The 57,082-nt window shown below is 59.9% G+C and carries 50 protein-coding genes, 6 tRNA genes and 1 riboswitch (2 of these 57 cut by a window edge); of the genes, 39 read left to right on the top strand and 17 right to left on the bottom strand.

Going from position 1 to position 57,082, the window contains the following annotated elements:
- A protein-coding gene (locus WBR25_RS18940) for an MFS transporter (protein ID WP_101531384.1) crosses the window boundary here: on the bottom strand, positions 1-127 show its 5' end (the start). 1,193 nt of this gene lie to the left of the window's left edge; the window shows 127 of its 1,320 coding nt (coding positions 1-127); the start codon lies at positions 125-127; the stop codon falls past the left edge of the window.
- Positions 128-293: 166 nt separating this feature from the next.
- Between WBR25_RS18940 and WBR25_RS18935 the strand changes: the two genes are divergently transcribed.
- Both WBR25_RS18935 and aphA read left to right on the top strand, forming a co-directional pair.
- The gene (locus WBR25_RS18935) at positions 294-968 is read left to right on the top strand and encodes a Dph6-related ATP pyrophosphatase (protein WP_429121777.1); all 675 of its coding nucleotides are present in this window, start codon (positions 294-296) and stop codon (positions 966-968) included.
- A gap of 106 nt (positions 969-1,074) precedes the next feature.
- Positions 1,075-1,794, top strand: coding sequence for an acid phosphatase AphA (gene aphA / locus WBR25_RS18930; protein WP_479748935.1), 720 nt, complete (start codon positions 1,075-1,077; stop codon positions 1,792-1,794).
- A gap of 72 nt (positions 1,795-1,866) precedes the next feature.
- Here aphA and WBR25_RS18925 read toward each other — a convergent pair whose 3' ends face one another.
- A complete protein-coding gene (locus WBR25_RS18925; RefSeq protein ID WP_005348674.1) occupies positions 1,867-2,133 on the bottom strand; it encodes a hypothetical protein in 267 nt (88 codons plus the stop codon).
- A gap of 169 nt (positions 2,134-2,302) precedes the next feature.
- Here WBR25_RS18925 and WBR25_RS18920 point away from each other — a divergent pair, with 169 nt between their 5' ends.
- On the top strand, positions 2,303-3,124 hold the full coding sequence (locus WBR25_RS18920; RefSeq protein WP_019446506.1) for an HDOD domain-containing protein: 822 nt from the start codon (positions 2,303-2,305) through the stop codon (positions 3,122-3,124).
- 128 nt (positions 3,125-3,252) lie between these two features.
- On the top strand, positions 3,253-3,750 hold the full coding sequence (locus WBR25_RS18915) for a GNAT family N-acetyltransferase (protein WP_479748932.1): 498 nt from the start codon (positions 3,253-3,255) through the stop codon (positions 3,748-3,750).
- 153 nt (positions 3,751-3,903) lie between these two features.
- Here WBR25_RS18915 and WBR25_RS18910 read toward each other — a convergent pair whose 3' ends face one another.
- A complete protein-coding gene (locus WBR25_RS18910) occupies positions 3,904-4,080 on the bottom strand; it encodes a hypothetical protein (RefSeq protein ID WP_005340085.1) in 177 nt (58 codons plus the stop codon).
- A 506-nt stretch (positions 4,081-4,586) separates the two neighbouring features.
- Positions 4,587-5,864, bottom strand: coding sequence for a cation:proton antiporter (locus WBR25_RS18905; protein WP_021231596.1), 1,278 nt, complete (start codon positions 5,862-5,864; stop codon positions 4,587-4,589).
- A gap of 216 nt (positions 5,865-6,080) precedes the next feature.
- Between WBR25_RS18905 and metH the strand changes: the two genes are divergently transcribed.
- Both metH and rimK read left to right on the top strand, forming a co-directional pair.
- The gene (gene metH, locus WBR25_RS18900; RefSeq protein ID WP_479748931.1) at positions 6,081-9,776 is read left to right on the top strand and encodes a methionine synthase; all 3,696 of its coding nucleotides are present in this window, start codon (positions 6,081-6,083) and stop codon (positions 9,774-9,776) included.
- 231 nt (positions 9,777-10,007) lie between these two features.
- Complete coding sequence (gene rimK, locus WBR25_RS18895) at positions 10,008-10,904, top strand: 30S ribosomal protein S6--L-glutamate ligase (protein ID WP_005340088.1); 897 nt, start codon at positions 10,008-10,010, stop codon at positions 10,902-10,904.
- A 95-nt stretch (positions 10,905-10,999) separates the two neighbouring features.
- Here the strand turns inward: rimK and WBR25_RS18890 are convergent, their stop codons facing one another.
- The gene (locus tag WBR25_RS18890; RefSeq protein WP_479748929.1) at positions 11,000-12,244 is read right to left on the bottom strand and encodes a sensor histidine kinase; all 1,245 of its coding nucleotides are present in this window, start codon (positions 12,242-12,244) and stop codon (positions 11,000-11,002) included.
- On the bottom strand, positions 12,241-12,909 hold the full coding sequence (locus WBR25_RS18885; RefSeq protein ID WP_047434725.1) for a response regulator transcription factor: 669 nt from the start codon (positions 12,907-12,909) through the stop codon (positions 12,241-12,243). Before WBR25_RS18885 ends, WBR25_RS18890 begins: the two co-directional genes overlap by 4 nt.
- Before the next feature lie 88 nt (positions 12,910-12,997).
- Between WBR25_RS18885 and WBR25_RS18880 the strand changes: the two genes are divergently transcribed.
- From WBR25_RS18880 to WBR25_RS18825, 12 genes are all read left to right on the top strand, one after another.
- The gene (locus WBR25_RS18880) at positions 12,998-13,420 is read left to right on the top strand and encodes a hypothetical protein (RefSeq protein ID WP_005340092.1); all 423 of its coding nucleotides are present in this window, start codon (positions 12,998-13,000) and stop codon (positions 13,418-13,420) included.
- Positions 13,421-13,506: 86 nt separating this feature from the next.
- Positions 13,507-13,992, top strand: coding sequence for a hypothetical protein (locus tag WBR25_RS18875; protein WP_103251105.1), 486 nt, complete (start codon positions 13,507-13,509; stop codon positions 13,990-13,992).
- A gap of 260 nt (positions 13,993-14,252) precedes the next feature.
- Positions 14,253-15,716, top strand: coding sequence for an aerolysin AerA (gene aerA, locus WBR25_RS18870; RefSeq protein ID WP_479749920.1), 1,464 nt, complete (start codon positions 14,253-14,255; stop codon positions 15,714-15,716).
- Positions 15,717-15,986: 270 nt separating this feature from the next.
- A riboswitch (TPP riboswitch) is annotated at positions 15,987-16,099 on the top strand.
- A gap of 280 nt (positions 16,100-16,379) precedes the next feature.
- Positions 16,380-18,371 (top strand): phosphomethylpyrimidine synthase ThiC, encoded by a 1,992-nt coding sequence (gene thiC / locus WBR25_RS18865; protein WP_330847676.1) that lies wholly within the window; start codon positions 16,380-16,382, stop codon positions 18,369-18,371.
- Positions 18,368-19,975 carry a thiamine phosphate synthase gene (gene thiE / locus WBR25_RS18860; RefSeq protein WP_479748927.1) on the top strand — a complete coding sequence of 536 codons (1,608 nt, stop codon included), beginning with the start codon at positions 18,368-18,370 and terminating at the stop codon, positions 19,973-19,975. The genes thiC and thiE overlap by 4 nt, the downstream gene beginning before the upstream one ends.
- Positions 19,965-20,741, top strand: a complete 777-nt coding sequence (locus WBR25_RS18855; RefSeq protein ID WP_479748925.1) for a HesA/MoeB/ThiF family protein — start codon at positions 19,965-19,967, stop codon at positions 20,739-20,741. Before thiE ends, WBR25_RS18855 begins: the two co-directional genes overlap by 11 nt.
- Positions 20,738-20,944, top strand: coding sequence for a sulfur carrier protein ThiS (thiS, locus tag WBR25_RS18850; protein WP_479748923.1), 207 nt, complete (start codon positions 20,738-20,740; stop codon positions 20,942-20,944). Before WBR25_RS18855 ends, thiS begins: the two co-directional genes overlap by 4 nt.
- Before the next feature lie 85 nt (positions 20,945-21,029).
- Positions 21,030-21,797, top strand: coding sequence for a thiazole synthase (locus WBR25_RS18845; RefSeq protein WP_479748921.1), 768 nt, complete (start codon positions 21,030-21,032; stop codon positions 21,795-21,797).
- Between the two features lie 35 nt (positions 21,798-21,832).
- A complete protein-coding gene (thiH, locus tag WBR25_RS18840) occupies positions 21,833-23,050 on the top strand; it encodes a 2-iminoacetate synthase ThiH (RefSeq protein WP_479749919.1) in 1,218 nt (405 codons plus the stop codon).
- Positions 23,051-23,617: 567 nt separating this feature from the next.
- Positions 23,618-27,631, top strand: a complete 4,014-nt coding sequence (locus WBR25_RS18835; RefSeq protein WP_479748919.1) for an NACHT domain-containing protein — start codon at positions 23,618-23,620, stop codon at positions 27,629-27,631.
- 224 nt (positions 27,632-27,855) lie between these two features.
- Complete coding sequence (gene ybaK / locus WBR25_RS18830) at positions 27,856-28,320, top strand: Cys-tRNA(Pro) deacylase (protein ID WP_021231249.1); 465 nt, start codon at positions 27,856-27,858, stop codon at positions 28,318-28,320.
- A gap of 184 nt (positions 28,321-28,504) precedes the next feature.
- Positions 28,505-29,389 carry a hypothetical protein gene (locus WBR25_RS18825; RefSeq protein WP_479748917.1) on the top strand — a complete coding sequence of 295 codons (885 nt, stop codon included), beginning with the start codon at positions 28,505-28,507 and terminating at the stop codon, positions 29,387-29,389.
- Here the strand turns inward: WBR25_RS18825 and WBR25_RS18820 are convergent.
- Positions 29,383-30,267, bottom strand: coding sequence for a LysR family transcriptional regulator (locus WBR25_RS18820; protein WP_005336083.1), 885 nt, complete (start codon positions 30,265-30,267; stop codon positions 29,383-29,385). The genes WBR25_RS18825 and WBR25_RS18820 overlap by 7 nt on opposite strands.
- 134 nt (positions 30,268-30,401) lie before the next feature.
- On the opposite strand from WBR25_RS18820, the gene WBR25_RS18815 reads away from it, so the two are divergent.
- From WBR25_RS18815 to WBR25_RS18805, 3 genes are all read left to right on the top strand, one after another.
- On the top strand, positions 30,402-30,803 hold the full coding sequence (locus WBR25_RS18815) for a CidA/LrgA family protein (RefSeq protein WP_139740561.1): 402 nt from the start codon (positions 30,402-30,404) through the stop codon (positions 30,801-30,803).
- A complete protein-coding gene (locus tag WBR25_RS18810) occupies positions 30,796-31,485 on the top strand; it encodes an LrgB family protein (RefSeq protein ID WP_206901011.1) in 690 nt (229 codons plus the stop codon). The genes WBR25_RS18815 and WBR25_RS18810 overlap by 8 nt, the downstream gene beginning before the upstream one ends.
- A gap of 74 nt (positions 31,486-31,559) precedes the next feature.
- Positions 31,560-32,459, top strand: a complete 900-nt coding sequence (locus tag WBR25_RS18805) for a hypothetical protein (RefSeq protein WP_043822030.1) — start codon at positions 31,560-31,562, stop codon at positions 32,457-32,459.
- 86 nt (positions 32,460-32,545) lie between these two features.
- Here WBR25_RS18805 and WBR25_RS18800 read toward each other — a convergent pair whose 3' ends face one another.
- Positions 32,546-32,674: a hypothetical protein gene (locus WBR25_RS18800; protein ID WP_270905472.1), complete on the bottom strand. Its 129-nt coding sequence runs from the start codon at positions 32,672-32,674 to the stop codon at positions 32,546-32,548.
- A 63-nt stretch (positions 32,675-32,737) separates the two neighbouring features.
- On the opposite strand from WBR25_RS18800, the gene WBR25_RS18795 reads away from it, so the two are divergent.
- On the top strand, positions 32,738-33,601 hold the full coding sequence (locus tag WBR25_RS18795; RefSeq protein ID WP_005357796.1) for a patatin-like phospholipase family protein: 864 nt from the start codon (positions 32,738-32,740) through the stop codon (positions 33,599-33,601).
- 90 nt (positions 33,602-33,691) lie between these two features.
- On the opposite strand, the gene mutS is transcribed toward WBR25_RS18795, so the two are convergent.
- Positions 33,692-36,283, bottom strand: a complete 2,592-nt coding sequence (mutS, locus tag WBR25_RS18790; RefSeq protein ID WP_479748914.1) for a DNA mismatch repair protein MutS — start codon at positions 36,281-36,283, stop codon at positions 33,692-33,694.
- Between the two features lie 250 nt (positions 36,284-36,533).
- Here mutS and pncC point away from each other — a divergent pair, with 250 nt between their 5' ends.
- The 12 genes from pncC (at position 36,534) to WBR25_RS18730 (ending at position 44,065) form a co-directional block, all read left to right on the top strand.
- On the top strand, positions 36,534-37,025 hold the full coding sequence (pncC, locus tag WBR25_RS18785) for a nicotinamide-nucleotide amidase (RefSeq protein WP_042052756.1): 492 nt from the start codon (positions 36,534-36,536) through the stop codon (positions 37,023-37,025).
- Between the two features lie 80 nt (positions 37,026-37,105).
- The gene (gene recA, locus WBR25_RS18780; RefSeq protein ID WP_005348744.1) at positions 37,106-38,170 is read left to right on the top strand and encodes a recombinase RecA; all 1,065 of its coding nucleotides are present in this window, start codon (positions 37,106-37,108) and stop codon (positions 38,168-38,170) included.
- A 40-nt stretch (positions 38,171-38,210) separates the two neighbouring features.
- Positions 38,211-38,720, top strand: coding sequence for a regulatory protein RecX (locus WBR25_RS18775; protein ID WP_124928421.1), 510 nt, complete (start codon positions 38,211-38,213; stop codon positions 38,718-38,720).
- A 295-nt stretch (positions 38,721-39,015) separates the two neighbouring features.
- A complete protein-coding gene (gene alaS / locus WBR25_RS18770; RefSeq protein WP_042033273.1) occupies positions 39,016-41,640 on the top strand; it encodes an alanine--tRNA ligase in 2,625 nt (874 codons plus the stop codon).
- Between the two features lie 16 nt (positions 41,641-41,656).
- Positions 41,657-42,895, top strand: coding sequence for an aspartate kinase (locus WBR25_RS18765; RefSeq protein WP_005336054.1), 1,239 nt, complete (start codon positions 41,657-41,659; stop codon positions 42,893-42,895).
- Positions 42,896-42,998: 103 nt separating this feature from the next.
- Positions 42,999-43,187, top strand: a complete 189-nt coding sequence (csrA, locus tag WBR25_RS18760) for a carbon storage regulator CsrA (protein WP_005336053.1) — start codon at positions 42,999-43,001, stop codon at positions 43,185-43,187.
- A 213-nt stretch (positions 43,188-43,400) separates the two neighbouring features.
- Positions 43,401-43,493: transfer RNA gene (locus WBR25_RS18755), tRNA-Ser, on the top strand.
- 2 nt (positions 43,494-43,495) lie between these two features.
- Positions 43,496-43,572: transfer RNA gene (locus tag WBR25_RS18750), tRNA-Arg, on the top strand.
- Positions 43,573-43,672: 100 nt separating this feature from the next.
- Positions 43,673-43,749 (top strand) — tRNA-Arg (locus WBR25_RS18745).
- 29 nt (positions 43,750-43,778) lie between these two features.
- Positions 43,779-43,855: transfer RNA gene (locus WBR25_RS18740), tRNA-Arg, on the top strand.
- A gap of 28 nt (positions 43,856-43,883) precedes the next feature.
- Positions 43,884-43,960: transfer RNA gene (locus WBR25_RS18735), tRNA-Arg, on the top strand.
- 28 nt (positions 43,961-43,988) lie between these two features.
- Positions 43,989-44,065: transfer RNA gene (locus WBR25_RS18730), tRNA-Arg, on the top strand.
- 342 nt (positions 44,066-44,407) lie between these two features.
- On the opposite strand, the gene pbpG is transcribed toward WBR25_RS18730, so the two are convergent.
- The 6 genes from pbpG to WBR25_RS18700 form a co-directional block, all read right to left on the bottom strand.
- Positions 44,408-45,235 carry a D-alanyl-D-alanine endopeptidase gene (gene pbpG / locus WBR25_RS18725; RefSeq protein ID WP_005348750.1) on the bottom strand — a complete coding sequence of 276 codons (828 nt, stop codon included), beginning with the start codon at positions 45,233-45,235 and terminating at the stop codon, positions 44,408-44,410.
- A gap of 159 nt (positions 45,236-45,394) precedes the next feature.
- On the bottom strand, positions 45,395-46,060 hold the full coding sequence (locus WBR25_RS18720; RefSeq protein ID WP_005343012.1) for a DedA family protein: 666 nt from the start codon (positions 46,058-46,060) through the stop codon (positions 45,395-45,397).
- Between the two features lie 18 nt (positions 46,061-46,078).
- Positions 46,079-47,371: a hemolysin family protein gene (locus WBR25_RS18715; RefSeq protein ID WP_479748910.1), complete on the bottom strand. Its 1,293-nt coding sequence runs from the start codon at positions 47,369-47,371 to the stop codon at positions 46,079-46,081.
- Between the two features lie 243 nt (positions 47,372-47,614).
- On the bottom strand, positions 47,615-48,673 hold the full coding sequence (gene ansB, locus WBR25_RS18710; protein ID WP_064338868.1) for an L-asparaginase 2: 1,059 nt from the start codon (positions 48,671-48,673) through the stop codon (positions 47,615-47,617).
- A gap of 130 nt (positions 48,674-48,803) precedes the next feature.
- Positions 48,804-48,998 (bottom strand): heavy-metal-associated domain-containing protein, encoded by a 195-nt coding sequence (locus WBR25_RS18705; protein ID WP_041210890.1) that lies wholly within the window; start codon positions 48,996-48,998, stop codon positions 48,804-48,806.
- Between the two features lie 62 nt (positions 48,999-49,060).
- Positions 49,061-50,011, bottom strand: a complete 951-nt coding sequence (locus WBR25_RS18700) for an AEC family transporter (RefSeq protein ID WP_005336047.1) — start codon at positions 50,009-50,011, stop codon at positions 49,061-49,063.
- Between the two features lie 137 nt (positions 50,012-50,148).
- Between WBR25_RS18700 and treR the strand changes: the two genes are divergently transcribed.
- The 5 genes from treR (at position 50,149) to WBR25_RS18675 (ending at position 55,359) form a co-directional block, all read left to right on the top strand.
- On the top strand, positions 50,149-51,096 hold the full coding sequence (gene treR / locus WBR25_RS18695; RefSeq protein WP_236358353.1) for a trehalose operon repressor TreR: 948 nt from the start codon (positions 50,149-50,151) through the stop codon (positions 51,094-51,096).
- 192 nt (positions 51,097-51,288) lie between these two features.
- Positions 51,289-52,719: a PTS trehalose transporter subunit IIBC gene (gene treB, locus WBR25_RS18690; protein WP_236297607.1), complete on the top strand. Its 1,431-nt coding sequence runs from the start codon at positions 51,289-51,291 to the stop codon at positions 52,717-52,719.
- A 66-nt stretch (positions 52,720-52,785) separates the two neighbouring features.
- Complete coding sequence (gene treC / locus WBR25_RS18685) at positions 52,786-54,447, top strand: alpha,alpha-phosphotrehalase (protein WP_479748907.1); 1,662 nt, start codon at positions 52,786-52,788, stop codon at positions 54,445-54,447.
- A gap of 3 nt (positions 54,448-54,450) precedes the next feature.
- Positions 54,451-55,050 carry a sugar O-acetyltransferase gene (locus WBR25_RS18680; RefSeq protein WP_479748905.1) on the top strand — a complete coding sequence of 200 codons (600 nt, stop codon included), beginning with the start codon at positions 54,451-54,453 and terminating at the stop codon, positions 55,048-55,050.
- Positions 55,051-55,170: 120 nt separating this feature from the next.
- Positions 55,171-55,359, top strand: coding sequence for a hypothetical protein (locus WBR25_RS18675; protein ID WP_005336040.1), 189 nt, complete (start codon positions 55,171-55,173; stop codon positions 55,357-55,359).
- 60 nt (positions 55,360-55,419) lie between these two features.
- Here the strand turns inward: WBR25_RS18675 and rluA are convergent, their stop codons facing one another.
- Positions 55,420-56,076 (bottom strand): bifunctional tRNA pseudouridine(32) synthase/23S rRNA pseudouridine(746) synthase RluA, encoded by a 657-nt coding sequence (gene rluA, locus WBR25_RS18670; RefSeq protein WP_005343025.1) that lies wholly within the window; start codon positions 56,074-56,076, stop codon positions 55,420-55,422.
- Positions 56,077-56,191: 115 nt separating this feature from the next.
- On the bottom strand, positions 56,192-57,082 hold the 3' end of the coding sequence (gene rapA, locus WBR25_RS18665; RefSeq protein WP_479748904.1) for an RNA polymerase-associated protein RapA. It continues 1,977 nt past the right edge of the window; only the last 891 of its 2,868 coding nucleotides appear in the window; its start codon lies off the right edge, out of view — the gene reads right to left on this strand; its stop codon occupies positions 56,192-56,194.

Genomic DNA, 57,082 nt, shown 5'->3' with positions numbered 1-57,082 from the left:
CGAAGAAGACGAAGATGATGAAGTCGTAAAACTCCAGCGCGCCGCCGAGGGCAGCCAGACTCAGGGTTTTGTAATCCTGTCGATTGAGGGGGCGGGCGTGATCGTGTTGTTGTATGGTCGTGGTCATATCCGTATGTTTCCCATCGGTTTTTTTAGTTATTGTCACCCCGTGCAAGGGGCATATACAGGTGATCGAGAGTATGCTGCCTGCCTCTTGTGTGTAAATCGCGCAATTCGCAACACTGTCTTGCATCTTTTTGGGGCAATCCGAGTGCCCCGCTGGCGGAGGAATGATGGAAAAGAAACGGGTATTGCTCTCCTGGAGCAGCGGCAAGGATTGCGCATGGGCACTGCATCAGTTGCGGCAAGATCCCGCCATCGAAGTGGTGGGGCTGTTTACCACCCTCAATCAGGCATTCGAGCGGGTGGCGATGCACGGCGTGCGCAAGCAGCTGTTGACCGAGCAGGCCGCCTGCGTCGGGCTGCCCCTCATCACCATCGATCTGCCCTGGCCCTGCAGCAACGAGGATTACGCCCGCATCATGACCGGCTTTATCGCCGATGTGGTGGCACAGGGGATCCGCCATATGGCCTTTGGCGACTTGTTCCTCGAGGATGTGCGCGCCTACCGTGAAAAGCAGCTGGCAGGTACCGGCATCGAACCACTGTTCCCGCTCTGGGGCAGCAATACCCGTGAACTGGCGCCGCAGATGGTGGCCGCTGGGTTGAAGGCGCGGATCAGTGCTCTCGACCCGAACAAGCTGGATGCCAGCCTGGGTGGCCATGAGTTTGACGAGGCACTGCTGGCGGCGCTGCCGGAGGGGGTCGATCCGTGCGGCGAGAACGGCGAGTTTCACACCCTGGCCTATGATGGCCCCATGTTCTCCCGTCCGCTCGGCATTCGGGTCGGCGAGACAGTGGTGCGCGACGGCTTTGTTTTTACCGATCTGCTGCCAATCGAAGATTAATTATCGGGCGTCAAATGCTCCCTTTTGCAGGAGCATTCACAGATTTGAAGGGCTGGATGGGGGCACTATTGGCCCCCTCTTTTGATTGAAGATGACAACCTGCCTTATGAAACACGTCTCTCGTCCGGCGCTGCTTGCCTCCTTGCTGGCTGCCGCCCTCTCTCTGCCTGCCGTCGCGGGTCAAGCCGCTACCGTTCAGCCAATCCCTGCCGGTGTCACTACCGTCACTCTGGCCCAGCAGGCGCCAATCCACTGGGTATCGGTGGAGCAGATTGCCAAGAGTCTGGATGGCCTGCCGCCAATGGCAGTCGGGTTTGATATCGACGATACCCTGCTCTTCTCCAGCCCGGGTTTTTATCGCGGCAAGCAGGAGTTCTCGCCTAACGACGAGAGCTATCTGAAGAACCCCGCCTTCTGGGAGAAGATGAATAACGGCTGGGATGCGTTCAGCATGCCGAAAGAGGTGGGCAAGGCGCTCATCGCCATGCACCTCAAGCGCGGTGACCACATCTATTTCGTCACCGGCCGCTCGGCCACCAAGACCGAAACCGTGAGCCAGACCTTGCAGCAGACCATGAATATTCCGGCCGACCAGCTCAATCCGGTGATCTTCGCCGGTGATCAGCCGGGCCAGAACACCAAGGTGCAATGGCTCAAGGATAAGCAGATGAAGCTCTTCTACGGCGACGCCGATGGGGATATCAAGGCGGCGCAGGAGATCGGCATTCGCGGCATTCGTCTGCTGCGGGCCGCCAACTCCAGCTATCGGCCACTGCCGTTGGCAGGGGCGCTGGGGGAAGAGGTGATCATCAACTCCCAGTTCTGATCCGGAGTGGATCCATGCAAAAGGGCGGGGCCATTGGCACCCGCCCTTTTTGCATCCGTCATCCAGCTCGGGTCAGTCGTCTGCCCACGGCATCTCGGGCAGGCTGTCGAGGAACTCGCCGTAACGGGTCAGATTGAAGGGGCCCTGATCTGCCTCCATCGCCATCAGCTCGGCACCGAGGGCGCAGGCGATATATTGCAGCGCCTCTTCCCGCGGGGTGCCCTTCATCACCAGCCGCATCAGGGTCGCCTTCACATGGGGAGGGTGACCGTCGTTGAGCTGGTTCTCCACCATCTCCAGCAGCGCGTCTTCATCAAAAAATTCCTGAGTGTCGTTCATGGGATATCCGCAACAGTGAATGTGGCGGCCAGTATAGCCTGAATGGGGCTAACACCTTGAACAGCCTGCGAATAAACAATCCGATGGGGAGGCCATTTGTTACCCATAATTAGGAGGAGTTTGCCAAGGCAAACAGGTTGGAACACAGATAACATGGATGGACACGCCTATGCCCACGATAGATTCCCTGCTGGCCGAGCCCAAGCTACTGCCCCAGATCCCGGAAGTGATGCGCGATTTGATCCAGACCTTCAATGAAAAGGATCCGGATCTGCTCAAGATCAGCAAGTTGATCAACAAGGACCCTGTCATCTCCGCCAAGTTGCTGCGGTTGGCCAACTCGGCCAAATTCGGCAGCAGTCGTCAGATCGGCACCGTCAATGAAGCCGCGGTGCGGCTGGGGTTGGCGATGGTGCGCAACATGGTGCTGGCCTGCGGGCTCACCGAATCGGTCACTGCGGTGCCCGGCATTGACCTCAAACATTTCTGGGGCTGCGTTTTCAACGTGGCTGAGCTGGCCCGTCGTCTGGCGGTGAAGAAGGGGATGAAGGGAGATGAGGTTTTTACCTGCGCCCTGCTCTACGATCTTGGCCGACTGGTGATGCATGTGGGCCTGCCGGAAAACACAGTTCACCACATTCACGATCTGGAGTTGCACAAGGGACGGGCCAAGGCGGAAGAGCTGGTGGTCGGCTTCAACTATGCCCAGGTCGGGGCGGCCATGGCACGTTACTGGAAGTTCCCCGAGACCATCAGCAATGCGGTGGAGTATCACTACAACCCCATGCTGGCCAAGGAGTTCTCTCCCGAGGCCGGGTTGATCCATCTGGCGATCGTGCTGGCTGCGCAATCCGATGTGGGGGAAGAGGCGCCACCCGAGTGGCCCCACAAGGTGGCAGATGCGCTGGGGTTGAGCTGGGCCGATTGTGCTGCCCAGTTCACTGCGCTGCGCGAGCAGGGTAATGGCTACGCCGGGTTGCTGGCTGCCTGAGCCCGTTTATCCCATCTCATCAGGGGCCAACATGGCCCCTTTTTCATGGCCGATGGTGCCACAGGCTTGCCAGCCCGGGAGTGACGGGGCACTCTTTGCCCTTCACTTTCCGTTTGAGAGCCCTTGCCATGATTGCCTCCTCCCGCCTGATCCTGCGCGAAATGATCGCCACCGACGCCCCCTTCATCCTTGAGCTGCTCAATGACGGCGACTTTTATCGTTACATCGGTGATCGTGGCATTCGCACCCTCGAACAGGCGCAGGAGTATATCCAGCAGGGGCCGGCGGTTAGCTATGCCCGTTATGGTCACGGGCTCTATCTGGTGGAGCGCAAGGAGGACGGTGTCAGCCTCGGTATCTGCGGCCTGATCAAGCGAGATACCCTGGAGCAGGTCGATATCGGTTATGCCTTCCTGCCGCAATATCGCGGTCAGGGCTACGCCATTGAAGCGGCGCAGGCCGCCCTTGCCGATGGCAAAAGCCGGTTGGGGATCGGGCAGGTAGTTGCCATCGTCACTCCGGGCAACGAGCGATCCATCGGCCTGTTGGCCAAGCTGGGGCTGGTGCGCAGTCGACTGGTCAAGTTGAGCGAAGATACTGATGAGTGCCTGCTGCTGGAGCAGTGATCAAGGTCAGAGAGCTGAAAAGCGAATGGCGAGGTAGCTGTCAGGCTGAGTGACAAGCAAGAGGCCGGGTCTGGCTAAAGGCGTGAGAGAAGCAAAGAGGCCGCCGTGAGTTGCGGCCTGTCTGCATCGGGCGCTGCCGGAGGGCAGGCAGGATCAGTTGAGGTCTTCGATGGAGAACTCGCCAGCGATACCATCACAGGAGATGGCGAAACCGCCGCTGAAGCGGGTGCTGAACTGGATCAGGAACGCATCATTGTCGTGCTCTTGCACAGGCAGGTTGATGGGCTTGCTGCGACGCAGGGGCTTGTGTGTTTGTACTGCTTTCATCATGGTATTTCTCTATATCAATTAGGTGTTTGCTCCTTGTATTGGCAAATGTCAGGTCAATGGGCGCGGTCGATTGGGTGAACGACAAGCGCGCAGGAATACCCAGCCCGGTTAAGGGGCGTCTGCACTTTCAAGGAATATGCTGATGCATAAATCAAATTGGGTGGGCAGATCGGGTCTGCACCGTGAGAGCCGGGCAACGCAGGCAGACAGCCTGACGGTTCTCAAGGCGAGTAAATCAGAAGAAGGTTATGCGGGTACTGGCAGGATTCATCGTGAGGTGAAGCATTGCAGGGTAAACATAAACAGGGCTGATTAACTAGCCGACGCGCATTCTCTCCTCGAAATGAATAAAAAGCAAACAATAATTTGCCGATGTTAAAGTCAGTACGCTTTTCCTCTGTGTAATCAAGGTGCTATCAGCAGCAAATATCCGCCGCTATCCGCCATAAAAAGAGGGCTCCCGACGGGAGCCCTCTCTCACTCTGCAATCAGCACAGTGGGCCGACTCAGTAGTCGCCACAGGCCTTCTTGGCAGCCGTGATCATCGGGGTGATGGTCATGCCTTGCACCACGATGGAGAACATCACCACCGAGTAGGTCATCACCAGGATGACCTGACGCAGGTCGACGCCATGTTCCGGGATCATCATGACGCCGGAGGGGAGTGCCAGTGCCATCGCCATGGCCAGACCACCGCGCAGGCCACCCCAGGTGAGGATCCGCACCGAGAAGGTGTTGTAATTGCGGAATCGGCGGAAAGCCACATAGGGCAGCGACACGCTGATAAAGCGGGCGCCCAGGCAGAGCGGCACCGCAATGACCAGCAGGATCCAGTCACGCCAGGCGAGATCCAGCAGTACCAGCGCCAGACCGATCAGCAGGAACAGCAGGGCGTTGAGGAACTGGTCCATCAACTCCCAGAAGTGATCCAGGTGATGGCTGCTCTGCTCGGAGAAGCCGGAGTGACGTGTCCAGTTGCCGATCATGATGCCGGTGACCACCATGGCCAGTGCGCCAGAGACGCCGATCATGTTAGCAAAGGCAAAACCGGCGGTCGGGATGCAGAGGGTCAGCAGCAGCTCCAATGAACCGTCATCGGTGGCGCTGATCATCACGTGGGCGATGAGGCCCAGCACGGCGCCGAACAGGATGCCACCGAGGGCTTCGTGCAGGAACAGGCCGGCCACGCTACCGAAGGTGGGCTCGACACCGCCAAAGGCGACGGCAAACACGGTAGCGAAGATGACGAGGCCAACACCATCGTTGAACAGGGATTCCCCTTCGATCTGGATGGCGATCTGGGGTGGCGCTTTCATCTTCTTGACGATGGCCAGTACGGCAATCGGGTCAGTGGGGGAGATCAGCGCGCCGAACAGCATGCAGTAGACCAGCGGCAACTCCCAGCCCAGCAGCTTGGCGATAAACCAGAAGCCGTAGCCGATGAGGAAGGTGGAGAGCAGGGTGGCAATGATGGCCAGAATGGTGATCTCCCACTTCTGGCTACGCAGCGCCTTGAGGTTGATGCCGAGGCCACCGGCGAACAGCAGGAAGCCCAGAATCCCCTTCAGCAGGAAGTTCTGGAAGTCGATGCTCTCCATGGTCTTGACGGCAAGAGGTTCCAGATTGAACCAACCCAGTTTGCCAAACAGCACCAGCAGTGCGGAGATCAGCATGGAGCCCGCAGTAATGGCGATGGTGGTCTGGATCTTCACAACATACTGGTTGGCAAAGGCGATAAAAATCGCCAACGCTGCCAGAAAACAGAGTGTGTAGTAGACGCTCATAGTTATTTTTTTCTCGTTGGTAGACAGCAAGCACGTATCCCTATGCAGGACGGGCATAGGTTACTCTCGGGCCCTATGTTACTCATTACCCATAAATGAGTATATGGTGGTGCATTTGGACTGATAGACGGCTAGATTTCCATTTTATTTGTTTGCTGTTAGGATGCTGTCTACGCAGTTGCATGGATGTAAGAGGAACACGCGGTGTCGAACGTAATGTCGAGCAGAGAGCCGAGCAAGCAGTCGGACGTAACAAAGAAGCTGGAAGCCTGCCTCAGGGAGCGGATCCTGATCATCGACGGGGCCATGGGCACCATGATCCAGGGCTACAAGCTGGGGGAGGCAGATTATCGGGGTGAGCGGTTTGCCGACTGGCATACCGACATCAAGGGCAACAACGATCTGCTGGTGCTGACCCGTCCGGCGGTGATCCGCGAGATCCACGAGCAGTATTGCGCTGCCGGGGCCGACATTCTCGAGACCAACACCTTCAACGCCACTCGCATCGCCATGGCCGATTACGAGATGGAAGAATTCTCGGCCGAGATCAACCGTGAAGCCGCTCGTCTGGCCCGCGCCGTGGCAGACGAGTGGACGGCAAAAGATCCCGCCAAGCCGCGTTTCGTCGCAGGGGTGTTGGGCCCCACCAACCGCACCGCCTCCATCTCGCCGGATGTGAACGATCCCGGCAAGCGCAACGTCACCTATGACCAGCTGGTGGCCGCCTACACCGAATCGACCCATGCCCTGATCGAGGGCGGCGCCGATATCATCCTGATCGAAACCATCTTCGATACCCTCAACGCCAAGGCGGCCGCCTTCGCGGTGGAAGGGGTGTTCGAGGCGCTGGGCTACAGCCTGCCGGTGATGATCTCCGGCACCATTACCGATGCCTCTGGTCGTACCCTCTCGGGCCAGACCACCGAAGCCTTCTACCACTCGCTGCGCCACGTCAAACCGGTCTCCTTCGGCCTCAACTGTGCGCTTGGCCCTGACGAGCTTCGTCAGTATGTGGAGGAGCTGTCTCGCATCAGCGAATCCTACGTCAGTGCCCACCCCAACGCGGGTCTGCCCAATGCGTTTGGCGAGTACGACCTCGATGCGGGTGAGATGGCAGAGCATATTCGCGAGTGGGCCCAAAGCGGCTTCCTCAACCTGGTAGGCGGCTGCTGCGGCACCACCCCTACCCATATCCGCGCCATGGCGGACGCCGTGGCGGGCATCAAGCCGCGTGTGCTGCCCGAGCTGCCGGTGGCCTGTCGTCTGTCGGGCCTTGAGCCGCTGATCATCACCCCCGAGTCCATGTTCGTGAACGTGGGGGAGCGCACCAACGTTACCGGTTCGGCCAAGTTCAAGCGGCTGATCAAGGAGGGGCTTTACGACGAGGCGCTCGACGTTGCCAAGCAGCAGGTGGAGAACGGCGCCCAGATCATCGACATCAACATGGACGAGGGGATGCTGGACGCCGAAGCGGCCATGGTGCGCTTCCTCAACCTCATCGCCGGTGAGCCGGACATCGCCAGGGTGCCTGTGATGATCGACTCCTCCAAGTGGGAGGTGCTGGAAGCGGGCCTCAAGTGCGTGCAGGGCAAGCCGGTGGTCAACTCCATCTCCATGAAAGAGGGGGAGGAGAAGTTCATCCAACAGGCCAGATTGCTGCGCCGCTACGGCGCCGCCGTCATCGTGATGGCGTTCGATGAAGCGGGGCAGGCCGATACCCGCGCCCGCAAGTTCGAGATCTGCCAGCGTGCCTACCGGATCCTGGTGGATCAGGTCGGTTTCCCGCCGGAAGACATCATCTTCGACCCCAATATCTTCGCGGTAGCGACCGGCATCGACGAGCACAACAACTACGCGGTGGACTTCATCGAGGCGGTGAAGGACATCAAAACGCACCTGCCCCACGCCATGATCTCCGGCGGCGTCTCCAACGTCTCGTTTTCGTTTCGTGGCAACGAGCCGGTGCGCGAAGCCATTCACGCGGTTTTCCTCTACCACGCCATCAAGAACGGCATGGATATGGGGATCGTCAACGCCGGTCAGCTCGCCATCTATGAAGACATTCCGATGGAGCTGAAAGAGAAGGTCGAGGCGGTGGTGCTCAACCTCAATGACAACGCCACCGAGGAGCTGCTGGCCATCGCCGAGAAGTATCGTGGTGCCGGTGCCCAGGCTGAGGATCCGCGGGATCAGGAGTGGCGCAGCTGGCCGGTGGGCAAGCGGCTGGAGCACGCGCTGGTCAAGGGGATCACCGACTTTATCGAAGAGGATACCGAAGAGGCACGCGCTGGTGCCGAGAAGCCGCTGCACGTCATCGAAGGGCCGCTGATGGATGGCATGAACGTGGTCGGCGACCTGTTCGGTGCGGGCAAGATGTTCCTGCCGCAGGTGGTGAAGTCGGCGCGGGTGATGAAGCGGGCGGTGGCCTATCTGCAGCCCTATATCGAGGCGGAAAAATCGGGCGGCTCCAGCAATGGCAAAATCGTGTTGGCGACCGTGAAAGGGGACGTGCACGACATCGGCAAGAACATCGTCGGGGTGGTGCTGCAGTGCAACAACTTCGAGATTGTCGACCTCGGGGTTATGGTCTCCTGCGAGACCATTCTCAAGACTGCGCGGGAGGTCGGCGCCGATATCATCGGGTTGTCGGGTCTCATTACCCCATCGCTGGACGAGATGGTGCACGTGGCCAAGGAGATGGAGCGTCAGGGCTTCAAGCTGCCGCTCTTGATCGGCGGTGCCACCACCTCCAAGGCGCACACTGCGGTCAAGATCGAGCAGAACTACTCGGAGCCTGTGGTCTATGTCTCCAACGCCTCCCGCGCGGTAGGGGTGGCCCAGAGCCTGCTTAGTCCGGATCTCAAGGAGGCGTTTGTCGCCCGCATCGACAAGGAGTACGAGATCGCCCGGGATCAGCATGCCCGCAAGCAGCCGCGCTCCCGCCCGGTCAGTCTGGCTCATGCCCGCGCCAACCGGCATCAGCTGGACTGGGTTGGCTATCAGCCGCCGAAGCCCCGCGAGCTCGGGGTGCAGAAGTTCGAAGATGTGGCCATTTCGGTGCTGCGCCCCTACATCGACTGGACGCCGTTCTTCCTCAGCTGGGAGCTGGCGGGCAAGTATCCGCGCATCCTCGAGGACGAGATCATTGGCGAGGAAGCGACCAAGTTGTTTGCCGATGCCAACGCCATGCTGGACCAGCTGGAAAAGGATCAGAGCGTGCGCTGCGCCGGGGTGATCGGCCTGTTCCCGGCCAACGCGGTAGGGGACAGCATCGAGGTCTACAGCGACGAGTCGCGCACCGAGGTCATCAAGGTGCTGCACCACCTGCGCCAGCAGAGCGAGAAGCAGGGCTTCCCCAACTACTGTCTGGCGGACTATGTGGCGCCGAAAGAGAGCGGCAAACCCGACTGGATCGGTGCCTTCGCGGTGACCGGCGGTATCGGTGAGGAGGCCATCGCCAAGGCCTACAAGGCGCAGCACGATGACTACAACGCCATCCTTATTCAGGCGGTGTGCGACCGTCTGGCCGAAGCCTTTGCCGAGTATCTGCACGAACAGGTGCGCAAGGTACATTGGGGTTATGCTCCCGACGAGGCCCTCAGCAACGAGGAGCTCATTCGCGAGAACTATCAGGGTATCCGCCCGGCCCCCGGTTATCCGGCCTGCCCGGAGCACACCGAGAAGGGGAGCATCTGGGAACTGCTAAAGGTGGAGCAGGCTATCGGCATGCAGCTCACCGAATCCTACGCCATGTGGCCGGGGGCGGCGGTATCGGGTTGGTACTTCTCTCATCCCGAGAGCAAATACTTCGCGGTGGCGCAGATCCAGCAAGATCAGGTGGAAGATTACGCCGTTCGCAAGGGGATGACGCTGGCAGAGGCCGAGCGCTGGTTGGGGCCAAACCTGAGCTGACTCCCGCGTGACACCGGTTGATCTTTAACGAGAAACGGCGGCATCCTTGCACGGGTTGAACAACCTGCGCAGAGCCGCCGTTTAACCTGTTGGTCACAGTGATGTGGTAGCGTGCGGTTTGGTGTGGTTTGTCTTGTTGTCAGGATAAACAATTGGCGTTGTCTTGGCGCTGTGGCACCTTATACTCTCCCGCCCCATCCTGCCCAGGCACAGCCTTCTAGCGGAATTGTCATGAAGATCGCCATTTTATCCCGTGAGCCGAAAAACTACTCCACCCGCCGTCTGGTCGAGGTGGCACAGGCGCGCGGCCATCAGGTAGAGGTGCTCGACACCCTGCGCTGCTATATGAATATCGCTTCCCACAACCCCTCCATTCACTACGAGGGTGGGGAGCTGGGAAGTTATGACGCCGTGATCCCGCGGATCGGGGCCAGCATTACCGCCTACGGCACCGCCGTGCTGCGCCAGTTCGAGATGATGAACACCATGGCCCTCAACAGCTCGGTGGCCATCAGCCGTTCCCGCGACAAGCTGCGGGCGATGCAGTTGCTCTCCCGCCACGGCATCGGCCTGCCCATCACCGGCTATGCCCACAGCACCCACGACGTGCCCGACCTCATCACCATGGTGGGCGGGGCGCCGCTGGTGGTGAAACTGCTGGAGGGAACCCAGGGGATTGGCGTGGTGCTCTGCGAGACTCAGAAGGCCGCCGAGAGCGTGATCGAGGCCTTTATCCAGACCAACAACAACATTCTGGTGCAGGAGTATATTCGCGAGGCCAATGGCGCCGATATCCGCTGTCTGGTGGTCAACGGCAAGGTGGTTGCGGCCATGCGCCGTCAGGCCCAGCCGGGGGAGTTTCGCTCCAACCTGCACCGTGGCGGCACCGCCGAGGCGATCAAGATCACCCCGGAAGAGCGGGCGACCGCCGTGCAGGCCGCCAAGATCATGGGGCTGGATGTGGCGGGGGTCGATATCCTGCGTAGCGCCCGTGGCCCGCTGGTGCTGGAGGTCAACTCCTCCCCCGGCCTGCAAGGGGTGGAAGCCGCCTCCGGCAAGGATGTGGCCGGCAAGATCATCGAGTTTCTCGAACTCAAGGCGAGCCGCAAGAACAAACCGGCGGAGTGAGCCGCGGGCTTGCAGTAGCCAGATAGCAACAGGGCGCCCTCGGGCGCCTTGTTGCTATCTGGCTGGTGGGTTGGCGGTGCCACTGCGCCCTCACCCTAACCCTCTCCCAAAGGGAGAGGGAACTGTTCGGCAGTGATCATCGCCAGCCGGGCGCTAAATACGCCATCCTCGAGCCGGGTGTCGATCTGCCAGCCCAGCTTCTCGCAGATGCGCTGGATGATGGTGAGGCCACAGCCGTAGCCGAGGATCTGATCCGGTGCCGCCGCCGTCGGGTTGCTGATGGTGAGCACCGGGCCGCACAGCTCGATGTCGATATGTCCCTCTGCATAGCTCAGGGCATTTTTCAGCAGGTTGCCGAGGGCGATGGCGAGCAGGGAGAGGGGGGCGTTTACTTCGCTGTTCTCGTCCAGATTAAGCCGGATATCGAGTGCCTCCCGCTGCAACAGCGGAGTGAGGCGGGCCAGCTCCTGACGGATCAGCGGGGTCACCTGTTGCAGTGGCCTCTCCACTGCCTCCTTGCGGCCCAGCAGCAGGAAGGTCTCGGTGAGCAGCGCCATCTCGTCGGCGGCGGCGCGGATGCGGGTGGTGGCGCGGGCCGCTGGCGCGGGCAGATCCGTCACCTTGCCAAGCAGGGCGGCCGAGCCCTGGATCACCATGTTGGGGGTGCGCAGCTCGTGGCTGGCGAAGCGACTGAACTCCTGCTCGCGGGCAAATACCGCGCTCACCTCCTGTTTACCGGCCAACAGTGCCAGCTCGATATCCCGCAGCTCCTGCCAAGGGGCGTCGGGTTCGAAATCCGCCTGATCCGGGGTGAGGTGGGCAACCCTCTGTTGCAGCCGTTGCAGCGGCCCTGTGATATGGCGCACCAGCCAGATGCCGAAGCCGAGGCAGCCCAGCAGCAGGGTCACCCCGATCAGCCGGGTCGCCAGATGCAGCTTGTCTTCGTAGGGGTCGAGGTAGTCGTCGGCGTCGTCGTTGAAGACCAGATAGAGCAGTCCCTCGCCGGAGGGGTGACGGGCCACCAGAAAGTGTTTGTCCTCCTTGCCCAGTTGGTGCTCGAAAAAGCCGGGGGTCTGATAGGGCTTCAGCCACTTGGGCAGGCGGCCCGCCTCGGTCCAGTAGCTGGAGAACTGTCTGGGGCTCGGGGCTGCCGCAGCCGGGCCGAGTCGCAGCCAGTCATCGCTGTAGCGGGTCACTTCCGCCTCCAGCCAGTGGCGCAGGCTCAGCTCCTCCATCTTGTCTTCGGCCACCATCATCAGGCCGGAGAGCAGGATCAGCAGCACCACCCCGGCGCCGCCGAGCGCCATGATCAGGCGGCGGCGCAGGCTCGGCAGGTTCATGCGCTCACCAGTCGGTAGCCCTGGCCGTGCAGGGTCTCCAGCATGGGAGTGGGGAAGGGTTTGTCGAGCGCGTTGCGCAGGGCGTAGATATGGCTGCGCAAGGCATCGGAGTCGGGCTCCTCATCGCCCCAGACGGTGTCGAGCACCTCCTGACGGCTGACGATGGCGGGGGCGCGGCGGGCCAGCAGGGCGAGGATCCGGAACGGGATCTTGCCGAGCTTGAGGGGCTCACCGGCACGGGTGGCGCGGCCGCTGGCGACATCGACCGTCAGATCGCCAAAGCTGATGGCCCCCACATCGCCGCGCGGGCCACGCAGACTCAGAGCTTGCAGCCGTACCTCCAGCTCCTCCATGGCGAACGGCTTGACCAGATAGTCATCCCCTCCCGCCTTGAAGCCCGCCAGCTTGTCTTCCAGGCTGTCGCGGGCGGTGAGAAACAGCACGGGAGTGGCAATCCCCTGCTCGCGTAGGCGCGCCACTGTGCTGAGGCCATCGAGGCGCGGCATCATCACATCCATGATGATGACGTCGAAACGCTGATCCTCCAGCAGTTGCAGCGCAGCCTGACCGTGATAGGCACAATCGAGGCGGTGACCGGCCAGCTCCAGATAATCCATGATGGTTTCCGCCACCTGAGGATTGTCTTCCACTACCAAAATCTTCATGCTTTGCTCTCCTGGTTGGCGAGCGTTTCACGCTCTTTTCACACCGGATTCGGCATCCTGTTTGCCAGTGTAACCCCGAGGATCCCTGATGAAGAAGTCTCTCTGCGCCCTCCTGCTGCTTATCTTGTTGCCACTTGGCACCGCACAGGCGACCGAATTCAAACTGACCGGCCGCACCACCTGGCAGCTTGGCCAGTTGATGGTCAACGGCATGCCGTTCGTGATCGACGACCAGACTCGCTTCAAGGATTGGCTCAACGAGGATGACCTCGGCGGTACCTGGGTCGAGATGAAGGGGGTGGTGGAGAACGGCGTGCGCTATGTGCGCAAGGTCGAGGCCCTCGACGAAGATGACAAGGACGAAATGGATCTGGAGGGGCCGGTGGAAGGGGGGCGGATCTGGGGCTACACCACCTCGGACAACAGTCTGGCGCCGTTTGAAGGGCGCTGGCTCGAGCTGGAGTGCAAGTTTGACGGCATGCGTCTGAGCCGCTGCCGCGAGGATGACTGATCCGATCTCTGCGTTCCGATTAGAAATGCTCCCGAATGAAGCCCATGCTTGTCCAGCATGGGCTTTTTGTTCAGGGACGAACGAAGATGGAACAATCGAGAAAGTGGTGTGCATGGATGCTGGGTGTACCGCTCTGGGCGGCGCAGGCGGGAGCCGACGAATTGTGGCTGGTGGAGCTGGAGTACAGCGACGGCATCCGCCTGCAATTTCAGGGGGCCGAGGTGGAGCTGGGCAGTGCCGCCGTCTGGCGGCAGGGGGAGATTTGGCCACAGCCACTCAAACCCGGCGACCAGCTCGCCCTGCTGGTGGCCGATGGCGTTGCCACCCGGATTGAGCTGCTGGCCGCCAGAGCCCCGCTGGCCAATCAGCCCTGGCAGCGGGCGCAAGATCGCCTGCAATCCTTCGATGAACGGCAGCTCACGCTGGCAACTCTGGGCACTGTGCCACTCAATCCGCAGGTGCGCTGGGTCAACGGTTCGGCCGCCGATCTGCATGCCGGGAGCGAGCTGGTATTGATCCGTTCGGCGGATGGAATATTGCAGGGAATTGAAGTGATCAATCCGGAAGAGTAATTCAGCATCTTCTTATTTAATATGGTTTCACCATATTGTGGCAGCCATTAAATAATGGCTGCCACAATATTTATGATTTATTCCTCAATAAAGTCATCGCTCTAATTATTTTCTTATACCACCATTATTTTGTTTGTCATGGATGTTTTTTGGTGGTTTATTTTATTTGTGTCAGGTTTTGTCGGAGTCCATACCTGTCAAATGAAAAAGGATATTTCTACACAATAACAATTATCGTATGTCTGAAAGAGGGATAAATGATGAATAGAATAATTACCGCCAATCTGGCGTTTTTGGCGTCTTCATTGATGCTCGCTCAGGTGCAGGCGGCTGAACCTGTCTACCCTGATCAGGTCAAGTGGGCGGGTCTTGGCACGGGCGTCTGTGCCAGTGGTTACCGTCCTCTGACCCGTGATGAAGCCATGAGTATCAAGGGTAATCTGGTCAGCCGCATGGGGCAGTGGCAGATCACCGGGCTGGCTGATCGCTGGGTGATTATGGGGTCGGGATATAATGGCGAAATCAAACAGGGCACTGCCGGAGAAACCTGGTGTTATCCCAATTCACCGGTTTCCGGAGAAATACCAACACTCTCTGACTGGAATATTCCGGCGGGTGATGAGGTCGATGTGCAATGGCGGCTTGTCCACGACAATGATTATTTTATCAAGCCAGTCAGTTATCTCGCCCATTATTTGGGATACGCCTGGGTGGGTGGAAATCATAGCCCCTATGTCGGGGAAGATATGGATGTTACCCGGGTTGGCGATGGCTGGCTGATAAAGGGAAATAATGACGGCGGTTGCTCCGGATATCGTTGCGGGGAGAAGAGCTCCATCAAGGTAAGCAACTTCTCATATACCCTGGAACCCGACTCCTTCAGCCATGGTCAGGTCACCGAGAGCGGCAAGCAGCTGGTCAAGACCATCACGGCCAATGCGACCAACTACACGGATCTGCCTCAGCAGGTGGTGGTGACCCTGAAGTACGACAAGGCCACCAACTGGTCGAAAACCGATACCTACAGCCTGAGCGAGAAGGTGACCACCAAGAACAAGTTTCAGTGGCCGCTGGTGGGTGAAACCGAACTGGCTATCGAGATCGCTGCGAGCCAGAGCTGGGCTTCCCAGAAAGGAGGCTCGACGACCGAGACCGTCTCGGTTGAAGCGCGCCCCACGGTGCCGCCTCACTCCAGCCTGCCGGTGCGGGTTGCCCTCTACAAGTCCAACATCTCCTACCCCTACGAGTTCAAGGCCGAGGTCAATTATGACCTGACCATGAAGGGCTTCCTGCGTTGGGGCGGCAATGCCTGGTATACCCATCCGGAGAATCGCCCCACCTGGGAGCACACCTTTGCCGTCGGCCCGTTCCGCGACAAGGCGAGCAGCATCCGCTACCAGTGGGACAAGCGTTATATCCCGGGTGAAGTGAAGTGGTGGGACTGGAACTGGACCATCAGCGAGTATGGTTTGTCGACCATGCAAAATAACCTGGGTCGTGTGCTGCGCCCGATCCGTTCGGCGGTGACCGGTGACTTCTATGCCGAGAGCCAGTTTGCCGGCGATATCGAAATCGGTCAGCCCCAGACTCGTTCCGCGGCCTCTGCCCAGTTGCGTAACGCCTCTGCTGAAGGTGTGGCTCTGACTGGTGTGGATCTGGATCAGGAGGCCCTTGCCAACGAAGGATTTGGCAATGTATCCCTGACCATAGTTCCGGTTCAATAACCTCCCTCGCAGGCCCCTTTCATAGGGGCCTGTTTCTGTTCTGCGCAAGACGATACACTTGCCCTGCGCCCCTCGATTTTCCCTCTTTTTCTCCTCTTGTCCCTGAGTGATCACAGCGGGAACCTGTGGTGTGCCAAGGTGATGCCAACGCAGGTTTGACCTCTGTTTGGGGTGGCCCCGTGAGCGAGCATCGTTCACTCATTTGTTGAAAGAGGCGTGTTGGCCAGATTGTTAACGGCTTGTGCTTTAAATTTTCCCCCTTATACTGGCGCCATCTTGTCGGAGTGCTGACCGTCGAACGACGCGAAGCTGAGACCGTTAATTCGGGATCCGTGGAACCTGATCAGGTTAAAACCTGCGAAGGGAACAAGGGTAACTTGCGGGTTACCGCGCCGGGGGAGGAACAAGCCTCTTCCGCTCATCGAAGGGATCACCCTTGATGGGTCAGGGCGCACAGGAGGGAGTCTGTCCCGTCCGGTTGTCCAGCACGTGGGGCGCCTTGCCCACAGCATGCAGAGAGCGGGAAGGGGCGGTACAGCGGCGCGGAGATCCATCCCGCACGCACTCCCTCCCGAGATAAACACCCCGCCGCAAGTTCATCTTCTCCTCGAACTCCAGACAAGCAAATACCCATAACTTCAACCAGTTAATGTGAGTTTTGCTATGTCTACTTCTGTATCTGATACTGCCAAATCCAGCCGCCGCGAGCAGCGTTCCAGCGCTCAGGCCTTTATCGACAGCCTCAAGGGGATGGCTCACCCCAACTCCCGCCGCATCTTTATCGAAGGCTCCCGCGCCGATATCCGTGTCCCGCTGCGGGAGATCCAGCTGGCCGACACCTTCGTCGGCGGCACCAAAGAGGCTCCTCAGTTCGAGCCCAACGAGCCGGTGCCGGTCTACGACACCTCGGGCCGTTACGGGGAGGAGGGGGTCGCCATCGACGTGCGCCGCGGCCTGCCGCGCCTGCGGGAGAACTGGGTGCTGGAGCGTGATGATACCGACGAACTGCCGGGGCTCAGCTCCACCTTCACTCAGGAGCGGCTGGCCGACGAGGGGCTGGATCACCTGCGCTTCGAGCATCTGCCGAAACCGCGTCGTGCCAAACCGGGCCGCCGGGTCACCCAGCTCCACTACGCCCGCGCCGGTATCGTCACCCCCGAGATGGAATTTATCGCCATTCGCGAGAACATGGGGCGCGAGCGGGTGCGCTCCGAACTGCTGCGCACCCAGCATCCGGGCCGCGATTTTGGTGCCCGTTTGCCCCAGAACATCACCCCCGAATTTGTGCGCGATGAGGTGGCCGCCGGTCGCGCTATTATCCCCAGCAACATCAACCACCCGGAAGCGGAGCCGATGATCATCGGCCGCAATTTTCTGGTGAAGATCAACGCCAACATCGGCAACTCGGCGGTCACCTCCAGCATCGAAGAGGAGGTAGAGAAGCTGGTCTGGTCGACCCGCTGGGGCGCCGACACCGTGATGGATCTCTCCACCGGCCGCTATATCCACGAGACCCGCGAGTGGATCCTGCGCAACAGCCCGGTGCCCATCGGTACCGTGCCCATCTATCAGGCGCTGGAGAAGACCAACGGCATCGCCGAAGACCTCACCTGGGAGCTGTTCCGCGATACCCTGCTGGAGCAGGCCGAGCAGGGGGTGGACTACTTCACCATCCATGCCGGCGTCCTGCTGCGCTTCGTGCCCATGACCGCCAAGCGCCTCACCGGCATCGTGTCGCGCGGCGGCAGCATCATGGCCAAGTGGTGCCTCTCCCACCACAAGGAGAACTTCCTCTACCAGCACTTTCGCGAAATCTGCGAGATCTGCGCCGCTTATGACGTGGCGCTGTCGCTGGGCGACGGTCTGCGTCCGGGCTCAGTCTATGACGCCAACGACGAGGCTCAGTTCGCCGAGCTGCGCACCCTGGGTGAGCTGACCAAGATCGCGTGGGAGTATGACGTTCAGGTGATGATAGAGGGCCCCGGCCACGTGCCCATGCACATGATCGAGCGCAACATGACCGAGCAGCTGGAGCACTGCCACGAGGCGCCGTTCTATACGCTGGGCCCGCTCACCACCGACATCGCGCCCGGTTACGATCACTTCACCTCCGGCATCGGCGCCGCGCTCATCGGCTGGTACGGCTGTGCCATGCTCTGCTACGTCACCCCCAAGGAGCATCTGGGGCTGCCCAACAAGGAGGATGTGAAGCAGGGGCTGATTACCTACAAGATCGCCGCCCACGCCGCCGATCTGGCCAAGGGTCACCCGGGCGCCCAGATCCGCGACAACGCCATGTCCAAGGCGCGCTTCGAGTTCCGCTGGGAGGATCAGTTCAATCTGGCGCTCGATCCCGACACCGCTCGCGCCTACCACGACGAAACCCTGCCGCAGGAGTCCGGCAAGGTGGCCCACTTCTGCTCCATGTGCGGGCCCAAGTTCTGCTCCATGAAGATCACTCAGGACGTGCGTGACTATGCCGCAAAGCTTGAAGCGGTGGAGATCAAGCTGGTCGGCATGGATGGCCAACAGGAGCAGGTAGTGGCTCAGGTGGAGAGCGGCATGGCCCGCATGGCGGAAACCTTCAAGGAGACCGGTGGCGAGATCTACCATCAGGCGGCGGCACTGAAACAGGCCGCAGGGGAGGAGGCGTGAGCAGCGCAAGCGGGGCTGTCAGCCCCGCCGATCTGCCGCCTGTGACCGACTCCCGCCCGGTTGTCTGGACCATCGCCGGTTCAGACTCCGGCGGTGGCGCCGGCATTCAGGCCGACTTGCACACATTGCACGACCTTGGCGTGCACGGCTGTTCGGTTATCTCCGCCATCACCGCCCAGAACTCGGTGGCGGTGAAGATGGTTGACCCAGTACTGATGCAGACCTTCACCGCCCAGATCGACGCCCTCGGCGTCGATTTGCCGCCCGCCGCCATCAAGATCGGCCTGCTGCCAACTCGGCTTCACGTCGAGGTGCTGGCCCGCCGACTGGCGGCCATCGAGGCGCCCTTCGTGGTCTACGATCCGGTGGCCATCGCCAGCAGCGGCACCCCGATGGCGGAGCCCAATATGCTGGAGGCGGTGCGCGAACAGCTGCTGCCACGTCTGTCGCTCATCACCCCCAACGGCCCCGAACTGGAAGCCCTGACCGGCATTCCTGCGACCAGCCCTGTGCTGGTGCGCTTCGCTGCCCAGCGGCTGCGCGAACTCGGCGCCAGCGCCGTGCTGGTCAAGGGCGGCCATCTGGGTTGGAGCGGTGAGCTCTGCCTCGACTACTACCAGGACGAGACCCGCGAATTCTGGCTGGCGGCGCCGCGCCTGAATACCCGCCACGGCCACGGCACCGGCTGCTGCTACGCCAGCGCCATCGCCGCCGTGGTGGCGCAGGATTATCCGGTAGAGGACGCCATCACACTGGCTCGCGCCTACCTGCAACAGGGGCTGGCGGCAGCGCAGGGAGTGGGCGCGGGCCCGGGGCCCATCGCCCATCTCGGCTGGCCCGCCGAGATGGCTCACTTCCCTCGCGCCGTGCTGGCAGGCTCAACCCTCGATCGCCGCTTCGGATTGTATGAAACAAGCCGCGCCCGCCTGCCGCAGGGCCCCTTCGCGCCGACCGAACACAACCTCGGCCTCTATCCGGTGGTCGATTCGGTCAAGTGGCTGCGTCGCCTGCTGGGGCTGGGGGTCAAGACCATCCAGCTGCGGATCAAGAATCTGCCCGCCGCTCAGGTGGCACCGGCCATTCGCGATGCGGTAGAGCTCGGTCGCCGCCATGGGGCGCGGCTCTTTATCAACGACTACTGGCAGCAGGCCATCGAGGCGGGCGCCTGGGGCGTGCATCTGGGGCAGGAGGATATGGAGACCGCCGATCTCGCCGCTATTCAGGCGGCCGGGCTGCGCCTTGGCATCTCCACCCACGGCTACTTCGAGCTGATGCGAGCCCGCGAGCTGGCCCCCTCCTATATGGCGCTCGGCCATATCTTCCCGACCAACACCAAGGCGATGCCTTCGCGCCCGCAGGGGCTGGTGCGGCTGCACCGCTACCGCGCCCTGATGGCGGAGTGGCCGACGGTGGCCATCGGTGGTATCAGCGAGGAGCGGGTGGCGGCGGTCAAGGGGAGTGGGGTCGGCAGCATTGCGCTGGTCTCGGCTATCACTGCCAGCGATGACTGGCAGGGGGCGACCGAGCGGCTGCTCGCTGCCGTGGGAGCGGGGGATGAGCCGCGCTCGGCCACCGTTATACAGGAGGCAGAACATGCGCTCTGATGTCGCTTCTCTTAGTGACAAAGAGTATCTGCGATACGGCCGCCAGCTGATGCTGGCGGAAGTGGGGGAGGCGGGTCAGGCGCGGCTGAAAGATAAGTCCGTGCTGATCGTGGGCTTGGGCGGGCTTGGCTCACCGCTAGCCCTCTATCTGGCTGGCGCCGGGGTGGGCACCTTGTGGCTGGCCGATGGCGATACGGTCGATTCCAGCAACTTGCCGCGCCAGATCCTGTTCGATAGCGAGGCGGTCAACCACTCCAAGGCGGAGCTGGCCCGCGAGCGGTTGGCCGCCCACAACCCGCTGGTGGAGCTGATTGCCATCAACCAGCGACTCGATGCCGCCAGCCTGCCGGAGTTTGTGGCCGAGGTAGATCTGGTGATCGACTGCTGCGACAACCTCGCCACCCGCCAGGCCATCAACGCCGCCTGCGTGGCTCAGGGCAAGCCCTGGATCTCCGCCGCCGCGGTGGGTTGGCAGGGGCAGCTGATGGCGCGCACCAGCAGCGATCACGCCTGCTACGCCTGCCTCTATCCGCTGGATACCAAGCTCGCCCAGAGCTGCGAGACCAGCGGCGTCACCGGCCCGCTGGTCGGAGTGATGGGCTCTTTGCAGGCGCTGGAGGCACTGAAACTGCTGCTCGGGATGCCGAGCCCGGTCGCCAGCACCCTGCGCCGTTTCGATGCTTTGACCCATCAGTGGCAGACCCTCACTCTGGCTCCCGACCCCGATTGCCCGGTTTGCGGCTTGAACAAGGAGATCACCCCATGACCTTGACCATTCGACTCAACGATAAAGCCCAGCCACTGACGGCAGGGCAGAGCGTGGCCGACCTGCTGGCGGCGCAAGACGTTAATCCAAAGGGTGTGGCGGTGGCCCTTAACGGCGCCGTGTTGCCCCGTGGCCGCTGGGCCGAGACCCGTCTCAATGACGGGGACGAACTCCACCTCTTTACAGCCATTGCCGGAGGCTGACCCATGATGCTCACAGTCCCATCTTCGAGCGTTCTGTCTTGCGGCGGGGCCTCATCTCTTCTTATCGCAGTGGCAGGAGGCTGACATGCTGACAATTGCCGATCACACCTTCTCATCGCGTCTCTTTACCGGCACCGGCAAGTTTGCCCGACCGGAACTGATGGCCGCCGCCATCGAGGCGAGTGGCTCCCAGCTTGTCACCATGGCCATCAAGCGGCTTGAACCGGGCAAGGCCCACGACGATATCCTGAGCCCCTTGCTGCAACTCGGGGTCAAGCTGCTGCCCAACACCTCCGGCGCCAAGACCGCCGCCGAGGCGGTGTTTGCCGCCCATCTCGCCCGCGAGGCGCTGGGGACGAACTGGCTGAAGCTGGAGATCCACCCCGATCCTCGTTACCTCTTGCCCGATCCCATCGAGACGCTCAAAGCCGCCGAGCTGCTGGTGAAAGAGGGCTTTGTGGTGCTGCCCTACTGCGGCGCCGACCCGGTGCTCTGCAAGCGGCTGGAAGAGGTGGGCTGCGCCGCCGTGATGCCACTCGGCGCTCCCATCGGTTCCAATCAGGGGCTGGTGACCCGGGAGTTTCTCTCCATCATCGTCGAGCAGGCCAATGTGCCTGTGGTGGTGGATGCGGGCATAGGTGCGCCGAGCCACGCGGCCGCCGCCTTTGAGCTGGGCGCCGATGCCGTGCTGGTCAACACCGCCATCGCGGTGAGCGGCGACCCGGTCGCCATGGGCCGCGCCTTTGCGCTGGCCTGCACCGCCGGGCGCAGCGCTTATGAAGCTGGTCTCGGCGCCCGCGCCCTGCAGGCCCAAGCCTCCAGCCCGCTCACCGATTTTCTGGGGGCGTTATGAATCATGATGCTGGCTCGGGGCAAGAGCCAATCGCCATGTCCTCTTTCTCGGTTTCTCCCGAGGCGGATGTGTTTAGCCCCCCTCTCGGCTCTTCACAAAATAAGGGAGAGGAGTTGGGGGTTGGGGCTAAGGAGCCTACCTTTCTCGACCGATGGCAGGAGCTGGAGTGGGACGATATCGGCATGCAGATCCGCGCCAAAACTGCCGCCGACGTGGCGCGAGCGCTAAGCGCACCGCGCCGCACCCTGAGCGATTTTATGGCGCTGATCTCCCCAGCCGCCGAGGCGTATCTGCCGCAGATGGCGGCCGAGGCCGAGCGGCTCACCCGTCAGCGTTTTGGCAACACCATCGGCTTCTATGTGCCGCTCTATCTGTCGAACCTCTGCGCCAACGACTGCACCTACTGCGGCTTCTCCATGAGCAACCGCCTCAAGCGCAAGACCCTGAATGCAGAGGAGATTGAGCGCGAGTGTCTGGCCATCAAGGCGCGCGGTTTTGACAGCGTGCTGCTGGTGACCGGCGAGCACGAGCACAAGGTGGGGCTCGCCTATTTTCGCGAGGTGATGCCCATCATCCGCCGCCACTTCAGCACGGTAGGGATGGAGGTTCAGCCCCTCTCGCAGGCCGACTATGCCGAACTGAAGAGCCTCGGCCTCGACGCCGTTATGGTCTATCAGGAGACCTACCACGCCCCCACCTACGCCCGCCACCATCTGCGCGGCAACAAGCGGGACATCGCGTGGCGCCTCGCCACGCCGGATCGGCTCGGCCGCGCCGGTATTGACAAAATCGGGTTGGGGGCGCTGATCGGTCTATCCTCGGACTGGCGCGCCGACAGCTACTTTGTTGCCGAGCATCTGAGCTGGCTTGAGCGTCACCACTGGCAGAGCCGCTACTCGCTCTCCTTTCCGCGCCTGCGCCCCTGCACCGGTGGGCTGGAGCCTGCCGTAGTCATGTCGGATCGCCAGCTGGCCCAGCTTATCTGCGCCTGGCGCCTCTTCTCGCCCACGCTGGACTTGTCCCTCTCGACCCGCGAATCGGCCACCTTTCGCAACGGTGCGGTGCGCCTTGGCATCACCCAGATGTCGGCCGAGTCGCGCACCCAGCCGGGGGGCTATGCCGAAGGGGATAAAGAGGAGTTGGAGCAGTTCGCCATCCACGACGACCGCCCGGTGGGGGAAGTGGCCGCCGCCGTCCGGCAGGCGGGGTTGCAGCCGGTGTTCAAGGACTGGGAACCCTTCTTGGGCCGATAGGGGCGGCCACGCCCCCTTTGCTGGTGGCATCCCGGCGTCCAGCCAGACTCCGTGCCTGTGGCAAGCAGGCACGGCTGCGCCGTGCAATCGTAGGGTCGATTAGCCGGTAGGCGTAATCGTCCGGGGGATAGTCGATGGCACGGCTTCGCCGTGCAGGACGCGAGGCCGCTGGCCTCGAAGGGGTTTCGCCCGCCCTTCGGGCCGGGGCGAGTGACTTTGGAAAGACCCAAAGTCACCAAAGGTCTTCTCCCCGCTTATTCGCCCGACTTCGTCGGGTTCCTTCGGCTCACCCGCTTGTCCGACGGCACGCGGCGACGGGCCATCCATGGCCCGGCGCCGCTCGCTCGACATCCTGTCTCGCGGCCTGGACAAGCGTGCTCGCCTCAGCGAATAAGAGGGGGGGGCAATGCCGATCTGACTTATGTGACTCCTCCTAACATTTATGGGGAAATCACTCCAACTATTTGATAAATAGCGTAGTATCGGAAATAACTGACTCTGGATGAGGCTTTCAAACTAGCGAAGAAAGACCCTCAAGCGATTCCAATACACAGGTTTCTTGTTCCTATGACGTCGACGTTTTACCTCCCGCGCAAGCTTTCTAGTGATAGCCAGATATACACAGAAGCAGAGCTATTGGCTGCTTCGAAGTTTGTTGTCGTCTTGGCGGAGCCTGGTGGGGGAAAAACCGAGCTGATGGAAAGTCTTGCGCGGCAGTTGGGGACAAAAGCCGTAACCGCAACCCGATTCCGGCATATGGGGGCAGAGGTAGAAAATAGTCCACAGGTGATCGATGCATTCGATGAACTGGCCAAGATAGATCAGTCAGGAATTCACTTAGTTCTAGCTAATGCCTGTAAGGCAAAAGCAACGCGAGTCATCATTTCAAGCCGCTCCAGTGAGTGGAGCAATGCAGATACCCAGTCATTCGGCGAGTTTTTTGGGGTGCAACCTCTGGTCGTCAGGCTGTATGAATTTGATGAGAGCGACCAGCAAGCTATTTTCCTGCATCACTACCCAGAAGAGGACTTCATCGCCTTTCGTTCAGAGGTAATTCGATTTGAACTGGAGCCATTACTACCCAATCCACTGTTCCTGCAACTGTTTGCGGGTGCCTATATTGAGAGCGATAGACATTTCATCGACAAGCGATCCATTTTCAGCACGGCAGTCGAGCGTCTGGCCAAAGAGGCCAACTCCAGAGTCAAGAGCGCAGCCCACTCTCTGACCTCACAACAAAAAATTGAATTGGCAGCAGAAGTATTCGCCAAGCTACTGTTGTCTGGGGCTGAGGGGGTCAGTACCCAAGATGCTACGGCAGACCGGACCTACCCGACGCTGGCATCATTGCTTCACGCTATCGCTTCCAGAAACGACATTCTGGCAACCCAGCTCTTTAAACCTGGTGAGCGAGTGGATCTGCATCGTCCAGTGCATAAGATCGTTGCCGAATATTGCGCAGCGCACTATCTGACTCAACGGATTGCGGATCCAACCAAACCACTGATGCTTGCAAGCTGTTTCGCCGTCATCGCACCCAACAATACGGTGCGAGATGAATTACGGGGGCTATTGGGCTGGATGGCGGCACTGGGTGACCGAGCTATACAGGAAGAGGCCATCAGGATCGACCCTTATGCTGTGCTGGCCAACGGAGATCCTTCCCAATTGCTTCCTGGTTCAAAACGAATGCTGCTGGCGCAATTGAGGAAATTTGCAGCTCAAGATCCCTACTTCAGGCGTGGTGATTACTGGCGCAGGTTCAGCATCGCTGGTTTCTTCACGCAGGATGTGGCAGACGAACTAAAGCGACTGTTAGCAACTGGTGATGAAGGACATTTGCGCGACTTGATTCTTGAATTGCTGGCGGGATCTTCGGCAATAGACTCACTGCAAGATGAATTGCACCAACTCGCATTAGCTTCGCAAGAAAACGCCCATACACGTATTCTGGCAACGAGATGCTTGCTCAAGATAACCGGCCGCGATCACCACGCAGACTTGGCCAATCTTATTGCAGAAGCGAGTGGGGTCTCGCTGGAGATCGCGGCAGAAATCATTATTACGCTAGGTTATCAAACCTTTGAAAAGAAATTTTTGTCTGAATTTCTTTGTATATGCGCAACGCTTTATCCTGGTCACCAAGTGCGAGAACGTACCATAGGTGCTCGCTATTTTATAAAAAAATTCATTGCCGAGGTTGATTTGTTAACTACCGAGTGGTTGTTGGATGAATTGACCAGATACCTTGCCTGCCATTGTGGCAAAAAATACTACGATTGTGATTGTCTAAATGGTATAAGTAAAGTTGTCGGTTTACTTCTTGATCATTATTTTAAAATAGCTCTGGCACCATTTAATCCTGTGAGGGTCTGGGGATGGATTGAAAATTTGAGATTTCACAAGAGTAAACGCCAGGATGAAAGTCACGCCGTTAAAGTTCTCTGTAAAAATAATGACTTACGGCAAGGTATATTTTTACATGTTTTTTCAAAACTGTACGAAGTTGAAGACATATCCTATGTGCTACGGCATAAATTTGGTCGGTTTTCTCACTCAGGCCTAGTGTTTCAACCTGAGGATTATAAGTTTATAGTCGATTTTTCTTTTGAAATAAACAACCATGTCCTATGGGGTTTTTTCATCAAAACTCATGGTTTTTATTCATTAGCAGAAGCGAAAGAGAGAGAGTCAATAAGACGGCATATGCGCAGGCACGCTTTATTAAAGCCTTCCTTTATGCGCGAATGGATGAGACGTAATCGGGCTGCTGCAACTCAAGCCTATCAAGAAAGAAATGAACCATATGCGCGGCTGGATAGAAAGCAACTCCGCCGTGAACGTAGGCGGCAGTTTGAAGTTCGCTCTGAAAATTTAAAGTTCATACATGACGATGCATTTTCTCTTGAAAGTATTCGTGGGTTTGCAATATTTTCGCATTTTGCCTTCCTCATGTTGATGGAGCCAGAGAATGTAGAGGCTGAGTTTGGTTGTGGTACTAAGCTTCATGGATTGTTGCAAAACTGTTTTGAAATATTGTCTCCAAAAATACCTACATTAGATAGGCTGGCTATCTCATCAGACTTCAATGTTGAAATGGTACTTTATGCAGCAAGCATAGAAACGATGCGTGTTCAAGGGAATCTTAATTCTGTTGAATATCGACTTCTACAAGCTCTTCGTGTAGGTATCTATCGTGGGTATGACTCGATTTCGGAAGAGGAGAATAATAGACTTAAGTCAGAGGTAGATCGCCAGCTATTTCCCGATCTCGGAAGCGCGGAGCGTTTTCTAAGGGAATATATTGAGCCACAACTGGCTCAATCAGGATATATGACTGCTGATGTATGGTTACTTCAGCGTGATGAGGCCTTTAGCCATCTGCGCCCCACTCTTTCTATAGAATGGCTTGTCCGTTTTCCAGAGTTGGCTAATTCACCACTGGACTTACTTTTTGAGATTGCAGCTCAATATGGTAATCGTTATGAATTGAACAAAATTATTATACTACGCTGTGAAGAACTGATGTCAAAGTGGCCTATATTAACTGGCGACGAAGAGATAGAACAGAGACGTACATTCTGGTTAGTACGTGCTTTCTACTTTTTGACCGATATACATGATGGATATTGGAGTTGGTTGAGGAACGATAAGAATACAGTATTTATACTATATGATCTATCAGGACGAATAAACCGCAGTGATCGCCAATATTGGCCCATACTCACATCAAATAAGATTGAGGCTATTCTTGAAGCATTTATAGACCACTGGCCTAAGGTCGTGCTGCCGAATCATTATGGTACTGGGAGCCCTAAAGAAGAGAAAGCATACAGATTTTTGAGTGAGGTGATTTGGTCTATCAACTTTGATGATTCTAGTCATGCTCTACCAGTCCTTAACCGTCTGCTTAAAAACTCCCGCATTTCCGATTTTCATATGGACTTGCAGAGCATCTATGCGACCCAGCTAAGGCGGAGGGCATTGCGAGATTTCACACCTCCGTTGCCACAAGAAATAATCAAGCTACTGGATGGTAATGAAGTCGTCACAGTGGAGGGCTTACGCAAGCTGGTTCTTTATGAGTTGCACCGATATCAACAAGATATCAATGGGGGAGAGTTCAATTCAGCAGAGCGCTTTTACGAGAAAGGTGAAAGGTTGGATGAAGTGCGTTCAACCGAGATCATTGCTGAACGTATCAAGTTGCGCCTTGAGCCGCAGAGCATCACAGTTACACCGGAACATCAGCTAAAAGTTCGAAACCGGAGTGATTTCACTGTCGCCAAAATTATTGGTAGTCGGAGGCGTCTCTTGGTGACTGAGGTCAAAGGGCAATGGCATCGAGAGCTTTACACGGCCGCATCAGCCCAGCTTTATGACCGTTATTCCATCCACCCAGACGCTGAACAGCAAGGCATATTTTTAGTTATCTGGTTTGGTGCGAATGAAGAGGTTGCAGGACGAAAGAAGCACGGTATTGAATCTGCCGAAATGCTGAAATCAAGAATTGAGGATAATCTCCCCGCCGATTTATTAGGACTAATAGACGTGTTTGTATTAGATGTGTCTCGTACATAATCAGCCTAACTGTGGAAAATGAGGTTCGACATGGTGATGAGCGGTGGTTTAGGGACTCCAGCCACTTTGGCCGAGGGGGAAAGGATTGCTGGACTTCACCAAGCGTGCATGGCATGGCGGTCAGTCAATGGCCCTTGCAACTTCCATCCCCCCTTGCATCACCCCAGAGTGAGGCGCAGACTGTTTGGCCTTGTTTTTATGCGATTCGATTCAAGGCAACCATCATGACTCCTGCCATCAACCTGCTGAAGAAGCTCAAAATTCCCCACAAGCTCTACCCCTACGAGTGCGAAGCCCACGACGATTTCGGCAAGCATGCCGCGACCCAGCTCGGGCTGCCGGAGGCGCAGGTGTTCAAGACTCTGGTCGCCCATCACGACAAGCAGGCGGTAGTGGCGATCGTTCCCTCATCCGGCATGTGCAGTCTGAAACAGCTGGCCAAGGCGACCGGTCTCAAGAAGGTGGAGATGATGAAACCGGCGGAAGCGGAGAAGCTGACCGGTTACAAGGTGGGTGGCATCAGCCCGCTGGGCCAGAAGAAATTGTTGCCCACTGTGCTCGACGAGTCGGCGCTGCAGTTTGACGAGATCCTGGTGAGCGGCGGCAAGCGCGGCCTCTCGGTCGGGGTGGCGCCGCAGGATATGCTGACGCTGATGAAGTGGATCGCCGCTCCCATCGGCGAAGAGTAGTGCCGGGCACGGTGTGAACCTGCTCTCCGGGCCGGTGGTGGTCCGGAGGCGATGTGACCCGTGAGGATATCTGCCCGCGCCCTCCTGTTTGTCGTGTTGCTTATCCTTGTCACAGGCCGCGCCACGGAGGGGCACCCACGCTCAGGGCTACACTGAAAGTACCCCTGCAACCAAGGCGCGGTTTATGTCACCCCTGCATCTGCTGGCCACCGCTCTGTTCTGCATGTTGTCGCTGACCGGACAGGCGGCCACCCGGTTTACCCATATCAGCCCGGAGAGCGAGCGGGATCCGCGTACCACTTATGATCGGGAGCTGCTGCGGCTCGCCCTCGACAAGACCCGCGACCAGTTTGGCGACTATCTGCTGGAGCCTGCGCCGCCCATGACCAAGGCGCGCGAGCGGCTCAGCATGCAGCTCGACAGCTATCCCAACCTCTTTGTAATGGACAGCTACAGCAGCACCCGCGAGGATCTGGGGCTCGCCTATGTCCGTTTTCCCATCCATCTGGGGATCGTCAGCTACCGCATCTGTTTTGTCAGCCCGCAGCAAAAGGCGGCGGTGAGCAAAGTGACCGACCTCAAGGGGCTGCGCCAGTTTACCTTCGGTCAGGGCAAGGGGTGGCTGGATGTGGATATCCTGCGCTACGCCGGGATGGAGGTGGTGGAAGTGGAGGGGTACGAAAAGCTGTTCAAAATGGTGGCGCGGGGCCGCTTCGATCTCTTCTGCCGCGGGGTGAGCGAGCTGCGCAGCGAGCAGCTGACCCACAAGGAGATGACGGATCTGCTGGTGGATGATGCGCTGTTGATCTACTACCCGCTGCCCCGGGTTTTCTACACCAATCCCAACAATCGCGAGGCGCTGCAGCGGGTCGAGCGGGGGTTGCAGCTGGCGTGGCAGGATGGCTCGCTACAGGCGCTGTGGCGCAAGAGCTTTGGCCCGGCCATCACCTTTGCCAAACTCTCCCAGCGCCGACTGTTGCGACTGGATAATCCCTTCCTCGACGGGATCAGCTTCGATTACCGCCCCTACTTCTACAATCCGCAGACCGATCGCTTCGGCGATTACTGAGGTGCCTGCCGCTGGCGGCAGAGGGCCAGCCAGGCCTCGGCGGTGCGCGACAGATAGCGCTCGCTCGGCCAGATCACCCCGAGTCGCCAGCTCAGTTCTGGTTCCAGCGGTCGCAGCACCAGACCATCCGGGGTGAGCCGGTTGCAGACCGGCTCCGGCAAAAAGGCGACCCCCATGCCGCTGCGCACCATGGCGGTGAGAAAATCCCACTGGCTGCTGCGCGCCGCCACCTGCGGCACAAAGCCCGCTTCCTGACACGCCTGCTCCAGCCGCTCGCTCAGGGTAAACGCCTGGGTATAGAGCAGGAAGGGCTCCTCTTGCAGGGACTCCAGCCGCAGCGGCGCTTCGCCATGCCAGCGCGGTTGATCCGGCAGCACCACCCGGATCGGGTATTGATCCAGCTCCAGCGCGCTGAGGGCGCCCCCCTCTTTGGTCGGCAGCATGGTGATGGCGAGATCCAGCTCCCCCTCCAGCACCGCCTGTTCGATGCGGCGACCGCCGTACTCCACCAGGGTCAGCTCCACCTTGGGGTAGCGGGTGCGGTAGGCGCGGATCAGATCTGCATAGACGTGACCCACCATGGGGGGAATGCCGAGGGTGAGGCGACCATGTTGCAGGCTCTGCAGATCCGCCAGTTCGGCCTCCAGCTGCTGCATCTCCGCCAAGATGGTCTGGGCACGGTTGAACAGCACCTGGCCGCTGTCGGTCAGGGTGAAGCGGCGCCCTTCCCGGTTGAGCAGGGGTTGGCCCAGCTCCTCTTCGATATTGCGGATCATCTTGCTGATGGTGGGCTGGGTGACGAACAGCTTTTCAGAGGCGCGGGTGAAGCTTTTTTCCCGCACCAGTTCGACAAAATAGCGCAAGGCTCGAATATCCATGGACTCTCTCGACTCGTGTTGGCGGGTACGGGATGAAGTATGCCTATGCGGCATGAATTCGATAATTTTAATTCATTTCTGGCAGGTTTTGCTCAACTCTATACTGTGAGCCGGTTCACAGAAAGACGATGATCATGAAAGCCCTCTGCTTGCGCTGGTTACAGACTCCCTTCCAGATTGTGTTGCTGGCAGCCATCTGGCTGCTGGCCGATACCGCGGTGCGTACCCTCCATCTGCCGCTGCCCGCCAACCTCACCGGCATGCTGTTGCTGCTGGCCTGCATCCTGCTCGGGGTGGTCAAGGCCGAGTGGTTCAGCGCGGGGGCTCGCTGGCTGCTGGCGGAGATGCTGCTCTTCTTCGTGCCCGCCGTGGTGGCGGTGGTCAACTATCAGGATCTGCTGCTGCAGGAGGGGTGGCGCATCATGGTGGTGCTGCTGGTGAGCACCACCCTGGTACTCGGCACCACGGCGCTGGTGGTAGATCGGATTTACCGCCTCGAACTGAAACTGGCCCGCCGGAGTCGTCGTCATGTCTGATACCCTGCTCGGGCTGATCTGCTTCGCCCTCACCCTGCTCTTCTACTACGCCAGCAAATGGCTCTATGGCAAAAAGCGCATTCTGCCGCTGATGCCGCTGCTGCTGGCGCCGACCCTGCTGGTGGCCGTGGTGCTGCTGTTCCACATCCCCTATCAGGACTACATGGCGGAATCCCACTGGCTGCTCTGGCTGCTGGGCCCCGCCACCGTCGCCTTCGCAGTGCCGGTCTACGAGAACCGCCAGCTCATTCGCCGCCACTGGTTGTCGCTGTCGGTGGGGGTGGTTGCTTCCGTCATCATGGCGGTGGGGAGTACCGTGCTGCTGGCTCGCTGGCTGGATCTCTCCGACATGCTGCAACGCAGTCTGGCGATGCGCTCCATCACCACGCCGTTTGCGGTGGAGGCGACCCGCGCCATCGGCGGTCAGAGCGACCTCACCGCGCTGTTTGTGGTGCTGACCGGCGTCATCGGCATGGCGGTGGGGGAGAGCGTGCTCACCGTGCTGGCCATTCGCAGTCGCCTCGGCAAGGGGGCGGGGTTTGGCGCCTCGGCCCACGGCGCCGGCACCGCCAAGGCCTATCAGATGGGTAACGAAGAGGGGGTGGTCTCCAGCATGGTGATGATGATCGCCGGTATGGTGACCGTGCTGCTGGCGCCCCTGCTGGGCCAGCTGTTCTGGTAGGCCGGGCTTCCCTTTAGAAGGCGGCTCGTCCCGGCGCTACACTCTAGTGAGCGTGTATTTCCGGGATGAGCAGTATGACCTTTCATCGCCTCGCTTCCTGCTTGCTGCTGTGTAGTCTTTCCCTCCTTGCCAGTCCCCTACGGGCGAGTGACGTCATCACTCATATCAGCCCCGAAAGCGATCGGGACTTGCGTACCCTCTATTTTCGCGATCTGTTGCAGCTGGCGCTGGAGAAGACCCGCGACAGCTTCGGTGACTACGAGCTGCGAACCGCGCCGCCGATGAACCGTATCCGGATGCGACAGATTGTGCAGACTCAGCAATACCCCAATCTGTTTGTGGCTGACAGTCTGCGCCCGGCCGCAGAGAGCGAAGCGCTGGATTACGTCCGCTTTCCGGTGGAGCTGGGCATCCTCGGTTATCGCATCTGCTTTGTCAGCCCGCAGCAGGCCGACGCGGTGGCAAAGGTCAATACCCTGACCGACCTGCAGCAATTTCTGCACGGGCAGGGACGTGGCTGGCAGGATGCGGAGATCCTGCGTCATGGGGGATTCAAGGTGCAGGAGATCGACGGTTACGAGCGGCTGTTCAAGCTGGTGGCTCGCGGTCGCATCGATCTCTTCTGCCGCGGGGCCAACGAGCTCTTCATCGAGCAGGAGCAGCACAGTGATCTGCCCGGCCTCACCGTGGATCGGCGAGTGGCGCTGCACTATCCCTTCCTCCACCTCTTCTACACCCACAAGGATAATCAGGCCGCCATCCGCCGCCTCTCGGTCGGCCTCAAGCTGGCGTGGCGGGATGGCTCGCTGCAACAGCTCTGGCTGCGCCACTTCAAACCTTCCCTCGAGCAGGCGCAGCTCCCCAGACGCCTGTTGTTCGAGTTGGCCAATCCGCGCCTTGATAAGGTGGACTTTGATTATCGGGCGTACCACTACAACCCCGTCGACGGGACGTTCGGGCCCGGGCTGCCTTGATCCTGATGGTGTTGTTAGCGGATAAAGGGCCGTCTCTACCGATGCGCTTAATCATGCCAAAAAGGCATGTTTTTTATTATTTAAATTCATTTTTTGAAGGTTGGTGCGCTGCATATACTGGTGGTCGCTTCACGGTTCAGGTTTGCCCTTGCACTGCTTCTGGCTTGTGCGAGTGAGCTTGAATCGTCCTGCTGCGGCGTCTTGATGTTCTGCATGAAGGCGTCCATCACTGGGCCGGGATCGATCCCGGCAGGTATTACAGCTGACGGAGCCTTGTTATGTTTAATCCCCACTCTTGTGCCCTGATTGTCGAAGGGGGCGCGATGCGCGGCATCTTTGCCAGCGGCGTGCTCGATGCCTTCGTGGAAAGCCATCACTATCCGTTCGATTTCGTCATGGGCGTCTCGGCCGGTGCCACCAATCTGGTCTCCTATCTGAGCGAGCAGCCGCGCCGCAGTCACCACATCATCACCGAGCTGGCTTGCAGCTCCCGGTTTCTCGATCCCCTGCGTTTCGTCAAAGGGGGCGATCTGGTGGATATCGGCTGGCTGTGGCAGGCCAGTCGCCATCGCTTCCCGCTCGATCTCGACACCTTCTGTGCCCGCGACATTCCCTTCTACGCGGTGGCGACCGATGTGGCGAGCGGCAAGGCCATCTATCTGCCGGTGCGGCCCGACAACATGGATGAGGTGCTGACTGCCACCTGCGCTCTGCCGGTGGTGCAGCACGATACCCCCTGCGTCGATGGTCGCCCGATGGCCGATGGCGGCATCAGCGACTCCATTCCGGTGATCGAGGCCTATCGGCGCGGGGCGCGGCGGATGACGGTGGTGCTCTCGGAACCCTGGGGCTATCGCAAGAAGCCGGCCCGTTTCTGCTGGATGGTCAAAGCCTTGCTGAAAACCCAGCCTGCGCTGGCGCAAGCCATGCTGGAGCGGGATCGCGCCTACAACCGGGCACTCGATTTCATCGCCAATCCCCCTGCCGATTGCGAGATCGAGGTGATCGCGCCACCGGCCGATTTCATGGTTTCCCGTTTTACCCAGGATCCGGTCAAGCTGGAGTCCGGCTATCTGCAGGGTTACTGGCAGGGGCGCCAGAGCCTGCTGCGGGCCCGTGGAGAGGCGCGAGCGGTGGCCTGACTGGTTTGCCGGGTGCTGAATATGATGCGCTGAACATAAAAAGGGGAACCTCGCGGTTCCCCTTTTGCATGCTTGCGCGGCGGCAGCTGCTTACAGCAGCTGCTTGAGGCGATAGAGCAGGTCGAGGGCCTGACGGGGGGTCAATTCGTCCGGGCGCACCGCTTCCAGCTCTTCAACCACCGGATGAGGCTGCGAGGCGAGGGCCACCGGGGCTGGGCGGCTTTCACCGGCGGCGACCGGAGTGGCGTTCTCCAGCTCATGCAGTTTGTGACGGGCCTGCTGGATCACCGATTTCGGCACCCCGGCCAACGCCGCCACCTGCAGACCGTAGGAGCGGCTGGCCGCGCCTTCCTGCACTGCGTGCATAAAGGCGATGGTGTCGCCGTGCTCCACCGCATCGAGGTGGACGTTGGCCAGCCCGCTCATCAGCTCGGGCAGCCGGGTCAGCTCGAAGTAGTGGGTGGCGAACAGGGTGTAGGCGCCAATCTTGCTCGCCAGCTGTTCGGCACAGGCCCACGCCAGCGAGAGGCCGTCGTAGGTGCTGGTGCCGCGGCCAATCTCGTCCATCAGCACCAGACTGCGGGCGGTGGCGTTGTTGAGGATGTTGGCGGTCTCGGTCATCTCCACCATAAAGGTGGAGCGGCCGGAGGCGAGATCGTCTGACGCTCCGATGCGGGTGAAGATACGGTCGATGGGGCCGATGCGGGCGCTGTCGGCGGGCACGAAGGCGCCGATATGGGCCAGCAGCACGATCAGCGCGGTCTGGCGCATATAGGTCGATTTACCGCCCATGTTGGGACCCGTGATGATCAGCATCCGCCGCTCCCGCTCCAGCCGGATAGGGTTGGCGATAAAGGGATCTGTCATCACCTGCTCCACCACCGGATGGCGGCCCGCTTCGATCAGGATCTGAGCCTCATCGATGAGGGTCGGGCAGCGGTAGTCGAGGGTCTCGGCCCGCTCGGCCAGGTTGGCCAGCACGTCCAGCTCCGCCAGTGCGGCGGCGGAATCCTGCAGATCGCCGAGGTGGGGCAGCAGGGCATCGAGCAGCTCTTCGTAGAGCCGTTTCTCCAGCGCCAGCGCCTGGGACTGGGCGGTGAGTACCTTGTCCTCGTACTTCTTCAGCTCATCGATGATGTAGCGTTCGTTGTTCTTGAGGGTCTGGCGGCGGATGTAGTGGGCCGGCACCAGATGGCTGTTGGCCCGGCTCACCTCGATATAGAAGCCGTGCACCTTGTTGTAGCCCACCTTGAGGGTGTTGATGCCGGTCAGCAGCTTCTCCCGCTCCTCGATGCGGGCGAGGCTGGCGGTGGCGCCGTTGGCGAGATCCCGCAGCTCGTCCAGCTCCTGATTGAAGCCGTCACGGATGACGCCACCATCGCGGATCAGCACCGGCGGCACTTCCATCACTGCGCGCTCCAGCAGGTCGAGCAGCTCGGGGAAAGTGCTGGCCCGCTCGGCCAGCTGTTGCACCGCTTCGTGTTCGTTGTCCGCCAGCAGGCGTTGCAACTCTGGCAACTGGGCGAAGGCCTGACGCAGGCGGGTGAGGTCGCGCGGGCGGGCCGAGCGCAGGGCGAGGCGCGCCAGCACCCGCTCCACATCCCCCACCTGACGCAGCAGGTTGCCCAGCTCGTCATAGAGGTTCTGCTCGATGAGCTCCTTGATGGTGCTCTGGCGACCTTTCAGGATCACCCGATCGCGGATCGGCTGGTGGATCCAGCGTTTGAGCAGGCGGCTGCCCATGGGGGTAGCGGTGCGATCCAGCACCTCGGCCAGGGTATTTTCATAGCCACCGGCCAGATTCTGGGTCAGCTCCAGATTGCGGCGGGTGGCGGCATCCATGATGACCGCATGATCTGGCTGTTCAAGGCGTACGTTGCGGATGTGGGGCAGGGCGGTGCGCTGGGTATCTTTGACGTACTGCATCAGGCAGCCAGCGGCGCACAGGGCGGTCTCGCTCTTGTCGACGCCAAAGCCCACCAGATCCTGGGTGCCGAACTGCTGGCAGAGCAGCTTGCGAGCTGTGCCCAGCTCGAACTCCCACTCCGGGCGACGACGCAGGCCGCGGCGACCCTCGATATGGTGCAGGAACTCGAACGATTCGGGATAGAGCAGTTCGGCCGGATTGGTGCGCTGCAGCTCTGCCAGCAGGGTCTCTTCTTTCTCGAACTGGTTGATGAAGAAGCGGCCGGAGCCGATGTCCATGGTGCCATAGCCGAAGCGGCGGCCATCGTGGTAGACGGCGGCGATCAGGTTGTCCTGTCGCTCGCTGAGCAGCGCCTCGTCGGAGACGGTCCCAGGGGTGATGATGCGAATAACCTTGCGCTCCACCGGCCCCTTGCTGGTGGCGGGATCCCCCACCTGTTCGCAGATGGCGGCTGACTCGCCGAGCTGCACCAGCTTGGCAAGATAGCCCTCGATGGCGTGATAGGGCACCCCCGCCATCGGGATGGGGCTGCCGGCCGACTGGCCGCGCTTGGTCAGGGAGATGTCGAGCAGCTGGGAGGCCTTGCGGGCATCGTCATAGAACAGCTCGTAGAAGTCGCCCATCCGGTAGAACAGCAGGATCTCCGGGTTCTCGGCCTTGAGGCCGAGGTACTGCTGCATCATGGGCGTGTGGGCGCTCAGATTTGCGCCGGGAGCGGAGCCTGTGGCGCCGCTGGCTTGGTGTTGTGCGGTCATGTTCTGTTCCAGAAGGGGCCTCTGCGGGCCAGTGTCTGCGGTGATGAGCCTTGAGCTTGATGGCGCCATTCTACACATAAGCGCCGCGACGGGGGAGCGGGTGTTCCGGGCGCGGTTGTTCTGCGCTATTGAAGGCATGGCACAGGTGCGGCACCTCACATTGCGGCAGGCAAGGGCGGTCTGCCGTGGTTGCGGGCGGCGCTAGCAGGATCGCATAATGTGCCTCTTGAGCGGATCAGAAGGAGTCGTGATGAAACTGGATGCAGAGATAGAGCACCTTGCCATCGAGCTGGGACGGGCCCTTGGCCAGCGGGGCTGGCTGGCGGCGACCGCCGAATCCTGTACCGGCGGTGGGGTGGCCAGCGCCATCACCGACATCGCGGGTAGTTCCGGCTGGTTCGACCGCGGATTTGTCACTTACACCAACGAAGCCAAGCAGCAGATGTTGGGGGTGAGCAGCGAGAGCCTTGAGCAGCACGGTGCGGTGAGCGAAGCGGTGGTGCTGGAGATGGCCCGCGGCGCGCTGGCCCACTCGTCTGCCTCCATCAGCGTTGCTATCAGTGGCATCGCCGGCCCCGGCGGCGCCACCGAAGGCAAGCCGGTCGGCACCGTCTGGTTCGCCTGGGCCGACCGCAATGGCCGTCACCACTCCCTGCTGGCCCGCTTCGACGGGGATCGCCGGCAGGTACGCCAGCAGGCGGTGAGACAGGCCTTGTCGGGTCTGTTGGCCCTGCTCAGATAAATTGGGCTTGATACTGTATGAATAGACAGTATACTTGGCCCAACTTCACTTCTTACTCACGATTTCCAGCGGAGATTGGCATGGATCAGAACAAACAGAAGGCACTGGCGGCTGCGCTGGGTCAGATTGAAAAGCAGTTCGGCAAAGGCTCCATCATGCGTCTGGGCGACAGCAAGACCATGGATATCGAAGCCATCTCTACCGGTTCCCTCTCGCTGGACGTGGCGCTGGGCATTGGCGGTCTGCCGTGTGGCCGTATCGTCGAGATCTACGGCCCGGAATCTTCCGGTAAAACCACCCTCACCCTGCAGGTGATCGCGGAAGCCCAGAAGAAAGGCAAAACCTGTGCCTTCGTCGATGCGGAGCACGCGCTGGATCCTATTTATGCTGCCAAGCTGGGCGTCAACGTCGACGACCTGCTGATCTCCCAGCCGGATACCGGCGAACAGGCGCTGGAGATCTGCGACATGCTGGTTCGCTCCAACGCGGTTGACGTCATCATCGTCGACTCCGTGGCGGCCCTGACGCCGAAAGCGGAAATCGAAGGGGAGATGGGTGACTCCCACGTTGGCCTGCAGGCTCGTCTGATGTCCCAGGCGCTGCGCAAGCTGACCGCCAATATCAAGAACGCCAACTGCCTGTGCATCTTCATCAACCAGATCCGGATGAAGATCGGCGTCATGTTCGGTAGCCCGGAGACCACTACCGGTGGTAACGCGCTCAAGTTTTACGCCTCCGTGCGTCTGGATATCCGTCGTATCGGCGCCATCAAGGAAGGCGACGAAGTGGTCGGTAACGAGACCCGCGTCAAAGTGGTCAAGAACAAGGTGGCCCCGCCCTTCAAGCAGGCTGAATTCCAGATCTTCTACGGCGCTGGTATCTCCAAAGAGGGCGAGCTGGTGGATCTCGGTGTCAAGCACAAGCTGATCGACAAGGCCGGTGCCTGGTACAGCTACAACGGCGAGAAGATCGGTCAGGGCAAGGCCAACGTGATGAAGCTGTTCGCCGAGAACAAGGTGATGGCTGGTGAAGTGGAAGCCCGCCTGCGCGAGCTGCTGCTCTCCGGTGCCGTGCCAGTCGATGACAAGGCTGCTCCGGTTGAGGCAGACGAGTTCGATGCCGAAAGCGAACAAGAGTTCGAATAAGGAACAAAGGCCGGGTAGATACCCGGCCTTGTTATTTATGATGGTTGATGAATCCGTTACCGAACCGGTCGAGCCTGCCGAGCCGACCTTTGAAGAGCAGCTTACCGCCGCCCGCGCCTTTGCCATGCGCAGTCTGGCCCGTCGCGAGAGTGCCGAGTCAGAGCTGGCCAACCGGCTGCGCCAGCAGGGCTTCAATGAAGAGGTGATCGAGGCGGTGGTCGACTACTGCCGCGGTTACAACTGGGTCAATGACGAACGTTACGGCGGTATGGCTGTACGGGCCGGTGCCGCCAAGGGCCATGGCCCCATTAAGATCCGTTTCGATCTGCGCCGCAAGGGGCTCGACGATATGCAGATTGATGCCGCATTCGATCAGCCGGAGCTGGACTGGTTCGAACTGGCGTTTGCCCTGCTCGAACGGCGCGCCCGAGTGGCCGATCTGGCGGATTTCAAGCTGCGGATGAAGTGGCTCAAGTACCTGCTGGGGCGCGGCTTTACCCAGGATCAGGCCCGTTATGCTATCTCGGCCCTGCAGGAGCGGGAGGAGTAACGCCACTGCGTGGCAAACGTCGTTTCACCTCTCCTTGTGGCAGGTTTTTCCTGTCCGTACAGTAGCTTGCGCGCACAATCCCGAAAAAGCGACCTTTTGTTCATCTCATCTCTCTTTATGCGCTGCTTTTTTGCCTCTCGACAGTGAAAAAAGCCATTGTGGGCAGCGGCGCTCTTATCTGGCCCGTTTATGTGCGCTTTTTCGCCCGTGGCGGCCCTGTCCGTTTTACTTTACCCCGCAGAAAACTTACATTAATGCGGTTAAAAGTCCGTATTCGAATCAAGCAGGATTTTCCATGTATATGTCCACGTCAGAGATTCGCGCTGCGTTTCTCGAGTATTTCCGTTCCCAGGGGCACCAGGTTGTCTCCTCCAGCTCGCTGGTACCGCATAACGACCCGACCCTGTTGTTTACCAACGCGGGTATGAACCAGTTCAAGGATGTGTTCCTTGGCGCAGACAAGCGTGCCTACAATCGCGCGACGACTTCCCAGCGTTGCGTGCGTGCCGGTGGTAAGCACAACGATCTGGAAAACGTCGGCTATACCGCTCGTCACCACACCTTCTTTGAAATGCTGGGCAACTTCAGCTTCGGTGACTACTTCAAGCAGGATGCCATCAAGTTTGCATGGGGTTTCCTGACCGAGGTGCTGCAGCTGCCGAAAGATCGCCTGCTGGTGACCGTCTACGCGACTGACGATGAAGCTTTTGATATCTGGGAAAAAGAGGTCGGTGTCCCGGCCGATCGCATCGTCCGCATCGGTGACAACAAGGGTGCCCCTTACGCTTCCGACAACTTCTGGGCCATGGGCGATACCGGCCCGTGCGGTCCCTGCACCGAGATCTTCTATGACCACGGCGATCACATCTGGGGTGGCCGTCCCGGCTCACCGGAAGAGGATGGCGACCGTTTCATCGAGATCTGGAACGTGGTGTTCATGCAGTTCAACCGTCAGGCTGACGGCACCATGGAGCCGCTGCCGCGTCCGTCCGTGGATACCGGCATGGGTCTGGAGCGTATCTCCGCCATCATGCAGGGTGTCCACTCCAACTACGAAATCGACATCTTCCAGGCGCTGATCAAGAAAGCGGCCGAGATTGTTGGCACCACCGATCTGAGCAACCAGTCCCTGCGCGTCATCGCTGACCACATCCGCTCCTGCGCCTTCCTGGTGGCAGATGGCGTGATGCCGTCCAACGAAGGTCGTGGCTATGTGCTGCGCCGCATCATCCGCCGCGCCGTGCGTCACGGTCGCAAGCTGGGCGCTACCGATGTCTTCTTCTACAAACTGGCTGCCGAGCTGGCAGTGCAGATGAAGGATGTCGCTGCCGAGCTGATCGCCCAGCTGCCGCTGGTCGAGCGCGTGCTGCGCATTGAAGAGGAGCAGTTCGTCCGCACTCTGGATCGCGGTCTGCTGCTGCTGGAAGACGCTCTGGCCAACCTGGGCGATGCCAAGGTTATTCCGGGCGAAGTGGTGTTCAAGCTCTATGATACTTACGGCTTCCCAGCTGACCTGACTGCCGACGTGGTGCGCGAGCGCGAGATCGGCATCGACGAAGAGGGCTTCAAGGCCGAGATGGAGAAGCAGCGTGCTCGTGCCAAGGAAGCGTCCAGCTTCGGCGTGAACTACAACGAGATGCTCAAGCTCGACTTCGAGACCCCCTTCACCGGTTACAAGACCCTGAGCGAGCGCACTCGCGTGGTCGGTATCTACAAGGGTGTGGAAGAGGTGAGCGGTCTTATTGCCGGTGACGAAGCGGTCATCGTGCTGGAGGAGACCCCCTTCTACGCCGAGTCCGGCGGCCAGATTGGCGACAGCGGTACCCTGAAAGTGGACGACGGCATCTTTGCCGTGACCGACACCCTGAAAGCGGGCAAGGCGATCATCCACAAGGGCTACATGGAGCTGGGCACCCTGGAGAAAGGGGCCGAGGTCGAGGCCGTGGTGGATGCTGACCGTCGTCAGGCCATCGCCCTGAACCACTCCGTGACTCACCTGCTGCACGCAGCTCTGCGTCAGGCTCTGGGCGAGCACGTCACCCAGAAAGGTTCTCTGGTTGGAGCCGAGCGCATGCGTTTCGACTTCTCCCACTTCGAGGGGCTGACTATGGCGACCATTCGCCGGGTCGAGGAGCTGGTCAACAACCAGATCCGCGCCAACCACGAAATCACCACCCAGCTGATGGATCTGGAAGCGGCCAAGTCCGCCGGTGCCATGGCGCTGTTTGGTGAAAAATATGAAGACGACGTGCGCGTGGTGCGCATGGGCGACTACTCCACCGAGCTGTGTGGCGGTACTCATGCCAAGCGCACCGGTGATATCGGCTTCTTCAAGATCATCGCCGAGAGCGGTATCGCAGCTGGCGTGCGCCGTATCGAAGCGGTCACCGGCAAAGCGGCCATCGACTTCATGCATCAGGTTGGCGAGCAGATCGAAGAGGCTGCCGCTCTGGTGAAAGGTGACCAGTTCTGCATCGCCGACAAGGTTCGCCAGATGCTGGACAAGGCCAAGATGATGGAGCGCGAGCTGGAGCAGCTCAAGGCCAAGCTGGCCGCTCAGGCCGGTAACGATCTGCTGGGTCAGGTGATCGAGATCAACGGTCAGAAGGTGCTGGTTGCAGCGCTGGAAGGGGCCGATCCGAAATCCCTGCGCGGCATGCTGGACGAGCTGAAGAACCAGATGAAGTCCGGTGTTGTGCTGCTGGCCACCTGTGCCGATGGCAAGGTCAACCTGATCGCGGGCGTCACCAACGACCTGACCGGCAAGGTCAAGGCCGGTGAGCTGGTCAATCTGGTTGCCCAGCAGGTGGGTGGCAAGGGCGGTGGCCGTCCGGACATGGCACAGGCGGGTGGTACCCAGCCTGAGGCGGTGCCGGCAGCGCTGCAATCCGTTCACTCCTGGCTGGAAGAGCGCCTGTAATCGGGCGAGGTGATCTGTGGCACTCTATGTACAGAAGTACGGCGGCACCTCGGTCGGCACACTGGAGCGGATCGAGGCGGTAGCTGAGCGGGTCGAGCAGACCCGCGCCCAGGGACACGACGTGGTGGTGGTTGTCTCCGCCATGTCGGGCGAAACCAACCGGCTGCTGGGCATGGCCCAGCAGCTGGATCCTGATGCCAACCGGCGGGAGATGGATGTACTGGTCTCCACCGGTGAGCAGGTCACCATAGCGCTGCTGGCGATCGCGTTGAACAAACGCGGTTGTCCTGCGGTCTCAATGACCGGTGATCAGGTACGGATTCACACCGATTCCGCCTATGGCAAGGCGCGCATCACCCACATCGACACCGAGCTGGTTCATGCCGAACTGGCTGCGGGCAAGGTGGTGGTGATCGCCGGTTTCCAGGGCCGTGACGAGCATAACGCCATCACGACCCTGGGCCGCGGCGGTTCGGATACCACGGCGGTTGCCGTGGCGGCGGCCATCAAGGCCGATGAGTGCCAGATCTTTACCGATGTGGATGGGGTATACACCACGGATCCGCGCATCGAGCCCAAGGCGCGTCGTCTCGACACCATCACCTTCGAGGAGATGCTGGAGATGGCAAGTCTCGGCGCCAAGGTGCTGCAGATCCGCTCGGTGGAGTTTGCGGGCAAGTACCGCGTCCCGCTGCGGGTGCTGTCGAGCTTTATCGATGGAGAGGGAACCTTAATCACATATGGAGGTGATAGGATGGAAGCTCCCCTGGTATCCGGGATCGCTTTTAACCGCAACGAGGCCAGCCTGACCATTCTGGGCGTGCCGGACAGACCAACCGTTGCCGCGCAGATCCTGAATCCGATCAGCGACGCCAACATTGATGTCGACATGATTGTGCAGAACACCCTGGGAGATGGCACCGCCGACTTCACCTTCACGGTGAATCGTGATGACTATCGCCGCGCCCGGGCACTGCTGGAGGAGACAGCTACTGAACTTGGCGCCTCCTGCGTGCAGGGAAATGGCGAAATTGCCAAGGTTTCCATTGTCGGTGTCGGCATGTGGAACCATCCCGGTGTTGCGCGCACCATGTTCAAGGTATTGGGCGAGGAGGGGATCAACATGCAGTTGATCTCGACCTCTGAAATCAAAATCTCTGTGGTGATTGACGAGAAGTATCTGGAGCTGGCGGTGCGAGCCCTGCACGCGGCTTTCGGGTTGGATCAGGCACCGCAAGAGCAGCCCTTGGGCTAACAATCTCTGATTGATTTAGTTTCAACCATTTACCATATCGGTATCTTTGTTAGATAATGTCGCATATCGATATAAAAACAAAACAGGATACAGGAGCAAGCGAATGCTTATTTTGACTCGTCGTGTTGGGGAAACCCTGATGATTGGTGATGAAGTGACTGTCACCGTACTGGGCGTTAAAGGCAACCAGGTCCGTATCGGTGTTAACGCGCCGAAAGAGGTCTCCGTACACCGCGAAGAGATCTACCAGCGCATCCAGGCCGAGAAAGTTCCGGGCCAACCGGGCTTCTAAGCCACTTTCATGGCTGTGACAAGGCGACACCTCATGTGTCGCCTTTTGTTTTTCCGGCCCCCTGAAATCGCCCTGCAGGGCGCGAAACTGCGGGATAAGTGCCGATATTGTTTGAATATTCCACGCTTTGACCAAATGCTGAGCGAACGCACTTTTTTATCCAAAAAAGTGTTTGACTAAAAATCCCTGTGAAGTATTATCAGCCCCGCAAACGGAGAGGTGGCCGAGAGGCTGAAGGCGCTCCCCTGCTAAGGGAGTATGCGGCTTATACCCGCATCGGGGGTTCGAATCCCCCCTTCTCCGCCATTGCGCCCGTAGCTCAGCTGGATAGAGTACCTGGCTACGAACCAGGTGGTCAGAGGTTCGAATCCTCTCGGGCGCACCATATTACGACTCAAGCAAGAGTCATGTGTTGACCATCAGCAAGTCGACACTTTGGAAAAGGCTTACTGATAAGTAAGCTTTTTTTATCGTTTTAAAACAGGGCGCCCGTAGCTCAGCTGGATAGAGTACCTGGCTACGAACCAGGTGGTCAGAGGTTCGAATCCTCTCGGGCGCACCATTTTTTAAGCAGTACACAAAAGTTTGTGAGCGCCCGTAGCTCAGCTGGATAGAGTACCTGGCTACGAACCAGGTGGTCAGAGGTTCGAATCCTCTCGGGCGCACCATATTTAAAGCAGTACCAAAAGTTTATGAGCGCCCGTAGCTCAGCTGGATAGAGTACCTGGCTACGAACCAGGTGGTCAGAGGTTCGAATCCTCTCGGGCGCACCATATTTAAAGCAGTACCAAAAGTTTATGAGCGCCCGTAGCTCAGCTGGATAGAGTACCTGGCTACGAACCAGGTGGTCAGAGGTTCGAATCCTCTCGGGCGCACCATATAGACAGCCTCGACTTCGGTCGGGGCTGTTTTTTTATGGGCGACATTTAGCTTTTTGGTACAGATTCGTGTTCGCGTTATAGCGGCTGGATGGCCTTCCAGTCTGTTCTTGTCCTCTTTCAGACCCCCTTCTGTTATTGCGTCGCGATCTTCTGAACGGTGCAACCCCTTGCCACCCTTTGCCTCATCTATAGGCGCGCTGTATGCCTGCTGTTGCAACGGCAGATGCCACGCCGCTCATCCCCCTGTGTTTGCTAACCGACATCCTGCAAGGCCTGCAGAGGCGTTCTGCGGGCAATAAAAAAGGATGCCGCAGCATCCTTTTGTGTTGAGATATTTACTCAGCTTTTCAGCCATTTGCGAATTCGGTTGGCATCGCCGATGGGGGTGCGCTTGCCCACCGAGTTGAGCAGCACGATGGCGAGCTCGCGGCTGTCCGGTTTGGCGCGCATCACCAGACAGCGCCCCGCTTCGTCAGTGAAGCCGGTCTTGGAGAGGCGCACGTCCCAATCCGGGTTTTTCACCAGCGGGTTGGTGTTGTTGAACATCAGGCTGTAGGCGGGGGCGCTGAAGCGCATCTCCCGGTTCTCATCCTGAGTGAACTGGCGGATCAACGGCTGACGATAGGCGGCGGCGGCCAGCTTGCCGAGATCCTGGGCGGTGGAGACGTTGCGGGTGGAGAGGCCGGTGGAGTCGTAGAAGTGGGTATTACGCATACCCAGCTGTCTGGCCTTGTTGTTCATGGCTCGCACGAAGGCGCTGCGACCGCCCGGATAGTGACGCGCCAGTGCCGAGGCCATCCGGTTTTCGGAGGACATCAGCGCCAGATGCAGGGCGTCGCGGCGGGTCACCTTGGTGCCCATGCGGATGCGGGAGTGGGTGTGTTTGACCCGATCCAGATCGTTCTTGTCGACCGTGATGGTCTGGTTGAGATTCTGCTTGGCATCCAGCACCACCAGCGCTGTCATCAGCTTGGTGAGGGAGGCGATGGGACGCACCTTGGTGGCATTCTTCTGGTAGAGCGTCTTGCCCGTTTTTACATCCACGACCAGGGCGCTGCTCGAGCGTACTTCCAGTTTGGCAGGGTTGGGTGCCGCGCTGACCGCAGGCAATCCCAGCATTCCCATCAACCCGACAACCAGCGCTGCTGCGCGAATCCGACACCACATACAACCGACTCCGTTCCCATCCAAAAAAAAGGCGCTAGATTCACTCATTTTTACCCCGGCTTTACAAGGGTGGTGCGGGACTATTTCTGCTATTTGCGCGAAATTGGCGATCAAAAAAGCCCTCTGGCGAGGGCTTTCGGGTCGGGCGTTGGGCGAGGGTCAATCCCGCGGCTGCGCAGCCCTGCGTTTGCTGATCCAGCGCCAGACCAGCGCCACCATGCCACCCACCAGCAGGGCCACCGGCAGATAGATGATGATATTGAAGAACTGGGTCTGGTATTCGGCTGCCAACTTGGTGTGGCTCAGGTAGTAGCCAAACCCGACCAGCGGGCAGATCCACATGATGGAGCTGATCAGATTGACGATGAGGAAGCGCCCCTGGGGCAGTTCGGTGGCACCCACTATATAGGGGTAGGCGGTGCGCACGAAGGCGATATAGCGCGCGGTGATCAGGGTGATGATCCCGTACTTGTCCAGCAGGTGGTAGACCTTCTGCTGGTGTCGCTCTTCCACGTGGGACATCAGCCGATGGTAGAGCTGGGTGTGGCCAAGGAAGCGCCCCTGCATGTAACCGAGCCAGGTACCGACAAAGGTGGCCATGATCAACAGCGGGATCACCCCGAGAGACAATACATCCTGATAGATGAGCACGCCGGTGAGGATCAGCAGGCTGTCACCGGGGAGAAAGGCGGTAGGGATGAATCCGTTTTCCAGTACCAGAAACGTCAGAATCACACCACAGATCATGAAGGCCATCTTGGGATCGGAAAGTGTGTTCAGATCGTGATTCATAAAGGCGTGAGCCAGTTGGTAAAACTGCTCCATACTTGCAAACTCCGCAGGTTAGCTGGGTTGATCGGTCAAGGGCATGGCGAGCACCTTGTCGATGCGCAGGCCATCCATGTCAACAATTTCCAGTTGCCACTGTTCCAGTGTCACCAGGTCTCCGGTTTGTGGAACACGACCAAGGAGCAGCATGATAAGCCCTCCGAGGGTGTGATAGTGATGTTTTTCTTCTTCTGGCAGACGAACCAGCTCCAGACAGTCCTTCAACTCCGGCAGCGGGATCAGGCCATCGAGCAGCCAGCTGCCGTCGGCGCGCCGGAAGGCCCAGTTGTCCTTGCCATCCTCCTGCTGGAAATCCCCCGCCAGCGCTTCCAGCAGATCCTGCTGGGTGACCAGTCCCTGCAGCTCGCCATATTCGTCAACCACCAGCGCCATCTGTTCGCTGTGGGTGCGGAAGTGGTTGAGCAGCTCGACGCCGTTGAGGGTCTCGGGCAGCAGGCTGCCCTCCTGGGTCAGGGCAGCCAGATCGATGGGCTCCCCCTTGATATAGGCGTGCAGCACCTTGCTGACATTGATGATACCCACCAATTCTGACAGGTTGCCGTCGCAGACCGGAAAATAGCTGTGGCGATACTCCACCAGTCGCTGCAGGTTGGTCTCTAGCGGCAGCGCCAGATCCAGATAGCGGATATCGCTGCGCGGCACCATCAGGGAGGAGAGGCTGCGCTCGTCGAGACGGAAGACGTTGCGCAGCATGGTGTGTTCATGATCCTCGATTACCCCAGCTTCCGATCCCTCCACCAGCATGGCGTGGATCTCCTCCTCGGTGACGTTGGCGCTGCCGTTCTGGTTGACCCGCAGCAGCCGCAGGCTGGCATTGGTGGAGGCCGACAGCAGCCAGACGAAGGGGCGGGTCAGGGTGGCGAGCCAGTGCATGGGGCGGGCAACCAGACAGGCGATGCGTTCGGCATTGAGCTGGCCGAGCCGCTTGGGCACCAGCTCCCCCACCACGATGGAGAGGTAAGTAACCACCACCACCACGATGACGGTGGCGATCAGGCCACTGCTCTTGGCCGGGAGTCCCCACTCCTGCAACCAGAGGGAGAAGGGCTGGGCCAGCAGGGATTCGCCGTAGATACCGTTGAGCAGACCTATGCTGGTAATGCCGATCTGGACGGCAGAGAGAAAATGGGTCGGGTCTTCGCCCAGTTTGAGGGCAATGGCGGCGGAGCGGTTGCCTTCAGAGGCAAGCTTGCCGAGGCGAGCCTTGCGTGCGGTGACGATGGCGATTTCTGACATGGCGAAGACGCCATTAAGCAAAATCAATCCCAGCAGGATCAATATTTCCATACAGCAACAGCACTCCTTGAGTGGATAAGATCGCTGGCAGTGTAATGAATTTGGCGGCGATGCGCTTGTGAAAGCGGGTGATCCGGCTCGCTAATTTGATGACAGCGCTTTGCGATGGCTGAAAAAGATGGCCGGAAAAGAGAGGGACGACCCCGCCAAACGGCGTAATGGGCGAGGCAGCATTGCAGGAGTGAAAAGGGCGGGAAGTCCCGCCCTTGCTTATCACTTGTCAGACAACCGTTATCAGAACTGCTGGAACCAGCGCTGGATCTGGGCCGGATCCTTGCTCTGGGTCAGGGAGAGCATCAGCAGCACCCGCGCCTTCTGCGGGTTGAGGGTCTCGGCGGCGACGAAGCCGTACTTGGCATCATCGATCTCGGCATCCAGAGTGGTGGAGCCGGTCGGTACGCGGGCGGAGCGCACTACCCGGATGCCGTCCTTGCTCGCCTTAGCCAGGGTGTCGAACAGGGTGTGGTAGAGGTTGCCGTTGCCCACCCCGGCGCTGACGATGCCGTCGAACTTGGCATCCACCATCGCCTTGGCCGGCAGATCGGTGGCGTTGGCGTAGCTGTAGACGATGCCGACCTGTGGCAGCTTGTCGAGCTTGCTCACATCAAACGGGGTCTTGCTGGTGTGCAGGCGAGCCGGACTGCGCTGATAGTCGATCTTGCCGTTGTGGATGTAGCCGAGCGGGCCAAAGTTGGGGGAGGCGAAGGTTTGCACCCCGGTGGTGTTGGTCTTGGTGACGTCGCGGGCATCCAGCACTGTGTCGTTCATCGCCACCATCACGCCACGGCCCTTGGAGGCGGGGTCGGAGGCGGTCACCACGGCGTTGTAGAGGTTGAGCGGGCCATCGGCACTCATGGCGGTGGAGGGACGCATGGCGCCAACCAGTACCACCGGCTTGTCGCTCTTGACGGTCAGATTGAGGAAGTAGGCGGTCTCTTCCATGGTGTCGGTGCCGTGGGTGATGACGATGCCATCCACGTCATCCTTGGCCAGCAGCTCGTTGACCCGCTTGGCCAGCTTGAGCCACACCTCGTCGTTCATGTCCTGGGAGCCGATCTTCACCACCTGCTCTCCCTGCACATCGGCCACGTTTTTCATCTCGGGCACCGCGGCGATCAGGGTTTCGATGGCCACCTTGCCAGCCTCGTAGTTGGACTGGGTAGCCGACTGGCCTGCCCCGGCAATGGTGCCGCCGGTTGCCAGAATATGGACGTTGGGCAGGGCCATGGCCATGGGGGAGAGGGTCAGGCCGACGACGGCGGCGAGCAGGGTCTTGCGGATCGGTAGGGTCATGCTGCAAATCCTTATGGTTGGAATAATCGCAGCAAGTTTGCCCGTTTAATAACCTGGGTCTGTGATAAAACTCACCAAAAGACAGGTGAGTACAGATTTTTAACCTGTTTTATACCTCTATGGAGATAATTTAACTCGCAGAGAAACCCTTGGCTTCGATCAGGGCGATCAGCTCGGCCTTGCTCAGCTCGCTCTCGATGACGGCCTTGCTGTTGGCGAAATCGACGGTCGCGGTAGTGACTGCAGGCTGGGCCAGCAGGGCTTTTTGCAGACTGGCGGCGCAGCCACCACAGGACATGCCGGACACTGTGAGTTCGATGGTCATGGAATATCTCCTCTGTTGATGGGCGCCAGCCTAAAGCTGCCGCCTCCGGCAAGGTCAAGCCGTTAGTACATCAACCCTAGGTAGTTCATCAGAGTTGCCCCGAGGCTGGTAGTGACCAGCGAACCTAGGGTGGTGGTGGCGATGATGTTTGCGGCCAGCACGCTGTCGCCCCCCATGGCGCGGGTCATCACATAGCTGGCGGCGGCAGTCGGGGTGGCGCTGATGAGAAACAGAATACCCAGCTCCAGATGGCTGAAGCCGAGCAGGGCCGCCCCAAGAGTGAACGCAGCCGGAATGAGACAGAGCCGCATGATGCTGGCCCAGCCCGCAATGGCTGCACCACCACGCAGAGCATCCAGGCTGAGGGAGGCGCCGGTGCAGAGCAGCGCCAGCGGCAACGTCATGTTGGCGAAGTAGCTGCCGGTGGTGAGCAGCAGTTGCGGCATCTTGATACCGAGCAGGGTAAAGGGCAGCGCCGCCACAATGGCGATGATCAGGGGATTCTTGATGATGCCGAGCAGGATGGGGCGAATGCCGGTGGCGCCGCCGAGACTGCGGGTGAGGGTGATCACCGCGAGAATGTTGTAGAGCACGGTCACAGCGCCGACATAGAAGGCCGCCGCCCCCAACCCTTCGTGGCCATAGGCGTTTTGCACATAGGCGAGCCCGATAATGGCGCTGTTGCCGCGAAAGCTCCCCTGCACGAAGATGCCGCGCAGTCGCTGCTCCCCGATAAAACGTCCGGCCAGCAGCTCCAGCACCAGATAGCTGATAACGGTGGCGAGCAGGCCATAGCCGATAAACCAGAGGCTCGGCATGGTGGCGAAGTTGGTACCCAGAATACTGAGAAAGAGCAGAGCGGGCAGGGTGACCTGAAACACCAGTCGCGAGGCGGATTCGGTAAAGGGATCCGGCAACAGCCCCAGCCGCTTGAGCAAGATGCCGAGCAGCAGCACCACGCAGATGGGGCCTGTGATGGAGAGGGAGAAGAGCAGACTGGCCAGCAGATCCATGATGGGCATCCTGTGCTGTGCCCACACACCCTGACGGCGGGGCAAAAAGGGCATTCTAACGCCATGGGCTTGTATTCACAGGGGTTAATCACAACAATGTGGGCAATTCCACCGCCTAGCCTCCTGTGAGCCAATTCATGGACAAGAAACTGACCATCCTCGATATCGCCAGACTGAGTGGCGTCGGCAAGTCGACCGTCTCCCGAGTGCTCAACCAGGATCCCAAGGTGAAGCAGGAGACCCGCGAGCGGGTGGAGCAGGTCATCGCCGAGCACGGCTTCGTGCCGAGCAAATCGGCGCGGGCCATGCGCAGCCAGAGCCAGCAGGTGGTGGGGATCATCGTCTCGCGGCTCGACTCCAGCTCGGAGAATCAGGCGGTGCGCGGCATGCTGGAGACCCTCTATCAGCGCGGCTACGATGCTGTGCTGATGGAGAGCAAGTTCTCCCCCGCCAAGGTACAGGAGCATCTGGCGGTGCTGGAGCGGCGCGGGGTGGATGGCATTATCCTGTTCGCCTTCAATAACTTGGACTATGCCGCCATGGCGCCGCTGAAAGAGAAGCTGGTGCTGGTCGCTCGTGAATATCCCGGTTTCTCCTCGGTCTGCTTCGACGACGCCGGTGCGGTGCGCACCATGCTGGCGCAGCTGGCAAGCCGTGGCGCCCGCGACATCGCCTATCTGGGGGTGGATACCTCGGATCTCACCACCGGCCAGCGCCGCCTAGATGCTTATCTCGCTTACTGCGCAGAGCAGGGGTTGCGCCCGCGCACCGCCCTCGGCGATCTCAGCCTGCAGAGCGGCTACCGGCTGGCGGCCGAGCTGCTTACCCCCTCCACCCAGGCGTTGGTCTGCGCCAGCGACACCCTCGCCATCGGTGCGGCAAAATACCTGCAAGAACAAGGGCGTAGCGAGGTACTGGTGACCGGCCTTGGCAACAACCCCATGCTCAGTTTCCTCTTCCCCAACGCCCTCAGTCTCGATCTTGGTTACAAAGGGGCGGGGGAGCAGGCGGCGCGTCAGCTGCTCGGCCAGATTGAGCAGGATCGGCCTCCGCTGGTGACAATCGCCCCCTGCCGAACCCTGTGAGCCCCATCACTTCGGACTGAACAAAAAGTGTGCTTTTTGTGACGCTGGCCACGAATTGGGAACGTTCCCATTTCGATCTGGCCAGATTGTCGGCATGCTAAATGGGAACGATACCAAAAACGCTCCGGCTGACAGACTGGCTCAAAATGGCGATACAGACCACTATTCAATGGCGTCACAGAGGGAAGACCCATGTCCAAGATCAACGCACAGCAGCTTGCCACCCTGATCGACAAGATCGGCGGCAAGGAGAACATCGCCACCGTCAGCCACTGCCTGACCCGGTTGCGCTTCGTCCTGAACGATCCGGCCAAGGCCGACAGCAAGGCCATCGAAACCATTCCGGCAGTGAAGGGAAGCTTCACCCAGGGCGGTCAGTTCCAGGTGGTGATCGGTAATGAGGTAGAGCAGTGGTACAAGGCGCTGACCGAGCAGCTCGGCGTCAGCGGTGGCAGCAAGGAGACCGCCAAGCAGGCGGCTCGCCAGAACATGAATCCGCTGGAGCGGGGCATCTCCCATCTGGCGGAGATCTTCGTTCCGTTGCTGCCCGCCATCATCACCGGCGGTCTGATCCTGGGCTTTCGCAACGTCATCGGCGACATCAAGATGTTTGACGATGGCACTCACACCCTCACCGAGATCAGCCAGTTCTGGGCTCAGGTACACGCCTTCCTCTGGCTGCTGGGCGAGGCGATTTTCCACTTCCTGCCGGTAGGTGTCTGCTGGTCTGCAGTGAAGAAGATGGGCGGCTCCGAGATCTTGGGTATCGTGCTCGGTATCACGCTGGTGTCGCCGCAGTTGATGAACGCCTACGGCATCGGTCAGCAGACCCCGGAGGTGTGGGACTTCGGCCTGTTCGTGATCCAGAAGGTGGGTTATCAGGCCCAGGTCATTCCGGCGCTGCTGGCGGGTGTCTTCCTCGCCTGGGTTGAGACCAACCTCAAGCGGATCATTCCGGCTTACCTCTATCTGGTGATTGTGCCGTTTGTCTCGCTGCTGCTGGCAGTGATCGTGGCCCACGCCTTTATCGGCCCGTTCGGTCGCTGGATTGGTGATGGCGTCGGTTTCGCTGCCAAGGCTGCCATGACCGGCTCCTTCGCTCCCATCGGCGCGGCCCTGTTCGGTTTCCTCTACGCACCGCTGGTTATTACCGGTATTCACCACACCACCAACGCAGTGGATCTGCAGCTAATGCAGAGCATGGGTGGCACCCCGATTTGGCCGCTGATCGCCCTCTCCAACATCGCCCAGGCTTCTGCGGTCGTCGGCATCATTCTGATTAGCCGCAAGGAGAACGAGCGGGAGATCTCGGTACCTGCTGCCATCTCCGCCTACCTCGGGGTGACCGAACCGGCGATGTACGGTGTCAACCTCAAGTACAAGTTCCCCATGCTGTGCGCCATGGTTGGGTCCAGCCTTGCGGCCCTTATCTGCGGTTTCGCCGGAGTGATGGCCAACGGCATCGGGGTGGGCGGCCTGCCGGGCATCCTCTCCATCCAGCCGCAATACTGGGCGGTGTTTGCCATCGCCATGCTGGTCGCCATCGTGGTGCCGGTGGTGCTGACCCTGCTGGTCTACAAGCGCCAGCAAGCCGCTGGCAAGTTGGCCCAAGCCAGCGCCTGACACTGATTATCAGGGCGACCCGTGGGTCGCCCTCTCCATTTTCTATTCGAGACAAGAGAAAGACCCATGAGCCAAACACCCTGGTGGCAGAGTGCCGTGATTTACCAGATTTACCCCAAGAGCTTTCAGGATTCCGCTGCCCGTGGCACCGGCGATCTCAAGGGGATCATGGCCCGCCTCGACTATCTCAAGACCCTGGGCGTTGACGCCCTCTGGCTGACCCCGGTTTACGTCTCCCCGCAGGTAGACAACGGCTACGACATCGCCGACTACCTTGCCATCGACCCCGCCTACGGCACCATGGCTGACTTCGAGGCGCTGCTGGCCGCCGCCCACGCGCGCGATATCCGCATCGTGATGGATATCGTGGTCAACCACACCTCCACCGAGCACGCCTGGTTCAAGTCGGCGCTGGGGGATAAAAACAGCCCCTACCGCGACTACTACATCTGGCGCGATCCGGTGGATGGCGGCGTACCCAACAACTGGCAATCCAAGTTTGGTGGCAGCGCCTGGGAGCTGGATCCCGCCACCGGTCAGTACTACCTGCACCTGTTTGCCCGCGAGCAGGCGGATCTCAACTGGGAAAATCCGGCGGTGCGCGCCGAGGTGAAAAAGATCATCCACTTCTGGGCCAAGAAGGGGGTGGACGGTTTCCGCCTCGACGTCATCAACCTTATTTCCAAGGATCAGGCGTTCCCCAACGACGAGATAGGCGATGGCCGCCGTTTCTACACCGACGGGCCGCGCATCCACGAATTCCTGCAGGATGTGAGCCGCGACGTGTTTGCTCCGGTGGGGGCCATGACGGTGGGGGAGATGTCCTCTACTTCGCTGGAGCACTGCCAGCGCTATGGCGCGCTGGACTGCTCCGAGCTCTCCATGGTGTTCAACTTCCACCATCTGAAGGTGGATTACCCCAACGGCGACAAGTGGACCAAGGCGCCGTTCGACTTCCTCGAACTCAAGCGCATCTTCAACCACTGGCAGAGCGGTATGCACGGCAAGGGGTGGTCGGCGCTGTTCTGGTGCAACCACGATCAGCCGCGCATCGTCTCCCGTTTTGGCGATGAGGGTGAGCATAGGGTCGTGGCCGCCAAGATGCTGGCCAGCACGCTGCACGGCCTGCAAGGCACCCCCTACATCTATCAGGGGGAGGAGATCGGCATGACCAACCCCGGCTATCAGCACATCAACGACTATCAGGATGTGGAAAGTCGCAACATCTTCGCCATCAAGCAGGTGGAAGGGATGAGTGAGGCCGAGATCCTTGCCATTCTCGGTGCCAAGTCCCGCGACAACTCGCGCACCCCGATGCAGTGGAGCTCCGCCCCCAACGCCGGTTTCACCCAAGGGACGCCCTGGCTCAAGCCTGCCGCCAACTATCCCGAGATCAATGCCGAGGCGGCGCTGGCCGACCAGCACTCGGTGTTCTGGCACTATCGGGATCTCATCGCCCTTCGCAAGGCGCACCCCATCTTCACTCAGGGGGATTATCAGGAGCTGTTGACGGGGCACCCGCAGATCTGGGCCTATGCCCGCCGTGCCAACGGTCAGACCCTGCTGGTGGTGAGCAACTTCTACGGCGAGCCGGTGGAGTTTGCCTTGCCTGCCGAGCTGCAAAGCGGGCAAGGTCGGCTGCTGCTCGGCAACTACCCCGATAGCCCGGCCCAACCGCAATCGGGTATGCTGCGCCCTTATGAATCCCTGATCTGGCTGATGGAGTAGGTAATGGAGAAGGTGGTGCGCGGTACCGAGTGGCAGAAGATGGTGGCGGGGGAGCCTTATGATGCGGCTGACCCCGAGCTCAAAGCGGCGCGCGAGCGCTGCCGCCGGCTCTATCACACCTTCAACACCAGCTGGCAGGAGAAACCAGCGCGGGATGCTTTGCTGCACGAGCTGCTCGGTGGCCGCGGCCAGGAGTGTGCCATCAATCCGCCATTCTTCTGCGACTATGGTGCCAACATCTTCGTCGGCGAGAACTTCTACGCCAACGTGGGCTGCACCATCCTCGACGTCTGCCAGGTGCACATCGGCGACAACGTGCTGCTGGCGCCCGGGGTGCAGATCTACACCGCCGCTCACCCGGTGGCGGTGGCGCCACGCATCAGGGGGGTCGAGTTCGGCAAGCCGGTGCGGGTCGGTCACAACGTCTGGATTGGCGGCAGCGTCGTCATCTGCCCCGGCGTTACTATCGGTGACAACAGCGTTATAGGCGCAGGCTCGGTGGTGACCAAAGATGTGCCCGCTAACGTGGTGGCGGCTGGCAACCCTTGCAAGGTGCTTCGGGCGATGACGGCACAGGAGCTTGAAGGCGTCATCCAGCGGTGAACAGGGACCATGAATGCTATTGCTATCTGATTGATAGAAAAGCGACTTTCAGATTGTTTTGCATTCAGTGCTTATGTTCGGGGCCGCTTGGTCGATACTGTTGAGTGCAGGAGGAACCCTATGGATATATCAAGTTCTGCAAATGCGTCGTTTGGTTCTGCTCTGATGACGGCCAGTCTGGCCAAGAAACAGCAGACCCAAGAGGGCGAAGCTGCGCTGAAGCTGCTGCAAAACGCAGCGCAATCAGCGCCGGTTGCACCGACATCGGCCAGCGCTTCTCTGGGAAGCAAGATCGATATTCGCGTCTGACCCTAATGAAAAAGCCCCCATCTCGCGATGGGGGCTTTTTTATCTCTGCGATTTGCGGGATCAGACCGGGAAAGGAGCCGGCGCCTCGAAGGTCATCCGCTCGCCACTACGGGGGTGGCTGATGGTCAGCATGGCCGCATGCAGGTAGAGATGGGGCGCCGCCGCCAGCGCATCCGGATGGGCGTAGAGGTTGTCACCCAGGATCGGGTGCCCCAGCTCCAGCATATGGACGCGCAACTGGTGCGAGCGACCTGTGATGGGGGTCAGCTTGATCAGGCTGTTGCCGTTCTCCACCTTCAGTTTCTGCCACAGGGTCAGGGCGTGACGCCCCTCTTCGTGGTCAACTTTTTGTTTCGGGCGGTTGGGCCAGTCGACGCAGAGCGGTAGATCTACCTGACCCGACTCTGCCTCCGGCTCACCCCACACCCAGGCGAGGTAGTGCTTCTCGGTCTCCCGCTCGCGAAATTGCCGACTCAGCTCCCGATGAGAGTTGGGATTGAGAGGAATGACGATGACGCCAGTGGTGGACATGTCGAGGCGATGAGCTGCCGCCGCCTTGGGGTGCTGTTGTTTCACCCGATGCAGGACGCTGTCTTCATTCTCGGGGCCGCGCCCGGGGACGCTTAGCAGGCCAGTGGGCTTGTTGACCACCATGATGTCCTTGTCCTTGAACAGGATATCGAGCCAGGGTTCCAGAGGCGGTGAGTATTCAAACATAAATGTCTCGCATCAGAAGGTGGGGGCAAGCCCCCATCAGTTATGGGTAACCACGACAAAGCGGCCTTGGGTATCCAGTTTGAGCTGGGTCTGGCCGCTGTCGGTCGGTACCTTGTCAGTTATGGGTGACCACGATAAAGCGGATGGCATCCAGCTTGAGTTGGGTCTGATCGATCAGGTGGTGCAATTCTGCCTGCAGATTGCGCAGATAATCCAGTTCGCTGTCGCGCACGTTCGGGTTGACTGCCTTGAGCGCTTCCAGACGATCCAGATCCTGCTGCAGGGTCTGCGCCATCTGGGTGCGGGCCTTGTCGACAATCCCGGCTTTCAGCTCTTCGGCAATGGCCTGGCCCTTGCCAATCAGACCGTGGATCACCGGTTGGGATGCAGTCACGAGCTTGCTGCCGAGGTGGCGATTGACCGGCGTCAGCTGGCGGTTGAAGGCATCGAACGCCACTTTCTCACCCAGATTCTGGCCGTTCTTGTCCATCAGCAGACGGATCGGCGTCGGCGGCATGAAGCGGTAGAGCTGGGGATGGGCCGCAGACTCGGCAACGAAGATCAGCTCAAGCAGGATGGAGCCGATGGGCAGTGCCTTGTTCTTGAGCAGTGCGACCGAGGTGGCACCGATCTCGGAGCCCAGGATCAGGTCGATACCGCCGCGCATCATGGGGTGATCCCAGGAGAGCAGCGCCATGTCATCCCGCGACAGGGCAGTGTTGCGATCGAAGGTGATGGTCATGCCGTCTTGCGGCAAGCCCGGGAAGCTGGAGACCAGCATGTGATCCCCGGGGGTCAGCACCAGCGCGTTCTCGCCACGGTCATCCTGATTGACGCCGATCTCGTCGAACATCTTGAGAGCGAAGGAGATCATGCCGGTGTCGTCATCTTCGGCGGCCAGCTTGTCGACCAGCTGCTGGGCGGCGGCACCACCGCTGGAGTGGATCTCCAGCAGGCGATCGCGACCCTGCTCCAGTCGAGCCTTGAGCGGCTCGTGCAGTTCGCG

Source organism: Aeromonas sp. MTB (assembly GCF_056632455.1).
Note: the sequence above shows the minus strand (reverse complement) of the source record. Positions and strands in the feature narration are given on the sequence as shown.

Bases quoted from the DNA above. Each gene is read 5' to 3' on its own strand.
- WBR25_RS18935 (WP_429121777.1), top strand. From the start codon at position 294: ATGGAAAAGAAACGGGTATTGCTCTCCTGGAGCAGCGGCAAGGATTGC.
- aphA (WP_479748935.1), top strand. From the start codon at position 1,075: ATGAAACACGTCTCTCGTCCGGCGCTGCTTGCCTCCTTGCTGGCTGCC.
- WBR25_RS18925 (WP_005348674.1), bottom strand. From the start codon at position 2,133: ATGAACGACACTCAGGAATTTTTTGATGAAGACGCGCTGCTGGAGATG.
- WBR25_RS18920 (WP_019446506.1), top strand. From the start codon at position 2,303: ATGCCCACGATAGATTCCCTGCTGGCCGAGCCCAAGCTACTGCCCCAG.
- WBR25_RS18915 (WP_479748932.1), top strand. From the start codon at position 3,253: ATGATTGCCTCCTCCCGCCTGATCCTGCGCGAAATGATCGCCACCGAC.
- WBR25_RS18910 (WP_005340085.1), bottom strand. From the start codon at position 4,080: ATGATGAAAGCAGTACAAACACACAAGCCCCTGCGTCGCAGCAAGCCC.
- WBR25_RS18905 (WP_021231596.1), bottom strand. From the start codon at position 5,864: ATGAGCGTCTACTACACACTCTGTTTTCTGGCAGCGTTGGCGATTTTT.
- metH (WP_479748931.1), top strand. From the start codon at position 6,081: ATGTCGAGCAGAGAGCCGAGCAAGCAGTCGGACGTAACAAAGAAGCTG.
- rimK (WP_005340088.1), top strand. From the start codon at position 10,008: ATGAAGATCGCCATTTTATCCCGTGAGCCGAAAAACTACTCCACCCGC.
- WBR25_RS18890 (WP_479748929.1), bottom strand. From the start codon at position 12,244: ATGAACCTGCCGAGCCTGCGCCGCCGCCTGATCATGGCGCTCGGCGGC.
- WBR25_RS18885 (WP_047434725.1), bottom strand. From the start codon at position 12,909: ATGAAGATTTTGGTAGTGGAAGACAATCCTCAGGTGGCGGAAACCATC.
- WBR25_RS18880 (WP_005340092.1), top strand. From the start codon at position 12,998: ATGAAGAAGTCTCTCTGCGCCCTCCTGCTGCTTATCTTGTTGCCACTT.
- WBR25_RS18875 (WP_103251105.1), top strand. From the start codon at position 13,507: ATGGAACAATCGAGAAAGTGGTGTGCATGGATGCTGGGTGTACCGCTC.
- aerA (WP_479749920.1), top strand. From the start codon at position 14,253: ATGAATAGAATAATTACCGCCAATCTGGCGTTTTTGGCGTCTTCATTG.
- thiC (WP_330847676.1), top strand. From the start codon at position 16,380: ATGTCTACTTCTGTATCTGATACTGCCAAATCCAGCCGCCGCGAGCAG.
- WBR25_RS18855 (WP_479748925.1), top strand. From the start codon at position 19,965: ATGCGCTCTGATGTCGCTTCTCTTAGTGACAAAGAGTATCTGCGATAC.
- thiS (WP_479748923.1), top strand. From the start codon at position 20,738: ATGACCTTGACCATTCGACTCAACGATAAAGCCCAGCCACTGACGGCA.
- WBR25_RS18845 (WP_479748921.1), top strand. From the start codon at position 21,030: ATGCTGACAATTGCCGATCACACCTTCTCATCGCGTCTCTTTACCGGC.
- thiH (WP_479749919.1), top strand. From the start codon at position 21,833: ATGTCCTCTTTCTCGGTTTCTCCCGAGGCGGATGTGTTTAGCCCCCCT.
- WBR25_RS18835 (WP_479748919.1), top strand. From the start codon at position 23,618: ATGACGTCGACGTTTTACCTCCCGCGCAAGCTTTCTAGTGATAGCCAG.
- ybaK (WP_021231249.1), top strand. From the start codon at position 27,856: ATGACTCCTGCCATCAACCTGCTGAAGAAGCTCAAAATTCCCCACAAG.
- WBR25_RS18825 (WP_479748917.1), top strand. From the start codon at position 28,505: ATGTCACCCCTGCATCTGCTGGCCACCGCTCTGTTCTGCATGTTGTCG.
- WBR25_RS18820 (WP_005336083.1), bottom strand. From the start codon at position 30,267: ATGGATATTCGAGCCTTGCGCTATTTTGTCGAACTGGTGCGGGAAAAA.
- WBR25_RS18815 (WP_139740561.1), top strand. From the start codon at position 30,402: ATGAAAGCCCTCTGCTTGCGCTGGTTACAGACTCCCTTCCAGATTGTG.
- WBR25_RS18810 (WP_206901011.1), top strand. From the start codon at position 30,796: ATGTCTGATACCCTGCTCGGGCTGATCTGCTTCGCCCTCACCCTGCTC.
- WBR25_RS18805 (WP_043822030.1), top strand. From the start codon at position 31,560: ATGACCTTTCATCGCCTCGCTTCCTGCTTGCTGCTGTGTAGTCTTTCC.
- WBR25_RS18800 (WP_270905472.1), bottom strand. From the start codon at position 32,674: ATGCAGAACATCAAGACGCCGCAGCAGGACGATTCAAGCTCACTCGCA.
- WBR25_RS18795 (WP_005357796.1), top strand. From the start codon at position 32,738: ATGTTTAATCCCCACTCTTGTGCCCTGATTGTCGAAGGGGGCGCGATG.
- mutS (WP_479748914.1), bottom strand. From the start codon at position 36,283: ATGACCGCACAACACCAAGCCAGCGGCGCCACAGGCTCCGCTCCCGGC.
- pncC (WP_042052756.1), top strand. From the start codon at position 36,534: ATGAAACTGGATGCAGAGATAGAGCACCTTGCCATCGAGCTGGGACGG.
- recA (WP_005348744.1), top strand. From the start codon at position 37,106: ATGGATCAGAACAAACAGAAGGCACTGGCGGCTGCGCTGGGTCAGATT.
- WBR25_RS18775 (WP_124928421.1), top strand. From the start codon at position 38,211: ATGGTTGATGAATCCGTTACCGAACCGGTCGAGCCTGCCGAGCCGACC.
- alaS (WP_042033273.1), top strand. From the start codon at position 39,016: ATGTATATGTCCACGTCAGAGATTCGCGCTGCGTTTCTCGAGTATTTC.
- csrA (WP_005336053.1), top strand. From the start codon at position 42,999: ATGCTTATTTTGACTCGTCGTGTTGGGGAAACCCTGATGATTGGTGAT.
- pbpG (WP_005348750.1), bottom strand. From the start codon at position 45,235: ATGTGGTGTCGGATTCGCGCAGCAGCGCTGGTTGTCGGGTTGATGGGA.
- WBR25_RS18720 (WP_005343012.1), bottom strand. From the start codon at position 46,060: ATGGAGCAGTTTTACCAACTGGCTCACGCCTTTATGAATCACGATCTG.
- WBR25_RS18715 (WP_479748910.1), bottom strand. From the start codon at position 47,371: ATGGAAATATTGATCCTGCTGGGATTGATTTTGCTTAATGGCGTCTTC.
- ansB (WP_064338868.1), bottom strand. From the start codon at position 48,673: ATGACCCTACCGATCCGCAAGACCCTGCTCGCCGCCGTCGTCGGCCTG.
- WBR25_RS18705 (WP_041210890.1), bottom strand. From the start codon at position 48,998: ATGACCATCGAACTCACAGTGTCCGGCATGTCCTGTGGTGGCTGCGCC.
- WBR25_RS18700 (WP_005336047.1), bottom strand. From the start codon at position 50,011: ATGGATCTGCTGGCCAGTCTGCTCTTCTCCCTCTCCATCACAGGCCCC.
- treR (WP_236358353.1), top strand. From the start codon at position 50,149: ATGGACAAGAAACTGACCATCCTCGATATCGCCAGACTGAGTGGCGTC.
- treB (WP_236297607.1), top strand. From the start codon at position 51,289: ATGTCCAAGATCAACGCACAGCAGCTTGCCACCCTGATCGACAAGATC.
- treC (WP_479748907.1), top strand. From the start codon at position 52,786: ATGAGCCAAACACCCTGGTGGCAGAGTGCCGTGATTTACCAGATTTAC.
- WBR25_RS18680 (WP_479748905.1), top strand. From the start codon at position 54,451: ATGGAGAAGGTGGTGCGCGGTACCGAGTGGCAGAAGATGGTGGCGGGG.
- WBR25_RS18675 (WP_005336040.1), top strand. From the start codon at position 55,171: ATGGATATATCAAGTTCTGCAAATGCGTCGTTTGGTTCTGCTCTGATG.
- rluA (WP_005343025.1), bottom strand. From the start codon at position 56,076: ATGTTTGAATACTCACCGCCTCTGGAACCCTGGCTCGATATCCTGTTC.